Annotated in this window: 42 protein-coding genes and 1 pseudogene (1 of these 43 only partly in view); 10 read left to right on the top strand and 33 right to left on the bottom strand. The window is 45.3% G+C overall.

Annotated features, from left to right (window positions below; genetic code table 11):
• Positions 1-470 precede the first annotated feature (470 nt).
• From tyrS to QOX44_RS07815, 6 genes are all read right to left on the bottom strand, one after another.
• Positions 471-1694: a tyrosine--tRNA ligase gene (gene tyrS, locus QOX44_RS07840; RefSeq protein ID WP_283682482.1), complete on the bottom strand. Its 1224-nt coding sequence runs from the start codon at positions 1692-1694 to the stop codon at positions 471-473.
• An 815-nt stretch (positions 1695-2509) separates the two neighbouring features.
• Positions 2510-3253 carry a LytR/AlgR family response regulator transcription factor gene (locus tag QOX44_RS07835; RefSeq protein ID WP_283682481.1) on the bottom strand — a complete coding sequence of 248 codons (744 nt, stop codon included), beginning with the start codon at positions 3251-3253 and terminating at the stop codon, positions 2510-2512.
• 1 nt (position 3254) lies between these two features.
• A complete protein-coding gene (locus QOX44_RS07830; protein ID WP_283682480.1) occupies positions 3255-3764 on the bottom strand; it encodes a hypothetical protein in 510 nt (169 codons plus the stop codon).
• A gap of 46 nt (positions 3765-3810) precedes the next feature.
• Positions 3811-4785: a flotillin-like protein FloA gene (floA, locus tag QOX44_RS07825; protein ID WP_331488352.1), complete on the bottom strand. Its 975-nt coding sequence runs from the start codon at positions 4783-4785 to the stop codon at positions 3811-3813.
• Positions 4778-5275: an NfeD family protein gene (locus QOX44_RS07820; protein ID WP_283682479.1), complete on the bottom strand. Its 498-nt coding sequence runs from the start codon at positions 5273-5275 to the stop codon at positions 4778-4780. Before QOX44_RS07820 ends, floA begins: the two co-directional genes overlap by 8 nt.
• Before the next feature lie 103 nt (positions 5276-5378).
• Entirely contained in the window at positions 5379-6260 is an 882-nt protein-coding gene (locus QOX44_RS07815; protein ID WP_283682478.1) for a sensor histidine kinase, read from the bottom strand.
• A 204-nt stretch (positions 6261-6464) separates the two neighbouring features.
• Here QOX44_RS07815 and QOX44_RS07810 point away from each other — a divergent pair, with 204 nt between their 5' ends.
• Positions 6465-7847, top strand: coding sequence for an MATE family efflux transporter (locus tag QOX44_RS07810; protein WP_283682477.1), 1383 nt, complete (start codon positions 6465-6467; stop codon positions 7845-7847).
• A 123-nt stretch (positions 7848-7970) separates the two neighbouring features.
• Here QOX44_RS07810 and QOX44_RS07805 read toward each other — a convergent pair whose 3' ends face one another.
• Entirely contained in the window at positions 7971-8147 is a 177-nt protein-coding gene (locus tag QOX44_RS07805) for a DUF4250 domain-containing protein (RefSeq protein WP_283682476.1), read from the bottom strand.
• A gap of 26 nt (positions 8148-8173) precedes the next feature.
• Positions 8174-10765, bottom strand: coding sequence for an ATP-dependent chaperone ClpB (clpB, locus tag QOX44_RS07800; RefSeq protein WP_283682475.1), 2592 nt, complete (start codon positions 10763-10765; stop codon positions 8174-8176).
• A gap of 282 nt (positions 10766-11047) precedes the next feature.
• Between clpB and QOX44_RS07795 the strand changes: the two genes are divergently transcribed.
• Both QOX44_RS07795 and QOX44_RS07790 read left to right on the top strand, forming a co-directional pair.
• Positions 11048-11668, top strand: coding sequence for a TetR/AcrR family transcriptional regulator (locus QOX44_RS07795; RefSeq protein ID WP_283682474.1), 621 nt, complete (start codon positions 11048-11050; stop codon positions 11666-11668).
• On the top strand, positions 11665-12414 hold the full coding sequence (locus QOX44_RS07790) for an EFR1 family ferrodoxin (protein WP_283682473.1): 750 nt from the start codon (positions 11665-11667) through the stop codon (positions 12412-12414). Before QOX44_RS07795 ends, QOX44_RS07790 begins: the two co-directional genes overlap by 4 nt.
• Positions 12415-12475: 61 nt before the next feature.
• On the opposite strand, the gene QOX44_RS07785 is transcribed toward QOX44_RS07790, so the two are convergent.
• Both QOX44_RS07785 and QOX44_RS07780 read right to left on the bottom strand, forming a co-directional pair.
• The gene (locus tag QOX44_RS07785) at positions 12476-14479 is read right to left on the bottom strand and encodes a beta-galactosidase (protein ID WP_283682472.1); all 2004 of its coding nucleotides are present in this window, start codon (positions 14477-14479) and stop codon (positions 12476-12478) included.
• A gap of 60 nt (positions 14480-14539) precedes the next feature.
• Positions 14540-15739 carry a hypothetical protein gene (locus tag QOX44_RS07780; protein WP_283682471.1) on the bottom strand — a complete coding sequence of 400 codons (1200 nt, stop codon included), beginning with the start codon at positions 15737-15739 and terminating at the stop codon, positions 14540-14542.
• Positions 15740-16660: 921 nt separating this feature from the next.
• Between QOX44_RS07780 and QOX44_RS07775 the strand changes: the two genes are divergently transcribed.
• Positions 16661-18061, top strand: coding sequence for a hypothetical protein (locus QOX44_RS07775; protein ID WP_283682470.1), 1401 nt, complete (start codon positions 16661-16663; stop codon positions 18059-18061).
• Positions 18062-18147: 86 nt separating this feature from the next.
• On the opposite strand, the gene QOX44_RS07770 is transcribed toward QOX44_RS07775, so the two are convergent.
• The 17 genes and pseudogenes from QOX44_RS07770 to QOX44_RS07690 form a co-directional block, all read right to left on the bottom strand.
• Positions 18148-18570: an SseB family protein gene (locus tag QOX44_RS07770; RefSeq protein WP_283682469.1), complete on the bottom strand. Its 423-nt coding sequence runs from the start codon at positions 18568-18570 to the stop codon at positions 18148-18150.
• Between the two features lie 179 nt (positions 18571-18749).
• A complete protein-coding gene (locus QOX44_RS07765) occupies positions 18750-19793 on the bottom strand; it encodes a J domain-containing protein (RefSeq protein ID WP_283682467.1) in 1044 nt (347 codons plus the stop codon).
• Positions 19790-19915, bottom strand: a complete 126-nt coding sequence (locus QOX44_RS07760; RefSeq protein ID WP_283682466.1) for a hypothetical protein — start codon at positions 19913-19915, stop codon at positions 19790-19792. The genes QOX44_RS07765 and QOX44_RS07760 overlap by 4 nt, the downstream gene beginning before the upstream one ends.
• A gap of 4 nt (positions 19916-19919) precedes the next feature.
• A complete protein-coding gene (locus QOX44_RS07755; RefSeq protein ID WP_283682465.1) occupies positions 19920-20498 on the bottom strand; it encodes a 50S ribosomal protein L25 in 579 nt (192 codons plus the stop codon).
• Positions 20499-20560: 62 nt separating this feature from the next.
• Positions 20561-21025, bottom strand: coding sequence for an Hsp20/alpha crystallin family protein (locus QOX44_RS07750; protein WP_283682464.1), 465 nt, complete (start codon positions 21023-21025; stop codon positions 20561-20563).
• Between the two features lie 320 nt (positions 21026-21345).
• Complete coding sequence (locus QOX44_RS07745; RefSeq protein ID WP_283682463.1) at positions 21346-21555, bottom strand: hypothetical protein; 210 nt, start codon at positions 21553-21555, stop codon at positions 21346-21348.
• Positions 21556-23673, bottom strand: coding sequence for a protease Lon-related BREX system protein BrxL (gene brxL, locus QOX44_RS07740; RefSeq protein WP_283682461.1), 2118 nt, complete (start codon positions 23671-23673; stop codon positions 21556-21558).
• A 20-nt stretch (positions 23674-23693) separates the two neighbouring features.
• On the bottom strand, positions 23694-26336 hold the full coding sequence (pglZ, locus tag QOX44_RS07735; protein WP_283682460.1) for a BREX-1 system phosphatase PglZ type A: 2643 nt from the start codon (positions 26334-26336) through the stop codon (positions 23694-23696).
• A 9-nt stretch (positions 26337-26345) separates the two neighbouring features.
• Entirely contained in the window at positions 26346-27806 is a 1461-nt protein-coding gene (locus QOX44_RS07730) for an ATP-binding protein (protein WP_283682489.1), read from the bottom strand.
• A gap of 280 nt (positions 27807-28086) precedes the next feature.
• Positions 28087-28689 carry a hypothetical protein gene (locus tag QOX44_RS07725; RefSeq protein ID WP_283682459.1) on the bottom strand — a complete coding sequence of 201 codons (603 nt, stop codon included), beginning with the start codon at positions 28687-28689 and terminating at the stop codon, positions 28087-28089.
• 13 nt (positions 28690-28702) lie between these two features.
• Positions 28703-29407, bottom strand: a complete 705-nt coding sequence (locus QOX44_RS07720) for a DUF3800 domain-containing protein (RefSeq protein ID WP_283682457.1) — start codon at positions 29405-29407, stop codon at positions 28703-28705.
• Between the two features lie 12 nt (positions 29408-29419).
• Positions 29420-32902 carry a BREX-1 system adenine-specific DNA-methyltransferase PglX gene (gene pglX / locus QOX44_RS07715; RefSeq protein ID WP_283682456.1) on the bottom strand — a complete coding sequence of 1161 codons (3483 nt, stop codon included), beginning with the start codon at positions 32900-32902 and terminating at the stop codon, positions 29420-29422.
• Positions 32903-33093: 191 nt separating this feature from the next.
• Positions 33094-36642, bottom strand: coding sequence for a BREX system P-loop protein BrxC (gene brxC / locus QOX44_RS07710; RefSeq protein ID WP_283682455.1), 3549 nt, complete (start codon positions 36640-36642; stop codon positions 33094-33096).
• 13 nt (positions 36643-36655) lie between these two features.
• Positions 36656-37216 (bottom strand): DUF1788 domain-containing protein, encoded by a 561-nt coding sequence (locus QOX44_RS07705; RefSeq protein ID WP_283682454.1) that lies wholly within the window; start codon positions 37214-37216, stop codon positions 36656-36658.
• Between the two features lie 11 nt (positions 37217-37227).
• Positions 37228-37833: a DUF1819 family protein gene (locus QOX44_RS07700; RefSeq protein WP_283682452.1), complete on the bottom strand. Its 606-nt coding sequence runs from the start codon at positions 37831-37833 to the stop codon at positions 37228-37230.
• A gap of 14 nt (positions 37834-37847) precedes the next feature.
• Positions 37848-38066 carry a helix-turn-helix domain-containing protein gene (locus QOX44_RS07695; protein ID WP_002578407.1) on the bottom strand — a complete coding sequence of 73 codons (219 nt, stop codon included), beginning with the start codon at positions 38064-38066 and terminating at the stop codon, positions 37848-37850.
• Positions 38067-38490: 424 nt separating this feature from the next.
• Positions 38491-39171: pseudogene (locus QOX44_RS07690) on the bottom strand (SIR2 family protein); the annotation flags it as partial.
• Between the two features lie 106 nt (positions 39172-39277).
• Between QOX44_RS07690 and QOX44_RS07685 the strand changes: the two are divergent.
• Genes QOX44_RS07685 through QOX44_RS07670 form a run of 4 tightly spaced genes read left to right on the top strand, consistent with a single transcriptional unit; the run spans position 39278 to position 42099 of the window.
• On the top strand, positions 39278-39490 hold the full coding sequence (locus tag QOX44_RS07685) for a 4Fe-4S dicluster-binding protein (RefSeq protein ID WP_283682449.1): 213 nt from the start codon (positions 39278-39280) through the stop codon (positions 39488-39490).
• Positions 39487-40053: a 4Fe-4S binding protein gene (locus QOX44_RS07680; RefSeq protein WP_283682448.1), complete on the top strand. Its 567-nt coding sequence runs from the start codon at positions 39487-39489 to the stop codon at positions 40051-40053. The genes QOX44_RS07685 and QOX44_RS07680 overlap by 4 nt, the downstream gene beginning before the upstream one ends.
• 32 nt (positions 40054-40085) lie before the next feature.
• A complete protein-coding gene (locus QOX44_RS07675; protein ID WP_283682446.1) occupies positions 40086-40406 on the top strand; it encodes a rhodanese-like domain-containing protein in 321 nt (106 codons plus the stop codon).
• Position 40407: 1 nt separating this feature from the next.
• Positions 40408-42099 carry an FAD-dependent oxidoreductase gene (locus tag QOX44_RS07670; RefSeq protein ID WP_283682444.1) on the top strand — a complete coding sequence of 564 codons (1692 nt, stop codon included), beginning with the start codon at positions 40408-40410 and terminating at the stop codon, positions 42097-42099.
• Positions 42100-42207: 108 nt separating this feature from the next.
• Here the strand turns inward: QOX44_RS07670 and QOX44_RS07665 are convergent, their stop codons facing one another.
• The 3 genes from QOX44_RS07665 to QOX44_RS07655 form a co-directional block, all read right to left on the bottom strand.
• The gene (locus QOX44_RS07665; protein ID WP_283682442.1) at positions 42208-42981 is read right to left on the bottom strand and encodes a hypothetical protein; all 774 of its coding nucleotides are present in this window, start codon (positions 42979-42981) and stop codon (positions 42208-42210) included.
• A 387-nt stretch (positions 42982-43368) separates the two neighbouring features.
• The gene (locus QOX44_RS07660) at positions 43369-43590 is read right to left on the bottom strand and encodes a DUF4318 domain-containing protein (RefSeq protein WP_283682441.1); all 222 of its coding nucleotides are present in this window, start codon (positions 43588-43590) and stop codon (positions 43369-43371) included.
• Positions 43591-43621: 31 nt separating this feature from the next.
• On the bottom strand, positions 43622-45169 hold the full coding sequence (locus QOX44_RS07655) for a leucine-rich repeat protein (protein ID WP_283682440.1): 1548 nt from the start codon (positions 45167-45169) through the stop codon (positions 43622-43624).
• 155 nt (positions 45170-45324) lie between these two features.
• Here QOX44_RS07655 and QOX44_RS07650 point away from each other — a divergent pair, with 155 nt between their 5' ends.
• Positions 45325-45963, top strand: coding sequence for a DJ-1/PfpI family protein (locus tag QOX44_RS07650; protein ID WP_283682439.1), 639 nt, complete (start codon positions 45325-45327; stop codon positions 45961-45963).
• A gap of 74 nt (positions 45964-46037) precedes the next feature.
• Here QOX44_RS07650 and QOX44_RS07645 read toward each other — a convergent pair whose 3' ends face one another.
• Together QOX44_RS07645 and QOX44_RS07640 are read right to left on the bottom strand one after the other, a co-directional pair.
• A complete protein-coding gene (locus tag QOX44_RS07645) occupies positions 46038-48515 on the bottom strand; it encodes a hypothetical protein (RefSeq protein WP_283682437.1) in 2478 nt (825 codons plus the stop codon).
• On the bottom strand, positions 48508-50676 hold the full coding sequence (locus QOX44_RS07640; protein ID WP_283682434.1) for an efflux RND transporter permease subunit: 2169 nt from the start codon (positions 50674-50676) through the stop codon (positions 48508-48510). Before QOX44_RS07640 ends, QOX44_RS07645 begins: the two co-directional genes overlap by 8 nt.
• A 242-nt stretch (positions 50677-50918) precedes the next feature.
• On the opposite strand from QOX44_RS07640, the gene QOX44_RS07635 reads away from it, so the two are divergent.
• Positions 50919-51500, top strand: coding sequence for a TetR/AcrR family transcriptional regulator C-terminal domain-containing protein (locus tag QOX44_RS07635; RefSeq protein WP_283682432.1), 582 nt, complete (start codon positions 50919-50921; stop codon positions 51498-51500).
• A 72-nt stretch (positions 51501-51572) separates the two neighbouring features.
• Here QOX44_RS07635 and QOX44_RS07630 read toward each other — a convergent pair whose 3' ends face one another.
• Positions 51573-53509 carry the 3' portion of a hypothetical protein gene (locus QOX44_RS07630; RefSeq protein ID WP_283682429.1) on the bottom strand. Its footprint extends 727 nt past the window's final position, so the window shows 1937 of its 2664 coding nt (coding positions 728-2664); its start codon lies beyond the right edge, outside the window; its stop codon occupies positions 51573-51575.

The following is a 53509-nucleotide window of genomic DNA, read 5'->3' as shown; positions in this document are numbered from 1 at the left end:
AAACTCCCTCGTAAAGTTTTGACCGATTTCACAGATCCATTTAAAAATATTTTTCTCTAACTGCTTGAATGTTACGCCGTTTTCCTTTATCATTGAACTCATCATACAGACTCCTTATGTTTTTTCTGGACAATTAAACAATAAGACAAATCTGTATGATTGGGAAGAGGTTTCGGCCTCTTCCTTTATTTTTTTACTTTTTGCCAATGATAATTATACTCTAAGTCTGCCCGGCAGGCTTGCAGATTTATTCGCAGGACTGTTTATCATACATACAAAAAGGATGCCAAAGCACTGATCCCTTCTTCCGCCCAGATAATTTTCTTTGAACCTCTGCGGTTCTGCGAAAATCACACCGGGTATCCACCGGAATCAAGCCTTTTGGCATCCTCTTTCTTTTAATATCTGCAGCCCGTTACAGATGCTCCTGCCCGGCTGCATCTGCCATAGATACGTCCGCTCCGTCCAGCTTATCCCAGCAGAACCTTGCGGAAATTCTTCTTTCCTCTCTTTAAGACAATTCCATCGCCTTCCAGCTTTTCCTTTGCGATCACAGTCTTAATATCTGTCACCTTCTCGCCGTCGACTGCGACTCCGCCCTGCTCGACCGCACGGCGCCCCTCAGATCGTGTCGGTACCAGACCTGATTTCTGAAGAAGGGAAATAATATCAATCCCGTCGTCCTCCAGATCGTCCTGCGTAAGCTGTGTAGTCGGCATGTTCGCTGCATTTCCGCTGGAAAACAGCGCGCGCGCACCTTCCTGCGCCTTCTTTGCCTCTTCTTCTCCATGCACAAGGCTGGTCAGCTCGTATGCAAGGATCTCTTTTGCCGTATTGAGCTGACTTCCTTCCCATTTATCCATCTCATCGATCTGCTCCAGTGGAAGGAAGGTCAGCATACGCAGACATTTAAGAACATCCGCATCTGCAACATTTCTCCAGTACTGGTAGAAGTCAAACGGTGATGTCTTGTTCGGATCAAGCCATACAGCTCCGCTCTGCGTCTTACCCATCTTCTTGCCCTCAGAATTCAGCAGCAGCGTGATCGTCATCGCATAGGCATCCTTGCCGAGCTTCCTACGGATCAGCTCTGTACCGCCGAGCATATTGCTCCACTGATCATCTCCGCCAAACTGCATGTTGCATCCGTATTTCTGGTACAGTGCATAGAAGTCATAGCTCTGCATGATCATGTAGTTGAACTCAAGGAAGCTCAACCCGCGCTCCATTCTCTGCTTGTAGCACTCAGCCGTCAGCATACGGTTGACAGAAAAGTGCGGACCTACCTCACGCAGAAGTTCAATATAATTCAGATCCATCAGCCACTCTGCATTATTTACCATCAAAGCCTTGCCCTCTGAGAAGTCAATGAAACGGCTCATCTGCTTTTTAAAGCAGTCGCAGTTGTGCTGGATCGTCTCAACGGTCATCATCTGGCGCATATCTGATCTGCCAGACGGATCGCCGATCATTCCAGTACCGCCTCCGATCAGCGCGATCGGCTTATTTCCTGCCATCTGGAGACGCTTCATCAGACACAGCGCCATAAAATGTCCTACATGAAGGCTGTCTGCCGTCGGGTCAAATCCGATATAAAATGTGGCCTGCCCATTGTTCACAAGCTCGCGGATCTCCTTTTCGTCGGTGACCTGCGCGATCAGTCCTCTTGCTACCAGTTCGTCGTAAATCTGCATCTTTCTTTCCTCCTTAAAAATCGCGGAAACTATGCTGCACTGGGCTTCGCCCGCCCCGCACATTCCTCCGCCGTGCTGCGCCCCTCGTAAATCCTTCGGATTTCCTCGGTCGCGGGCTTCGCCCTGTTCTCTCCGCACACTTCTTCGCCGTGCTGCGCCCCTCGCAAATCCTTCGGATTTCCTCGGTCGCGGGCTTCGCCCTGTTCTCCTCGCACACTTCTTCGCCGTGCTGCGCCCCTCGCAAATCCTCCGGATTTCCTCGGTCGCGGGCTTCGCCCTGTTCTCCCTGCACATTTCTTCGCCGTGCTGCGCCCCTCGCAAATCCTTCGGATTTCCTCGGTCGCGGGCTTCGCCCTATAAAAGCAGCCCCTGACAAAAATGCCCGCAAGCGGTCATTTTGTCACTGTCTGCTTTTGCACGGCTCATTGCCTTCGCGCAAAAAAAGCTCCCGCCTTATATGATTGTATAAGGACGAGAGCTGTAATCCCGTGTTACCACCTTATTTCACAAGCAGCTCACACTGCCTGCCTCTGCAAGTACGATATGTACCCTGACTCGATAACGGTCGTCATCCGTCGCAGCCTACTGAAGCTTGGGAAGGACAGAAGCCAGGTTCTGTCTTTGCATACTGCCTGTTCGGTGCGAAGCTCCAGGATGTATTCAGAAACGGATTCCGTGTGCACCTCTCATCTGCCGGTAACTTTCTGTACCTTCCACCGTCGCCTACTTGTTCCCTTCAAAGCTTTTCTCAAGTATAGCCAGTCCCCTGCGTTTTGTCAAGGTGGTTTTCTGTGCTGTTTTCGGCCTTTGCCTCTTTACACAAAGCGTCTCTTAATTTCCTCAAATTTCTCTGCCGTCAGAAGCGCGTCCTCTCTGCGTCCCTGAAAGTGCACGGTATAGGTCCAGCGCCCATACGGTTCGATCCGGCTGATGCACGACAAATTGATGATATAGGACTTGTGGCTGCGCAGAAACTGCTCCGGATCCAGCTTTTTTTCAAGCTCTGACATGCTGGCTGAGGTCACGTAGCTGTCTGTCTTCGTGTAAATGACGGTCGCCTGATTTTCTCTCTGTATCAGCACGATATCCGGGATGGCGATAAAGCTCATGCTTTCTTTTCCCTTCACAAGCAGTCTGTCATGGCGGTACTCTGATTTTACGACTTTTTCTTCCGGTTCAAAGCTTTGATCCGGCTGATGCATCGCGGCGATACGGTCGAGTGTCTTATTCACACGGTCGACGGAAAAGGGCTTGACGAGATAATCAAACGCATACAGCTCAAATGCCTCGGACATATATTCTGCATGTGCCGTCGCAAAGATCAGCTTTACTTTTGGATCAAGCTCTGTGAGGATCTTTGCGCAGTCCAGCCCGTTCTCCCCTTTGATCCCAATATCCAGAAAAACGACCTCCGGCTGATGGCGGCGGAACAGGATCACCGATTCCGCCAGCGCATCGCACTCTGCCACAATCTCAAATTCTTCATGTTTTTCAATGATCTTTCTCAGGAGAAGGCGCATCCCTTCTTCATCCTCAATCAACATCACTTTGATCGTCATTTTATTGATTCATCCTTTTCTTTCGCCTTCTCCTCGACACCGGTTCGCCCAATATCTCACTCCAGATGACAGCCTCCTGCAGCCGTTTTGTGTCGCGGCGGCAATAGCCGGCAACCTGTGCAAAGGCTTCCTGTGATCGCTGGGGCGCTGCCGGTATAGGCGCCTGCTGGCGCAGTCTCCGGCTGTCTATCTGCTCCTGACGCCGTCTGGCTGCCACACGGTCGGGCTCTGCCTGAACGGTGCCGTCCCCGTCCTGTAGATCGGTCTGCACCTGCTCTTTCTCCCTGGCATCACCGATGTCTGAAAAGCCTTCTTTCATTGCCTCTATGGTAGCATTTTCTGCGGCTGCCAGTTTGAATGCCTTCGTCAGGACGCCTGCAACATCTGTGCCTGACTTTTTCCATTTTCTGTTTTTTGCGCGCACCCTCTGATCTGCTTTTACTGCCTGCCAGAACTGACCGGCCATCGTCTCTTCGAACTCTCTTTCAAAATCTCTTTTTGAAAATCCCATAGGAGCTCCTTTCCTGTGATCGCAGTCGTCCCACGCTCAGACAGCCTTACTCGATCACCGTATGCTCCGGTGTCTGACCGCCGATCATTTCACGCATGTCTGTATCTGCTTTGAGATTCTGCAGTTCGTAGTAATCCATCACGCCAAGCTTTCCCTCTCTGAGCGCATACGCCATTGCCTTAGGTACCTCAGCCTCTGCCTCAACTACATAAGCGCGCATTTCCTGTTCCTTCGCCACTGCCATTGCACGGCGCTCCTCGGCCTTTGCCTGCGCGATATTTTTATCTGCCTCTGCCTGAAGGCTCTGAAGCTGTGCGCCTACGTTTCTGCCGACATCAATATCCGCAATATCAATAGAAAGGATCTCAAATGCCGTCCCGGAATCCAGGCCCTTGCTCAGAACACGCTTGGAAATATCGTCTGGATTCTCAAGCACTTCCTTGTGCGATAGGGAGGAACCTACTGTTGTGACGATACCCTCACCGATCCTCGCCAGCACAGTTGCCTCCCCGGCGCCGCCGACAAGACGCTCCAGATTGGCTCTTACTGTGACGCGCGCCTTTACGAGAAGCTCGATACCATCCTTTGCCACCGCTGAAACATTTGCTGTCTCAATGACCTTCGGGTTTACGCTCATTTTTACCGCTTCCAGCACATTACGTCCTGCGAGATCGATCGCTGCTGCTTTTTCAAATTCCAGCTCGATCCCCGCACGCTCAGATGCGATCAGTGCATTTACTACATTGTCTACGTTACCGCCCGCCAGATAATGTGCCTCAAGCTGATTGACGCCAAGATCCAGTCCGGCTTTTCTTGCCTTGATCAGTGGCATAACGATCTTTGCCGGCTTTACGCGTCTAAGACGCATACCGATCATATTGAAGATGCTGATCCTTACATTTGCCGCGAGGGAAGATACCCAAAGCCCTACCGGGACAAATGCAAAAAACAGAACGATCAGCAGACCAATAATACCAAGAATCACAATCCATGTAATACTTCCCATACTCATACTATTCATACTCCTCTCCTCTTCTCTGCTTTACTACAAGCTTGGAACCTTCTACCTTAATGATTTCTATTTCCGTGCCTTTTGAGATATAATTGCCCTCCGACATCACGTCAAAATTCACTCCATCGAATTTCCCTATGCCGGCCGGGCGAAGATCTGTCGCCGCAGTCCCCTGTTTTCCCAACAGGTACTTCAGATCACCCGAGCTGATGTAGCCTTCTGTGCTGCGCTGTTCCTCCTCAAGTACGATCGGAGTCTTCAGCTTTCCACGGGACAGAAGATGCAGTATCACTGCCATCATGATACCGAGTACTGCCAGGATCGCGATCGTGATCACTGCCGCTTCCATTACGGAATCTGCGATGATAAATACGCCTGCCACAAAACAGACGATTCCGCTGATACCTGGTACAGAAAATCCCGGAAGCACCATTTCGATCCCGACCAGAACGAATCCGGCGATCAATAAAATGATGCCAAGTAACTGAACCGCCTCCATATCTCCCCCTCCTTTCTGACTGATTCACCATTCGGTATATCTATATTATATTCCTTCAGACGGATCTGAGAAGATATATCGCGTCATTTATACAGTTTTCCCCTCAACCTGTCATTTTCCGGCCGTGAACTGACATCCGGGACCGCTGCTTTGGGATACCCACTGCAAACGAGGTCTCTTCCTGGCTGCTCTCCAGACGGATGCTGCCGCCTATCTCCTTCAATATAGAAGAAACAATCGCCAGCCCCATCCCGTGCCCCTCCTCCTTTTTCGTTGTATATCCGGTCCGAAAGATCAGTTTTTGCTGTGCTTTTGGTATTTCCGGCCCGTTATTCTTGACAAGAAACAGGTACTCCCCGTGATTTTCGCCGATACAAAGCCGTATCCAGCGCTCCTTTTCCATCTGTCCTGCTGCCGATGGCAGCTGAGAAAGCGCTGTCACTGCATTGTCGATCAGATTGGCGAGGATCTTACACAGCTCCCACGGCTCCACAGAGAGATTTTTCAGCTGCGCCCCTACCTCCAGATAAAAATCAATGCCCTGCCGTTCTGCCTCCTCCATCTTCGCCTGCAGCAGTGCATTCACTGCCGGCTGCGATGTCTTGAGCGCGCGGCTCACCTTCATAATATCCTTAAACACTGGCTGCAGATAATCTCTTGCGCTCTCAAATTCTCCAAGCTCCAGAAGTCCATTGACGATCTGCATCTGGTTCAGATAATCATGGCGCTGTTCACGAAGCTTCAGGTTCAGATTCTCGAGGTTGCTCAGATTTTCCTCGTAATTTTTCTTCTGATACCGCAAAAGGGATACAAGTCCTGCCAGAGACAGCATACTGCAAAGCAGCACGACGAGGATCGACGCATTCTGCATTTCCTCTGAATAGGTGATCAAATCTCCCCACAATTCGATCAGTATCCCCGTACCGAGCACAAGCTGCAGCCCGTTCACCAGAAAAAGCATTCTGGAAAGTTTTCTCACTGACATACACAATTCCTCCTGATATCCTCATTATACTTGAAAAATACAGGAATATCCACCAGGTTTTTCAGACATTTTCTTCTGAATTTTCAGACAATTCTCTTCCACGAAATCATTGACAATATAATTGTTTCCTTATATAATAGTGCCACTGCATATCGGATAATTAGTCATTTAACTAATTAAATTTTCACACAAGGAGGTCTGTTCATGGAAAAAACTGTAACAAATAACAGCGCTGCCCCCACCCAGAACAAGATGGGGACAATGCCAATTCCCAAGCTTTTACTTTCAATGTCTCTGCCCATGGTCATTGCGATGCTGGTGCAGGCCATGTATAACATCGTAGACAGTATTTTCGTTTCTCAGATCAACGAAAATGCTCTGACTGCCGTATCTCTCGCCTTTCCGATCCAGAATCTGATGATCGCAGTTGCCACAGGTATCGGCGTCGGCGTAAATGCTCTTTTATCCCGCAGTCTCGGCGAAAAGAACTATGAGCAGGCAGAAAAAGCTGCCAATGTCAGCGTGCTGCTCTCTGTACTCAGCTATATCGTATTCGCACTGATCGGTCTGTTTGGCTCACGTCTGTTCTTTGCATCCCAGACGCAGGATCCGCAGATACTGGAATACGGCATACAGTATATGTCCATCATCTGTATCTTTTCCTTCGGCATTTTCATCGAGATCAACATGGAACGTCTGCTCCAGTCGACGGGACGTACTTTCTATACTATGATCACGCAGGGCTTTGGAGCGATCATCAATATCATTTTTGACCCGATTCTGATTTTCGGTTACTTCGGTTTTCCGAAAATGGGTGTGGCAGGTGCCGCTGCTGCTACCGTATTCGGGCAGATCATTGCCATGGCACTCGGTATTTTCTTCAATCTGCGCAAAAACAAAGAGCTGAAGCTTTCCTTTAAGAGAATGCGCTTTCATGGACCGACGGTTAAAAATATCTATGCTGTCGGCGTACCGTCCATCCTGATGGCATCGATCGGTTCCGTTATGACATTCGGTATGAATAAGATTCTGCTCCAGTTTTCTTCCACCGCAGCAACTGTGCTCGGCGTATACTTCAAGCTCCAAAGCTTCTTCTTCATGCCTCTGTTCGGCATGAACAACGGTATCGTTCCGATCATTGCTTTCAACTATGGTGCACAGCAGAAGAAGAGGATCACACAGACCATCAAGATTGGAAATATCGTTGCTTTTATCGTCATGGTCCTTGGCATCATCGCTTTCAATCTCTTCCCGGAGATGCTGCTTGGATTCTTCAATCCGTCGGACGATCTGCTTGCGATCGGATGCAAAGCGCTGCGCACGATCAGTATCAGTTTCCTGTTTGCAGGCTTTTGTATCGTTTTCAGCTCCGTATTTCAGGCGCTCGGCAACGGTATGTACAGCCTGTTCGTGTCCGTCTCCCGTCAGCTTCTCGTGCTCCTTCCGTGTGCATACCTGCTGGCTATGGTATCCGGCCTCGATGCTGTATGGTGGTCTTTCCCGATCGCAGAGGTAGTATCCGTGACTGTATCGGTTCTTCTGTACCGGAGGATCTACAAAAAGAAAATTGACGTTATTCCGGAGTAGTGCCGGTCAGAGATTTTCCTGCGACATAAAAGACTGATTTAAAAAACTGCTGCAAATACGTACCCGGGCAGGCATCGCCCCCCCCACGTATTTGCAGCAGTTTTTCTTATATTATTTTATTTTTTACAAAAATCTGTTTTTCTCCTCATCATACTCATATCCCACTGTCCCAAGCTTCTCCTCGATTGCTTTGCGGTCTGCATCCAGACTGGCGCAAAGCTCGTCGAGCGAACAATAATGATCGCGAAGCTGCGTATTGATATAACTCAGAAGCATGATCGGATCCTGTGGCAAGCTCATTGTTTCTCTCCTTTTTATCGCACTTTTTATGACTTCGGTTTCACCTGCGCTGTCAGCTTCCCATCCTCTACCCGGAACAGTATCGTATCATCCATACCGACATTCCCTGAGAGGATCAGACGTGCTGCCAGTGTCTCTACATTTTTCTGCAGGAACCGTTTCAGAGGACGCGCACCGTATACAGGATCGTATCCTCCCTCTATAATATAATCCTTTGCGTCTGCCAGGAGCTCCAGATGGATCTCCTGCGTGGCCAGACGCCGGTTCAGATCGCTGACCATGAGATCAATGATATTGCCGATATTGTCCTTCGTAAGCGGTTTGAACATGATGATCTCATCCAGACGGTTCAAAAACTCCGGCCGGAAGCTTGCGCGCAGCTGTTCCATCACAAGCTCCTGACTCTCCTTGCGTATACTGCCATCCGGCTCAATGCCGTCCAGCAAAAACTGTGAACCGATATTTGAGGTCATGATCAGGATTGTATTCTTGAAATCGACGGTTCTTCCCTGAGAGTCCGTGATGCGTCCGTCATCTAACACCTGTAAAAGCACATTAAATACATCCGGATGCGCCTTCTCGACCTCGTCAAAAAGAACAACGGAATACGGTTTTCTGCGGACTGCCTCAGTAAGCTGACCGCCTTCCTCATAGCCGACATATCCTGGAGGCGCTCCGATCAGACGCGACACAGAATGCTTCTCCATATACTCACTCATGTCGATGCGCACCATATTCTGCTCATCATCAAACAGATTCTCCGCAAGCGCTTTGGCCAGCTCCGTTTTTCCGACACCGGTAGGACCGAGGAACAAAAATGAACCGATCGGCTTGGACGGATCCTTGATCCCTGCCTTAGAGCGCAGGATCGCCTCTGTCACTTTTTCCACCCCGTCATCCTGTCCGATGACTCTCTTGTGAAGCTCTTCGTCAAGCGCGAGGATCTTCGCACGCTCGCCCTGCGTCAGCTTCGCTACCGGGATACCCGTCCAGCGCGAAATAATCTTTGAGATCTCTTCTTCTGTCACGCTTTCATGTACGAGCGTCATTTCGCGGGCATTGACCCTGTCCTCCTCGATCGCAAGCTGCTGCTGGAGCTTTGGCAGCTCGCCGTACTGCAGCTCGGCTGCCTTATTCAGATCATAATTGCGCTTTGCAAGCTCGATCTCTTTGTTCATCGCCTCGATCTGCTCGCGCAGCGTTGACAGATTTTCCACTGCCTTCTTTTCATTATCCCACTGCGCCTTTTGTGCGTTAAAATCATCGCGCAGTTCGGCCAGCTCGCGCTGCAGCGCTTCCAGGCGGTCACGGCTGGGCTTATCTGTCTCTTTTTTCAGCGCAGCCTCCTCGATCTCCATCTGCATGATCCTTCTTTGCAGCTCGTCAAGCTCCGTTGGCAGAGAATCCAGCTCTGTCTTGATCAATGCGCATGCCTCATCGACAAGGTCGATCGCCTTATCCGGCAGAAAACGGTCGGAAATGTAGCGGTGTGAAAGAGTAGCAGCCGCCACGAGCGCACTGTCTGTGATCTTCACACCATGAAATACCTCATACCGCTCCTTCAGACCACGCAAAATCGAGATCGTATCCTCCACGGTCGGCTCATCCACCATAACCGGCTGGAACCTCCGCTCCAGTGCGGGATCCTTTTCAATATATTTGCGGTACTCGTCGAGCGTCGTCGCACCGATACAGTGCAGCTCGCCGCGCGCCAGCATCGGTTTGAGCATATTTCCGGCGTCCATCGCACCGTCCGTCTTTCCTGCTCCGACGATCAGATGCAGCTCGTCAATAAAGAGAATAATCTCTCCCTCGCTCTTTCGGACTTCCTCCAGAACTGCCTTCAAACGCTCCTCAAACTCACCGCGGTATTTTGCGCCTGCGACAAGCGCTCCCATATCAAGGGCAAAAATCTTTTTATTTTTCAGCCCCTCCGGCACATCGCCGCGCACGATCCTCTGCGCCAGTCCCTCGACTGCCGCTGTCTTTCCGACGCCCGGCTCACCGATCAGTACTGGATTGTTTTTCGTCTTTCTGGAAAGAATACGGATCACGTTTCGGATCTCCGCATCGCGTCCGATCACCGGATCCAGCTTCTGGTTTCTCGCACGCTCCACCAGATCCTGACCGTATTTATTTAACGTATCGTACGTCGCCTCCGGATTATCCGACGTCACCCTCTGATTGCCCCGCACAGACGAAAGCGCCTGCAAAAAGCGCTCCTTTGTGATGCCGAATTCTTTCCAGAGCTGCTGCATCGAAGCACTCGGGTGGTTCAGAAGCGACAGGAACAGATGCTCTACCGAAACGTACTCGTCGCCCATCTGCTTTGCCACATCCTCGGCACTGATCAGCGCTTTATTCAGATACTGCCCGACGTACGCATTCCCGCCGGATACCTTCACCCGCGCATCGATCATCTGCTGCACACGGTTCTCAAAATACGTAAGCTGGATCTCCATTTTCTCGATCAGCTTTGCGATCAGGCTGTCCTCCTGATGCAAAAGCGCATACAGTAAATGCTCCTGCTCAATCTCCTGATTTCCTGCGTCAAGCGCTATTTTCTCGAGGTCATTGATCGCCTGTATGGATTTCTGTGTAAATTTACTGATATTCATAAGCTAACCTCCTCATACTCTGTTTTTCACCAGAAGCACAGTCATTGGATGTCTCAAAATCCAACCTCAGCTCCTGTTATATCCGAACTATAACATAAGTTGTTAGCACTGTCAAGAGGTGAGTGCTAATTTATTTTTTATTTTGCCGAAGTTTATCAGTAAATCTTTCAAAAAGTTTTTCTTATCTCTTACTGCGGGAAAGTTTCTAAAGTCCCTCTCAAACTTGACACTGTAAAGTTTAAACCTTATAATATAGACAGTGTAAAGATTGGAGGAATTAGTATGACACAGCAACGACAGACCTATCATCACAAAGACTTGCGAAACGCTTTGATTGAAGCAGGTATTCAGATTGTAAGTACAGAGGGAGTAAATGCTTTTTCTTTGAGAAAGGCAGCTGCGGCGTGTGGTGTCAGCCATGCTGCTCCTTATAGCCATTTTCAAAATAAAGAAGAGCTGCTTGAAGCAATGCAATTATTTATTACAGATAAATTTTCTGAACAGTTAGAAAGTACCGTTCAAAAGAATAATAATGTTGCAGAAATACTGAAAGATATGGGGATAGCCTATGTATCTTTCTTTATAGACAACCCTGCTTATTTTCAATTTTTATATTCTCAATCCAATATAAAAATCGACTTATCGTTCTCAATACCAGACGCCCAAAACTATAAACCTTATATCATCTATAAAAATATTGTAAGCAAATTATTAGAGCAGACGCACTATTCGGAAGAAAAACAAAATGATATCATCATAACTATCTGGGCTTTTATACATGGGATTACTTCACTAGCCACCATGAATAATGTGAATTACGATAAGGACTGGAAAAATAAAGTCATTGATTTTATGGACATTTTTCAGCTTTCCTTTTTAGATAATGCAGGAGAAAAAATATGATTGGGATTTATTTTAGCGGAACAGGAAATACAAAATATTGTTTAGAAAAGTTTATTGCTCTATATGATAAGAGCATTGAAATAGCTGCTTTAGAAGATAAAGATACAATAGAAAAAGTTGCATACCATAAAGACATCATTTTTGCCTATCCAATTTATTACAGCAACCTGCCTAAAATTGTACGGGATTTTATCTGCGAAAATTCTGATATATGGAAAGGAAAACGCATTTTTGTTATTGCAACAATGGGACTGTTCAGCGGCGATGGTGCGGGGGTATCTGCAAGATTGTTCAAGCGATACGGCGCACAGATATGGGGTGGACTCCATTTGAAAATGCCGGATTGTATTTGTGATGTAAAAGCCTTAAAGCGTACTCCGGCTCAAAATAAACAAATCGTCATAGAAGCAGAAAACTGTATAAAATCAGCGGTATACAATCTGAAAAATGGCACTCCAACTAAAAATGGTTTGGGATTGTGGTGTCATATTGCAGGTCTTTTAGGACAGCGGCTTTGGTTTTACCGTAAAACACAAGCGTATTCAGACAAAATACAGATAAATGCCGACACCTGTATAAGGTGCGGCAAATGCGCATTGGTATGCCCTATGAATAACTTGTCCTTATCAGAAGGTAAGATGACAGCAAACGGGCGGTGTACCTTATGCTATCGGTGCGTAAACCAATGCAGCAAGAAAGCAATTACCATTTTGGGGAAACAAGTGATTTTCCAACACTCTGTTTAGCGTCAGTGAACAGGGGACAAAATTTTCTGCCCCCTGTTCCTCTGCTTTCAAACATACCTTATCATATCTGAAAAATGCAAACCTGATATTTTTCAAGTTTCCAGTCACTTGTAGCATATGTGTCTCTCAAAAGTTCGTGGCAGCCATAAAATGTTTCTGGAAGTTTCTTCTCTTCATCTTGAAAATTCATTACGAAATACAGCTTTTTATCACCCTGCCTGCGGCAGACAATTTCCAATCCATCACTATTTTTAACCAATGGTTCTACACTGCCTGATTTGCAGACCATATCCAGAATTTCGTTTTTTCCATTCTTTGAAAGCTGTGTTCCGATGTAATACACACGGCCATTTCCAAAATAGTTTAATGTAATTGCCGGCTCGCCCGCATAGAAATCTTCCGTATATTCGCCCAGGCTCTGAGCACTTTCCAGATGGATTCTCTCACATACCAAATTACAGGAGAAAACCTTTCCGCCTTCTGTTTTTACTCCATTTTTTTGTTCCGGAGCAAGCGCATCAATTTCTTCTACCCAAATTCCCGCAAGGTTTCTAAGCGTACCTGGATATCCTCCAAGGTAAACATTATCAGACTGATCTACAATTCCACTCATATATGTAGTAACCAGAATACCTCCGTTTTTTACAAATTCTTCCAGGGCTTCTTTCACTCCTGCTTTGACCATGTACAGCACCGGTGCAACAATAATTTTATACTGATTAAAATTTGCATTTGTTGGCACCATATTAATCGGAATATTTCTCTCATAAAAATATTCATAGTAAGAATGTATCTGTTCCACATATTTTAAATCCACAGATGGTCCGCTGGTATATTCAAGCCCCCAGTAATTATCCCAGTCAAATACAATTCCAACCTGCGCCTCATTTCTGCTCCCCAGAATTGTATCACTGAGCATTTCCAGTTCTTTTCCCAACTCCTGAGTCTCGCGGAACACTCTTGTATTTTTCGTCCCTGCATGGCTGATCACAGCGCCATGGAATTTTTCACATGCGCCAATGCTTCGCCGAAGCTGGAAAAACTGGATTGTGTCAGCACCATGTGCGATCGTCTGGTAACTTTGCGCCCTCATCTGTCCTGGACGCTTCAGCGAATTATACGGCTGCCAGTTCTGCTGGCTTGGTGTTTGTTCCATCAGCATAAATGGTTTATCCTTTAATCCACGCATAAGGTCGTGGCACATTGCAGTCAGACTCCAGGGTGTATCATAAGCCGGATAGTTATCCCAGGATACTACGTCCATCTCTTTTGCCCATTTAAAATAATCCAGCTCCTTATAGGTCCCCATAAGATTAGTGGTAATCACAGTTTCTTTATCAAATTCCCGGATAGCATCCCGCTCATCAATATAATTCTGAAGCATGCTGTCCGAGTTAAAACGCCTATAATCAATGGAGATTCCGGCAAATGCACTACGACCATCCCATAACCCTTCACTTAATGCATTCGGCACCACAATTTCTTCCCAGTCATACAAAGTATGTCCCCAGAACTCTGTGTTCCATGCTTTATTCAATGCTTCCAACGTTTTATATTTTTTTCGTAGCCATACCCGAAACGCCTTTTCACAGTTTTCGCAGTAGCAGGCTCCTCCATATTCATTACTGATATGCCAGCATTTCACATGCGGATTTTTTCCATATCGCTCTGCCAGCTTTCCTGCCAACGCAGCTGCAAACTGACGAAATCTCGGGGAGTTTGGGCACGCATTATGACGCTGTCCATATTTATGTAATCGGCCTTCATAATCCGTTCTCTCTACTTCAGGATATTTTTTCGCCATCCATGCCGGAAGTGCTGCTGTAGATGTGCCAAGGACAATATCATAGTTTTCCTTACTCAACATCTCAATAATTTCATCCAGCTCAGAAAAATCATATACTTCCTCAGATGGTTGAATTTTCGCCCAGGAAAAAACATTTACAGTTGCACTGTTAATATGTGCATCGCGAAAAATTCTCATATCTTCTTTCCAGATTTCTTTTGGCCACTGATTCGGGTTATAATCTCCACCATATAAAATACGTTTTATTTCTTTACTCATTCTTTTTTCTCCTTCTATTATTCTTCAACAAATGTAGATATGACAATACTGAACAGTTACTTACTGTTGATGTCCGACTTGTAACAAATTGTAATAAAGCCCCCAGTCCTGATCATTGGCATATGGATCTGCAAAATCAGCCTTTTGATCATTTACAAACATTGGATATACATATGCACAGGAAGCCCTTCCATTTTTAAAGAACAGGGGAAGTACACCTCTGATCGAAGCCTCGCCTCGCTCTATCCATCTGCTGTCTTTCAAAATTTTACCATACATTTTAAAGACCATGCCACTCGTTGCACTCCAGTAATGAGGAAAGGTATCGCCAAAAAATCTTCTTTTTCCAAACCAGTAGCCATCCCAATGCCGAATCGCAACTTCATTCATACGATAATCCGGCTGTATCCCATTAAACAATTCCAGAATTTTGATCTGCCTGGATCCTTCTTCCAGGTATTTTTTGTTCCCTGTCAGAATATACACAGACAGCAATATATCTACAGCGGGGGCTACGATCGACTGTTCGTAGTTGACCTCTGAGCCGGGATAGTTTTCTCCATATTCACATAGACGTTCTGCATGTTTTTTAAACATTTCCAGTAGAATATCATATTCCTTCCCGAACATTTTCTTTTCAGACTGTTTCTTTTTCAATTCTTCCATCAGTAGCAAAACTGGCAACTGGATCGGATAAAAATCTGTTCCTCCATCCATATAAAAATACTGGACAATCCGACAGGCAATCATCAGATCCTCTTCTTTTTTCCAAAGGCGATAAACTTCAAGAAAAAGAGTTGCCGCCCAGGGGAGATTGTAAAGTCTGTGATAACTGTCATCCATTCCTGCATCATTGTAAACCTTTCCAGTTCTGGTATCCACTAACTCCCTCTTTACATATTCCATATATTGTTTCAGGCTGTTTTCCAGTTTCGGAAATTTTCCTGCGCCTTCTTCCTGTAGAAAACGAGCTATAAGTCCCCCCATCCCCATACGTTCACGTCCGCCATTAAAGTCGTTTTCCGGTGTATAGATCAACCGCTCCTCATCATTGTCGTAAATCAAATATGCACCTTTAAGGAGGCCCTCCTTCTGGTATTGCTGATGTTCTGCTATAAATTCGCATCTCTTTCTGGTCAGCGTTCGCACATCCTCCTGCACAAAAATCCGGCAAAAGGTTTTTATGTCATCTACGCAGATTTCTATTATCTGTTCCCCTGTCTGCTTCGCCGTAAATATATATACATAATATATATACATAAGAATTTGTCCGACTACTACATTTCCGGATGAGTACATGTCCATCTACAGTTACCTGTTCAGCCTGGAAAACCGGTTGAATACAGATTTTACAGGTTTCTCCCGGATATAAAACATATCTGTCTGCCTGTACATGCACAAATTTTTTATAATACTTACCTGCCTTTTCCAGGAAATCTTCTTTCCCGTTATGTGGAAAAATCACCCAACAGATTTTCTTTGTCTCACCCGGCATAAATTCCATTCCTTCTGTATGAAGATAAAAGCATCCTCTGTCATTGCTCTGTCTGAATAAATTGCGCTGCACACTATATCCAGCCAGACTTCCACTGGTTACAACCATTCCCAGATGCGGAGCCTTTCCTCCCATTCGCACTGCGCACAGCCAGCTTATATTTTTTCCGCAGAATATATGCGCATGACAACGCTTAACAAGACTTGTCTGGCTGTCTTCATACTGATCTGGTACTGGAAAAGAGATCCGTATGTCCTGATTATTAGTAAAGTAGGGCTTATTTTGCTGGTTTTTTATGCTAATCTCAGTTCTGACCACATCCCCTTCCCGTATCGTAGCCGTCTCATAAGATGATGAACTTTTACATACCAGCTGTAAAGAACGATTTGCGAATACAAACGGATTTCCCAACAGATCAGAACATGCATCCATAACATGTTGCAGCCCTTTCCCACCTATTATCATTTCGAATAGTTGTGCTTTATAGTCTGTACTTTTCACGTATCAGATTTCCCCCTTTACCAATCAGATTATATTACATACCACTGTTTTTTCAATGTCGGATAAGCTTATGTCTTTCCTGCCATCGCCTGTATCCCAAAATCCTGTCTGCGCCTATTGACCTGCAAATAAACCGCGCCTATAATAAAAACAAAGTATCTTTCAGGAAGGAGAATAACCGCACTATGAAAAAAGACCATATCATAAAATGGAAAGCAGGCAAAGCATTCCTGGCATCTGGAATTATCAGTCTGTGCCTTTTTTTGCTGCCCTCTGCCGCACGCGCCGCAGATCCGCATCCAGAGCTGGCAGCTTATGAAAAATTTCTGACACAGCGTCAGAGCATCTCCTGTAAGGGGATCCCGACCTCCTTTGATATTGAAGCATTTCTTACAACAGATGTAAATGGCGACAATGTATATGAACTGATCGTTTCGGATAAGGATCTCTGCGATAATCTATCCGCAGGCGATCATACTCATGTAACGCTCTATAAGTATCAGGTAGGATGTGTAGATGTCGTAAATGGGATCTTTACGAAAAAGGGCGGCGAAAATACCGTTTATATTTCGAAAACATACGCCCGCGTCATGGCTCAGACCATCTCCGGGGAATGGCTTGCGCTTGACCAGTATGGCTATCCTTATACTTATACCCGGAGACCATCTGCGGATTACAAAAAATACACGCTGCACAAAAATACTGCCGGAAACAGAAAGAAATACCTGGGGAAAGACCAGACACATTCTGAGATTTCCGATAAATACGAAAAAAAGCTGACTGCTATTACTAAGAAACAGAAAAAGCTTGAAAATACCATGAACAAGAATGGAAAAAAGGTAGTGAAACAAGTTTCCTCTTCCTACGATGCACTCAAGAAAAAACCGCTGGATCAGCTCTCCAGGCATATCAGGACAGTGCTTGCATCCAATCTGCCTGCCAGCGCTGAACGTGCCTTTGTCAAGGTGTTTACTGATACAATTCAGGATAAGCTGATCGTCAAGCCATCTTCCTATAAGAGCTGTAAAACAGCGGCACAGCTCGTAAATAAAGTAGCATCTCAGATTTTAAATGAGGAGGGGACTTTTACTTTCCGGAGCAAGGGTGTTACCTATACAGCCACGTTTCACTCCATCGGGACCGCAGGAGCTTCTTATATCAGCGGCTCTGTCAGAGGCAGCAACGGTCGTACCTATCCCTTTGGCGGGACGATCACCAGCAAACAGAACATAAAAGAAGAACTGAACCAACTGAAAAAATTCAGTGATCAAAAGGTAGAAGAGGCAAAAAAAGAGGTGCTGTCTGTCTCGGGTGATCTTCTTGCTCCCAAAGCGCTTCGAAAGTATTTAAAGACCGCTTCAAAAAGTCATTTATACAAAACTGTAAGTAAAAAATCTCCGGCTGCGGCAAAGCTGATAAAAAAAGGAATCGACACGGCAGATAAATTTTCCGCCCTCGAAAAAGCCTACAAAGGGCTGCTTTCACTTGACCTTCAAAATACGCCGGAGGATAAGATCATAAAACAGATCGCTCAGTACAACAAAAAAGTGGCTGCTTTTGAAAAAGCAGTAGATGCACTCTTTTAAAAGATCCTCTCTCATAAAGCGGAGAGCTGCTGCAGCATACATCCCGCGCTGCGCTTTCGGTGCTTTTTCTCCGAATGCCACCGGGATCATTCGTTTGCAGCAGTCTCTCCCAAAATAATCCGTATAAGCTGCCTGTTCAGCATGAGCGTACAATGATACGGATTGAGGATAAGACCTTCTATCCCGTCTGCGTCCAGCGTAATCCGAAAAATCTTTCCAAGCTCTGCTGTAAATGCAGACATGACCCCATTTTTATCCTTTGACTGTTCTTCAAAGCTTGTATATGCTGTAAACCATCTTTTCCCGTCATCGGTGCAAAGCACCCGCATCTGAAGGGAATCCTGCCCTGCAAGCGGATCCAGTGAAACGATCACATGCCCGTTTTCTTTTGCCCGTTTGCGTATTACAGTTAATGTATGCGCCAGCATTTCATCTGTCATCTCTTTTTGCAGCGCATGGATCGCTGTTTCTATTTTCTCATTTCCTGCCAGTTTTCTATCCTGTTCCATCTTTTTTCTCCTGTATACGACTCTTTGTCTTTTTTGTCCCTTTATTTTATCGCATTTCAGGGAAAAAAGCAAAGAGCTGTCAAAAGTCAAAAGAAACATAAAAACGGAGCTGCTGCTCCATAGATGATTATTCATCTACTTTGCAACAGCTCCCAGCAGATTCTTCTTTTCTTCTTTCTTTATGCTGCGCTTCCGTTCGGTCTGTTCCCCCGTCTGGCGCAGCTTTGTTCAAATTCCTTTAGCCTGCGCTTTGCTTCCATCGTCAGATCCCGCGGCACCTGGATCTCTACTGTCACATACTGATCTCCGCGCACAGACGGCTGGCTCATGGACACGATTCCCTTGCCCCGCAGCCGGATCTTTGTCCCGCACTGCGTACCGGGCTTTAAGCTGCACAGGACGGTGCCGTCGATCGTCTGTACTGGCACCTCTCCGCCGAAGACTGCCGTCGTAAACGGCACCTGCACCGTTGTATAGATGTCCTGCCCTTTTCGCGTAAATCCCGGCTTTTCCATCACTGTGATCTGCAGCAGCAGATCGCCCGCCGGTCCGCCTCCCATACCCGGAGCGCCTTTCCCCTGCAGGCGGATCGTTTTTCCGTCTGCGATCCCTGCCGGAATATTGACCTCGTATGACTGCACGCTGCCGTCATCCCGTCTCAGCCGCACAAGCTTTTTCCCGCCAAAGGCGGCTTCCTCAAAGGTAAGCGTAAGCTGTGCACTCACATCCTGCCCTCTGCCAGCATACGAAGAGCCTGCTCTGCCATACGGACCGCCGCTGTGCCGCGTCCCGGATCCGTGACCGCCTGCACCTCCATAGCCGGAAAATCCGCCGAATGCAGAGTCTCCAAAGGAGGAGCCAAAAAATTCCTTCAGGATATCATCCATACCCCCCGCATTTCCTTCAAAATGATATTCATGGAATCCATCTCCAGACCGGAAGCTGCCATAGCCTCCCGGATCACCGCCATACGTCCCTGCACCGGAAAATCCTTCTTCGAATGCCGCATGGCCAAACTGGTCATACAGTTTTCGCTTTTCTTTGTCGCTCAGAACATTATATGCCTCTGTGATCTCTTTAAACCTTTCCTCTGCCTGCGCGTTGCCGCTGTTCGTATCGGGATGGTACTTTTTTGCCAGTCTTCGGTACGCCTTTTTCACAGAAGCCTCATCTGCATTTTTGTTAATGCCCAGGACCTCATAATAATCTCTTTTTGTCCTCAAATCCTCTCACCTCCCTGATATGTCTGCACAAAATCCCTGTACAAAATCTCTTCTGTGTCCGGCTTGCCACAATGCAGGAAGAGGACAAGCTCCCTGCCGGATACCTGCCCTCTGTCTGCCATCTTATTATTCTTCTGCTTCCGTTTCTTCTTCCGCAGCCTTATTATTGACCATAGCCACCGTTACGACTGCCTCCTGAGGATCGGTCAGCAGCTCAATCTTTTCATTCGCTGCGATCGCAAGATCCCTGACACGGATCGTATCTCCTGCTCTCATATCTCCTACGTCTACGAGCACCTGATCCACCAGGTCCTCCGGGAGCGCTTTATAGGAAATCTCTTTTAACAGCTCTTCCAGTACGCCGGTGCTTACCTTCTCGTGGTTCTGCAGCACGATCTCCGCAACAGAATGTACCTTCTGTCCGCTGACAAGCGCCTGAAAATCTATCTCTTCTACACAGTGCTTCATGGAATTATATTCTACATCCTTGATCAGTACATGGTAGGTTTTATTATCAACATTCAGAAGGATCTGACTGCCTTTATGGCACGTTTTCAGCAGTCCCTCCACCTCTCTGGCTGTCATCTGCAGCGGTATGGATGCTTCAATCTCTCTTCCGAATAAATTACCTGTCACAAAGCCTTCTCTTCTCAATTTCTTTGCCCGGACATCCATGCTTCTTTTTTCAGCTTTTAAAGTATTCATTTATCTTTTCCTCCAAGCTTCGATTTCTTCTCAAATGATCAGGGCAGCCGTTGCTGCCTTTATCAGCCCTCGATCGTAATGTATTTGCTCTGCTCTACCGCCGGCTTTGCTTCTTTCTTCGGTACGAACAGTGTCAAAATGCCATGCTTAAATTCGCCTTTGACATCTTCCTGCTCCACTCCGTCTCCTACATAGAAGCTCCTGCTGCAGGAACCTGCATACCGCTCTCTGCGGATATAGCGGCCTGTCTCCTTCTCCTGCTCATCCTTATCAAGTCCCTTTGCTGCCTCGATCGTCAGATAACCATTCTCCAGAGAAACTCTGACCTGATCCTTCTTAAAGCCCGGAAGATCGACCTCGAGCTGATATCCATTCTCCAGCTCCTTAATATCTGTCTTCATCAGGTTCGCTGCCCGTCCGCCGTACAGCTTTTTCTCCGTCTTTCTCATATCTCTGTCATCATAAAACGGGAAGTCATTAAAAAACTCATCAAACAAATTCTCTCCAAAAATACTCGGCATCAACATAAATCATCTCTCCTTTTCTATTCTATGCTCATTGACCTTGTTTCTTTGGAACTGGGATGTTAGAAATAGAAGCGGATCTTCTCGATCCTTTTTATTCCCTTCCTTTGTTCTACATGTAATATAGCACTCATTATTAGCACTGTCAATAGGTGAGTGCTAATTTTTTGTGAAGAATTTGTGAAGCCTTGATTTTACAGGCTTCACAGGGATTTTTCACTTGCTTTCGCACTCGATTTTCTTGATTTGACCACATTTTACGACAACGACTTCTGGTTTATACCACAGCAGGTACAGTTTCTGGCAGGTTCATTTTAGACATCTCATTCTCTACATGAGACTTCCCATACAAAAGTGTCATGAGTTCGATCATAAATTCCCTGTAATTCCAATTTTATTTCTTGAAGCCAATTTTGAAATTCACGCACATCACTGATCCGTTCAAATGATGTTCCCCTGCCGCCATCAAACGGATGAAACATCTTTTCTATTTCTTTTCGTGAATCTATAAGTTCAATTAAGTCTTTCTTCAATCATTCTCCCCCCAATGACTTAAACACCGCATCTTCCGCACTCTGATACGGAATCAGCTGAAATGCACTCATCAGATCAGCCGGAACACTTGCGAAATCAACAAATGATATACTCGGAATCAGCACCTTCTTTGCGCCGCTATCCAAGCACACTTGAAGTGTATTGGCAAGTTCATCCGCCTTTATCATTGTGCCACTAATTGTTATATCTCCCAACACTGCCAAGTTGCTGACAACAGGCTTTCCCAGGGCAATCGAACAAAGTGCAATCAATGTTGGAAGTGCCAATTTGTCTGTCATACCAATTCCCTGTAAATCCTGATAGTTGATGATATAGTCTTTGGTTGAAGTGCTGATAGCGCCACTGATCCGATTGCCGTTGGCTTTCAGATAATTAAATGCCGTGTTCACCGCTTCCTTACATTTAGAATCACTGCCTAATCCGCTCCGTTCAATTTTGCCATTGCCCGGAAGCATCTGGCTTTCCAAACGGAATACACCAATCATGCCGCTTTTTCCTCTGGATACGGTATAAATCTGTCCCGGATTACACATTCCATCCGGTATCAGCTTACCGCCACCCTGTTCTGGTACGGAAACATAATGTTCTGACATATCTTCTAAATCTATATAAGAGAAGTTCACATCATAAAATTCCATACCGCCCAGTTTCTTCAATTGCTCCTTGACACGGCGACGCATTTCCAATGCAATTTTAATAATTTCTTCCAGTTCTTCTTTGGTAAACTCACCATTTGGGTACATCAACTTCAGATAACCGTCTATCATACGACGAACTGCAATTGTATCACGCTGATTCAGATTTCTCCCCAGACGGAAGTAGTGATCAAGTGCATCTCCATACTGCTCCTTGCGAAGTTCTCGGATGAACTCTGCCAAATAGTCACTAATAAAACCATAATCATTAGTAAAATGCTCCGGCCTGAACTTCGGTATCTCCCATCCTGGAAGATAACAGTGCATACGATCAAGAAATGCTGTATCTGTTCCCATTTCCTGTGGGAAAGGTGCAAACAAACTGGAGGTTTTCAACAGAACATCCACACTCTGATTGATGTTTCCAACAAAAACCATCGACGCAGTAGCAGCCTTTTCTTCTTTGCCACGGGCAAAAGAGCCGGATGCCATGTAATCCTTCATAATCTGAATGCCATCTTTATCTTTAAACTTGATACCTGCCACTTCATCAAAGGCTACACAGTCCCATAAGCCGACCAGTCCGACCGTTTTGCGTCCCATATTGTAAAATAAGTTTGCAACCGTTGTCTGTCCACCGGAAATCAAAATACTGTTGGGTGAAATTTCTTTGTAAAGGTGAGATTTACCGGTACTTCTCGGTCCAAGCTCACAAAGATTAAAGTTATTCTCAACTAACGGAATCATACGGGTCAGGAGCAGCCATTTCTCCCGGTATGTAAATTCATCTGGCTCCATGCCGATAGAACGAAGAAGAATATCCAGCCATTCATCTTTCGTAAAAGCTTTTCGTCCCTGCTTCAGTTCATCAATATCAATGTGCGGCATCTGGATTGGTGTCAGCTTACGAATACTGATTGGTGAAATATCTTTCTGCTTTTTCTGTTTGGAACGAAGTGGATTTCCATCAATGTCCTCAATACCAAAGTTATTATCGCCTTCAACCTCATAATCCAGCTGAACAATGCACCAGATACCGCCGCAGAGCAGGCGATCAAATTTTTCCGGATATTCATCGGCAATCGGTACATTACCAACACCCAAATTAGAAAACTCTGCAAAAAAGCAATCCTTTTTCATATCCAGTCGAACAGTCACCATATCAATGATCGTGTGACTACCTTTTTTACGCAACTGAGACAGAATCTTCTGTGATTCATCCGGGCGTACAAAGTTGTCAGCAAGAATACGCTTCACATTCTGTACGCCTTTCTCTATAACATTCTCATCATCTGAACTGCAATACTGTCCCAACAAAAACTCAAGAACATACACTGGGACATTCGCCCCTTCTTTAATTTTCTTTGTCAGATCTTTACGAACAATCTTACCGTCAAAGTTCTGACGGAGCTTGTTCTTTATTTCTTCACGGGTGCCTTTACCCTCTGTAAATTGCTCCATCTTTCTCTCCTTCTGCGGCATTAACTAAAAAAATCAAACTCGTCCACCGCAAAGGCGATGTCAATCTGGAATGGCTCCCGCTGTGGCATCTGTAATCCCTGTTCATCTGCAATTACCAGATAATAAGTAGCAGTATTGCTATATTTCAGAGATTTCAGATTAAACTGACAGCGGAAAGTTCTTTCTGCACCGTTATCACTGGTCTTATCTGCAATAATCTTCTGAATATCACTAATCTGCTTGCCATCCTCATCTGTAAAGTAAACCTGATAGGTTGCTGCTTCACGGTTTGTACTGACCGCATCTTTTTGATAGAAGTTCAATGAAAAAATCATATTGCTGATTTTACGGTTTGCGGACAGTAAATTGACCGTAACCGGCTTGGTATCATATTTCTGCTTATTCCGCTTATATTCCATAGAATCATTACGGAGATAATGGTACTCAATCACTGGAACAACCATTTCTTGCAAACTGATACCACCATGCACAAAATTCATACCGCCGCCATTCATTTTGATACGAATACTTTCTCTCGGTGCAAATCCATCGAATTCCGTATTTCCGCCCAAGAATTTTACAGGCATCAAGTAATCTGGTTGCACCCCCTTCTGCATAATTGCATATCTTCTGCCATATTCCACACATCGCTTGATACTTTCTTTTTTTGTAATGTCAGAGTTTGTTACATCCACATCAAAAAAGCCTCTTTTATCCACTTTATCCTCTTCCTTCAAAGGACTGTATGTATAAAGAAATCCGTGATCTGCCGTAATTAAGATGTTCGTTCCGCCAAATTCATTTACAATGATACGCACAAGGTTCTTCAATTCTGAAATTGCCTTGTCACACGCAGCAAAAACAGCAGTATCCGAAGTGTGGCTGGCTTCATCAATGGTATCGTGGTAAATATAGACCACATCCATCCCTTTCACCAAAGCACTTCTTTCCGCTCGCTTCATAGCAATAATGTCATTGTACTTTAAGGCCACACTTGCCGAATCTTCTGTTTTCAGAACCTTATCTCTATACGTACTTGCCGTAGACTGTCCGTCCGCCAGAACTGTCAAAATATCATTTCGAACCTCTACCGTCAATTCTTTATGCGGCAACAATGCTGCCATACCAAACTTTGTAATAGAAGGAAAGATACTCTGCATACTGCTGATAGAAACCTTGCTTTGTGTTTCTCTCTGAAGCTGATCTGCCATCATAGCCGCCACTTCATAACGCATGGCATCTGAGATAATTACAAATACTTTCGTATCCGAAGTCTGAATGCGGGAACGGTAAAAATCTTCCTGCTGCGGTACTTCCAGAACTTTACCGTAAGTTTCCAGTTCATCCGCACACACATCAGACCAGTTATTCCCTAATTCCCCTAAAAACCAATGAGTATAGAGTCCTTCCACTTTATCGACAACGTGCTTGAACAGATCATCCAGCAGAATATTGGAAGTCTCCAAACTCTTTTGAAAACTAAGATGAAACAAACGGTAATAAGTGTCCATCTGATAGTAACTTTCTGTATATTCTTTCCAGATACTTTTCGCTTCTGCGGTATGGAATCCGGCAGAATGTTCCTTAAAGAAGCTTTGCATATTCGCCACTTGTAAGATACCGTCATAAAAAAACTCAAATGGCTCATACCATACACAAGTTCTCCTTTTTTCAACGGTATTCGTAATGGTATCCACATCAATGATATGGTCACTGATCTCTGTCATTAGCTTTGTCAGAATCACTTCATTAATACACGGGAAGCATTCTGTTCCTACCAAATCCTCTACTGCCAGCTTTTCAAAGCGCTGATGCAGACGAGCTTCATCCTCAACATAACGTGCCACATCATATAATTGCTGAATGTTGTCACTATGAAGCCATTCAGAAATAAAATCATAGCAATATGCCTGATGTGGCATGGAAATAAAACCGTCCAGTCCGGCAAGATATTCCTGCCGCATGGTACGGGTCGCTGCAGTTAAAAGCAGATGAATTGCTAACCGCCCAAGGTCTGGTTCTTCCTCCACAAATCCGCATCCCTGACGAACCATCGCCCAAAATGCTGCGTCTGCATGATATTTTACAAAATCCTGATAAACCGTGTTATTATTCAAATCAAGTCCCGCCTGGAACACACTACGGAGAATCATATTAGGCTGTGCATCTTTCAATCCACAGATTGCCGCCATGACAGCCATGTGTAACTGGGCCGGTGTTTCCGGAACTTTATTCTGTGTACTAACTTTCAAACGACGGTCTTTCGCATTGAAGTAAGCACGATAATTTTTAACCTGTTTCCTCATTGCCGGATTTGATATAAGTCCCATCTCATCCATCCAGATAGAAATCAGATCTGCCCGAAACTCTTCGCTGTAAAGCTCCACATCCAGAAGCCAGTTATCATCAGGGCGATTATAGACACACGGACTGTAAACCAGATAATTTGTAGTCAAATCATCTACTGAAAGCAGTTTTTTTACAGAAAACGCATTATTTCCAGTCAGTGCAATCACCTTTGCATTTTCCAAAACCACTTCATCCAGTTTATCCTCAAATTCCTTATCTTCATCGTACCAGAAAATGATACGACGCTGATAAAACTCAGACAGAGGTTCAGCAAACCTGCGATTTAAATCTTGTATTATTTTGTCTGTATCCATGCTGTCCTCCTACCTTATAATTTCCCAATTTGATTTTCGCTTTGTTCCGTTCTGCACCAATCTACCTTTTTCCTGTAAAGAAGCAAACATTCGAGAAACCGTTCTTTTCGATATACCCATTTCTTCCGCATAATATGCCTGTGTTGCAGACGGATTTTTCTCTATAATCTGCAACAATTTTTCTATCCGCGTCTGTTCCTTATTAAGCGGCACTTCAGCGCCATTAATGCCATCATTGCCGCCACAATCAACGCCATTAGTGCCATTTTCAACGCCATTGGCGTTATTTGTATCAATCTGACCTCGATAAATATTGATACGCAAATCAACTTCGCCACCAATAAACTCTGGCTCCCGCAGTCCGGAAGCTTTTACTTTATCAATAATTCTCGGAATACCGCTTCCCCAATGCTCAATCAGGTTCATGTAAGCAAACGCATGCGCAAGAGCTTCATTTCTGATTTTAGAATAGCCTTCTTTCATACGCTCCATCGTTTGTCCCATTGGCAGCTTTCCTGGGGAAGTAATTTCTAATCGGTTATCATATACCGCCACCTGTATCGTACCATGATCCAGATAACTACGATGTACCATAGCATTAATAATCAACTCACGAATGGCATCCGGTGGAATCTCATAAACGTCCTGGCGATAAATTCCCACAATAGTAGCACCCAAATGAATATTTCTCAAAACAAACTGAAATGCTTCGTCTATCTGCTCCCAAAGCGGACCGGTATATTCTCTACGGTCAACAAATACTGCTTTCGTTGTACCTTTGAACACACCACATTGCGTTGCAACATGAAGTCCTCCGTTGCCAGTCAAAATAGCAAAAGCATTAGACGGATAATCTTTTCCATCACGCTCAAGCAAAATGCCCCAGGAGCGCAACTGCTGTCTGCCTACATCTTTAATCGATGCTTTCTGTTCCTCTGTACAAGCATTTCTGACAGCCTGCTCTTTCATAGCTTTGCAAAGGGCATCAATATCTTCATCTGTAACATTTAATCCAGTACATAAAGCTTGATCGTAGTAACGATTGCTTCCCTCAAACAATAATTCTTTTATCATATACTCATCAGCAAGGCGGGTAGTTCCGGCAACACGGACATATACACCGCCATCTCTGCCAAGAGCCTTGATATAATATGGGCGCTGTCTGCCCTCTGAAACCTCTACCACAATAACAGTCTTGCCATCAACCGTTTGTAAAGTAATATCCGGGATGATTGCCGGTTCACAGCTGTCTGATACGGCATTGGCAATGGCATCCATTTTCCTGAACACATCTTCTTTGTCAAAACCAACAGCTTCTCTGGTTTTATCGGCAATTCCAAAAATAATTTTTCCTCCGGTTCCATTTGCAAAGGCAACCACAGACTTCATATATTTGATACTTTTCTCCGGCAGATTCTCTTTGAACTCCACATTCTTCGATTCTCCTGCAAGAATTTCTTCTATGGTCATCATAACACCTCGCTCTCAATTCGCTACGCAGTGCATAGCCTTTTTATTATTTCTTCTGATATTCCAGTCTTAATTCTTCTGCCAAGTACAGATCGGGTTTGCCGTCATAATCGGATTTTTAATTTTTTCGTCTATCATCATGTATAATCCTTTTCTTCATTTTACCAGAACTATTTTCCCTTTTCACATTGACTTTTTTCTCTTCAACACATATAATAATGATAACTCATCTAACACGTTTAGAAGGAGAATCCGGTTTTCGCATTGCGATTACCGGTTTTTATTTTGTTTCTTTTTCTATCTCTTTTATGTAATTCTGATAATCTTTTTCATAATCTTTCTTGGCACTTACAAAAAATACTGGATAAGCTGTTATCAACTGCACTCTCTTTTCACTTTTCTTCTCAAACACAATCAGATAATCTAATTCTTCTTCCTGATAACGTAAATACAAACGCCTTCTCTTCTTCGAATTTACTTTTTCCCAATATTTTACCCGCACATCATTTTCATTATACAATTCAATAATTTCTCTGATCCAACCTACCCGTAATGCACGATAAAGACATTTTGTGCGAACATCTCCATTATTCATTGTAATTAGATCTGTTCCTAAAATACAATTTTCCGGACAAAATGCAGACGAGAGGTCATTTATACAAGGTTTTATATCAAGTTTTGCTTTCTGCTCTATGCTTGCAGAATGCCAAAATATTTCTGCCTTACTTTCTATCCATTTTAAAGGCACATATATTTCCATCCCCTGAAATAGTGGTCTATCTTTCGTCGCAATAGTCTCTTTAAATCTGTTATGACAAATATCGAAAATTGCAGACAGTTTCATTGTTTTATCAAAAGCAATAGGAGTCAATTTCTGTTTCATTTGTATTTTCCTCCTATTTTCTTGGTTCCCAAACAAATAAATTAAATTTTGATTCATAACGAGCTGTTGATTTATCAATATTCTTTTTTTTCTGTAATGCGTTTACAAACTCAATTTTCCCTTTGTTCGCCATACTTTCAATTTCCAGATTTCTATAATGATACGCCAACGCTCCATTCAACAAATCTGCTAATTGCAAAATCTCCGATTCAGCAGAGTTAATCTGTCCAATATGTGTAATTACTTCTCCATTAAAATCATAAATATTATTACACATAACTTCCTTTAATTTCTGGATACGCTTACCACCCTTTGTATCTTTTATATCCACCAAAATGTGATACTCATTTTCTTGTCGAATAATCGGATCAAGCGTTCTAAAGTACATTTTATAATACCACAGATCATAATCATCGTTATTATATTTTGCATGATTCAATTTATCTTTTCCTGTTGCTACTAATCCACGATAATGTAAATCACTATTTTTCCAGAAATAATCAAGCAATTCCAGATAAAACTCAATCTTTGATTCCGAAATTTTTGTCCATTTAATTTCAAAGTGACTATTCAGACCATGCTTTTCTTTAATTGCACGAATATCCGAATAAATTTGTTTCCTTTTTTCACTTAAACAATACATTGCCCCAAGAACCATAACTGAAGAATTATCCTTTTGTAAATGGCAACTCTCATCACAAAATACAGTATATAACATTGTCCACCCTCCTTACTTTATTTTAGCCAAAACATCCTGGAAAATTGCATAATTCTTCTTCACGCCATCGTCCAGATCAATGGAAATCATCTGGTCGGCAAGGTGATGAATCTTTTCTTCGTAGGTTCTGATTTCCATATCCTGCGCCTGCAAGGTGGTTAGCTTTTTGTTCAACTTCACACGCTCACTGGTGGAAGCATTGGCAATACGCTGTTCCAAATCGGCAATAGCAGTGCGATAACGAGCCTGTTGTTCATGCACATAATCGGTACGGATACGGGCAATGGTGTCAGGTTGATAGCGGTGCATATAAATCAATGCCTTGAAACCGTTCTTCTTGCCACTGTCGAAAAGCCAATAAATCGGGCGTTTCTGATACATCTTGCAATGGTCAGAATAGAAATCACTCAGGAAATAATTCCGAATCACATCCTTCGGCTGACCCTTGCCGCCGAGAGCATCCGCAATGAATTTCAGGTTTTCGTCCAGCGTATCTGCACCGTAAACCGTTTTCACAAACTTAACGAATAGACCGACAATATCATCCTCAAAATATTCATCGTCGCAAATTGGGATAATGTTATCCTTATCCGCAGCAAAAGAAGCATACTTGCTGTTGTCCCATTCGCCGCCTGCATAGGCAAGTCCATCTACATCCAGGGAGTAGCGACCGAACATACAGCCAACCGCATAGGAAATGAAAGAGCGAATATCTCTGCCAAGATCAGCCTTGCGAACCGTCACGTCTTTATCCTCAACTTCCGGTGTCAGCTCATCCTGTAAACCGTAAATGTCAATGAAAATACGGTTCAGTTCTTCCTCATTGGTTTTTAACTGATTAAACCGGTTATCGCATTCAGCCTGCCACTGATCAAATGCTTCGGCAATGATGGAAACTTTGCGAAGCAGTGGGTGGTACTGAAAATCCCACGAAGTTTCAAAGGAATCCCAATCTTTTTTTGAAAAATCAACATTTTCTCCTGCCAAAGCAGAAACTTTGCTTTTCTGGTCTCCAATATCTGGTACAATAATTTTCCCAACGTCTCCAACTTGACAATGAATTGTAGAATTAAATACTTTAAGCAATTCTGCAAATATTGATGTATTGGCATACCCCAAAAGCCATAATTGATCTTCTTCTTTTGGAAAGAAACAATGCCCCGAAATATCATAAAATGTATCATCTGGCGCTATACGGAAACTATTTTTACTAATAGTTAAATCTGTCCATGTGCATTTTTTCTTTTTCAGGAAATCCAAATCCAACACTCTGGCATTTTTTTGCTGCAATATAAAATCCGGTGTTTTATTATAAAACAAAAGATATTCTAAATTACCGTACCACTTTCTGTAAGCTCCTCCCTTCAAATATTTAATCCACTTTAGTCCATAACTGGAGCCATTAAATTCAGAAAAATCTACTTCATGCCATAATCTTAAATATCTATCATTATTCGATGTCTGCATACCAACTTTAGGAGCAGCTATTTCTGTCATGGTTTTGTAATTTCCATACATCTCATATATTTGACGATGTAGCCAATAGGCTATTGGCATTCCAGGAATCTTCATAAAATTTTCTTGTTGAATAGTATGTAATCCTTTTCTATGCAAAAAAGCATTCCTACGTTCCTCTACACTATGAACCTCGCCTTGGCTATCAAATAATCTATGATATCGCCCCACATAGTTCTTAATATATGTTTTAGATATAACAAATGTTGTTGTGCCAAAATCCGATCCGAAAATTCCTCGTCCTGGGTGAACCATATTAACAATCATATTGTTACGAAGCATTGTATTTCGCATTTTTTCATAACTAGACAAGAACATCCATACTGGAATGTTTATCATGGAAACATAACCGTGGTTCGTATTCATTTCTAATGTTCGTTCCATCATGATTGTACTCATATCCGATTTCGTATCTGGATATTTTTTCTTTACAAAAAAAGATAATTTTCCTGACATTCCAGACGCACCCATATACGGCGGATTCGTCACAACCACATCATATTTCTGTGCCAGAGCTTCTGCCACCTGTACCAACGGCAATAATTCTCTCAGTGCCGTTTCACGGGACATATTTATATCTTCCGTAATCTCAGCAAAACGGTCATACAGCACAGACCAATCCTGCGGTGTTACTGTCAAAATCGAACCATATTCCTTTGCATCATACAGTTCTTTGATGATAGTGTCCATAGCTGCTGTGAGCTTCGTATCGCCATTACAGAAATAATCCACAGCAAATTTATCTATATGATTACTCTCCACAATAGCATATACATGGGGCTGAATGCCACGGCTGAAGAAGCGGCGATCATACTGACGGGCTTTCATCATTACCGCAAAGTAAGCCAGCTGTGCCGCACGGTCATCAATATCCAGTCCGTAAAGATTATTCTCCACAATGCTTGCCACCGCTTCACGGCTGGTATAGCCATAGGATTCATAAATCTTCATCAGTACATCAAACATATACGCAAGAATATGACCTGAACCGGAGCATGGGTCAATGACTTTCAGCTGATTTGGTGTCATTGCGGCGTATTCCTTACGGATTTCAGCCAGCTGTGCCTGCACTTCCGGCTCCTGCTCAGCTTCTTTCAGATAGTAGTGCCATTTGGTATCTTCCGGATCACGGTTTCCGGCAGCATAAGCAGACTGTTCTTCCTCGGTAGGAAGAAGCTGACTCTTAACATCTGGGTGTCCTTCCAGCCATAAACGCCCAAGGCTGTTCTCTACCATATAGCGAACAATCCAGTCCGGCGTGAAAAGCTGGGTTGCTGCAGGGATATTTTCTTTTGTGATTTTTACGTTCTTTTTCAGTGCTGCGAAAACATCGTCTTTTTTCTCGCTGTTATAATACTGATACAACCAGCCGATAATCTGAACCGCATCCTTCCAGTCATCCTCCGGTATCAGCTCGATCATCTGCTGAATAACACTGCCTTCACGGAGTAGATTATCCGGCAGAAGAAGCTCAGTGTAATCTGCTATCTTCTGGAACATTCCAGGCAGAATCTTATTCAGGGCGTTACACTGCACGATCAGCAGATATTTATACAGTTCTTCGGTTTTTTCGGCATCTTTCAGCTCATAGACCTTTTCCATATCCAATCCATCCAAATCCAGATGAATAGCTTCGGTTATAATCTGCGGCTTAAAGTTGTTTTCCTCGTCCGTGAATACACGCACATGAGAAGGAAGATAGCCGTTGACTTCCATAAATCGCAAAGCAGAAAATCGGTTAAACCAAGTGTAGGCAACCTCCTCCATGACCTGCTTATATCCTTTATCGTTAATCTCGGCAATCAGAGCCTGACGCTGTTTCTTTTCATCGGCAGTGAGGACTTTGCCGCCAATGCTGTCCGCATTGGCATCCTCAATATTGTCCTCTGTGATACCGTATTCCACACCTTTTAGTGAAACACGGGCGATCAGCTCTGTTCTTGCCCAGACAGCAAATTTTTTAATCGCATTCTTATCCATACTCGTCTCCTTAATTTACGATGAAAGTGTTGTCAAGCGGCTATACAGACTGCGTGCTTGCACGCAAGGATGTATAGACATTTGACAACCAAGCCGCTATGAGTAAGTAGGGCAATAGCCCGGATTACGAATAGCGGCTGCAGTTGTGGAAGTGCCAAAGGCACGGAACAACTGACTTTCGTAAAATAATATCAATTTAATTTGATCTCGTCGCAATTTTTCAGCAACTGTTTCAGCTGAGAACGAATTTTCTCTACATAATCATCAATATCTGCTTCAGTCTGTAAGGTCTTTGCCTGGAATACAACCTGACGGTTATAAGCACGAACCACTTTCTTCTTTACAGGAGCTGCTTCTTTTCCCGGCTGTGTCGGCTGTACTGGCGGCTTCGGTGCAGGCGGAGCCAGAACTGACTCAATATTGCTGACTGTATCATCCTTGTACTGACACATCGGTAGGAACATAGCATCCAAAAGGGCAAGGCTCTTTAATTCTGCGATTTTCTCCTTGCACTGACTGAAATACCGATCTGATTTCTCAATCAGATGGGATGCCTTGGAATCGCCGTTTGCGGCAGTGTGGGTAGCTTCCATACACTGACGAACCGTTTCCAAAACCTCGGCGCGTTTTTCTTCCAGCATCTTATCATGGGCGATACGAACCGTATCCATCAACGGATTCAGTTCACGAATCCGGTTATAGTTGAACTTGCTTCCGGTCTGAACCATCGTAATCAGACGAATGGTATTCAGTGCCTTATGCGCTTCCTCATTTTCCGCAATACGGTCAAGGTCATCATACAGAGATTTCTCAAACTGCACTGCTTGGTCGAATACTGTTACCTGAGTCTTAAAAAAGTTTTCGATACCGTTGCTCATGGCTTCTTTGTTATCAAAGAGAGCATCCTCTTTTTTCAGGATACGCTCAATCAGGGCAATATTGTCTTTCTTTTGAGAAAGTACATCATCCATCAGATGAATGGCTTCCTGCACTAATGCACGATCCGGGTATTTATGTCCATCATAACGGGCATCCAGAGAAGTATAGTAATCACGCTGTTCACCGAATTTCTCGGTCACAAAGCGAATCAGGCCATCTTCATCGTCCGGTACATCCATGATGTCGAAATACTCTCGGAGCATCGCTTTTGCATCACGCATCATCGTAGCAGAAATGGTTTTTCGCTTGCTGATAGAAGTCTTACCGATCTCGCTCTTTTTGCGGAGCATATCCGGCAGTTTCGGGTCATCCGGCTGAATGGTATTGCCTGCATACTTGATAGTCACTTTCTGAGAATAAATCAACTGTGCCGCAACCGCAGCAATGTCGATTTCTTTCCATCCATACGGAATTGCACTATATTTGCTTTGCACATCTGCCATCGAGGTCGGAAGTTTTTTCGCATCCTGCATTTCCAGATATTCTTCCATAGCAGAAGCAGCATCACGGTTCGGTTCCATACCCGGGAGTGCTGTTACTGCACCTGTCAAAATCGCAATAATATCTGCATCACTGCCTGCATTATCTGTAATCAGGTCGAGCTTGCTATATACATGAGCAACCAGATATTCAAGTGACTGGTCAATCTTGCTCTTGGCATTTCCGGCTTTGATTTCCAAATGCTCACCGTCTACATAGAACTGCGCCCCTTCAATAGCATTTTGCAATTCGCTCACGGCACTCAGCTCATATTTTCCGGCTTCGTCCTGCTGGTCACTGATGATTTTCTGCACAGTTTTTGGAAGCTGGCTTACATTTCTCTGCTTTACATACTTACGAATTTTCATGGCAGATTCCAGAGATTCATAGTAAGGAGTATCTTCCAGAACAACGATTGCTTCATTGCCTTTGGATTCTGCCATCAAACGATAATCTGTTTTTTCAATAGCATCCGTAGCCACAGTCAGGAAGCGCAGACGCATACCTCCTGTTGCTACACCAACGGTAATGCCATCCACCATCTGGTCGAAAGCAAAGTCATATTTTCCATAACGGAACTTCTTGGTCGTGAAAATATCGCCGTAAATCATTTGGGCGATACGCTCCACGATAGAAGCGGTATCTACATTAGTATCTCGGATTTCACGCTGAATGTCCTGTTCTTCATCCGTCAGGAAGTTATAAGTGTCTCCAGTTCTGCCAATATAGTTCTGGCTCATCAGACGATCCAGACATCCACGGACAGCTTCACGCATGATAATCTTATCCACACGAATATCGTCTGCCATGAGGATAACGATATTGTCCAAATTAGAAGGAATATCATCAATATATCGAATCAAGTACAGAAGTTTTAGTACATCCACATCCTGCTGTTCGATGCCATCGCCGTTATCGGCAGCTTTCTGGCAACGCTCAATTACACGGCGAATCGAACCATCCAGGAAAGTATGTACGGTATCATAAAAGCGGAAGAACGGCACAAGTGCATACTCGTCCTTCTCCTGAATTTTCTGTGCAGCTTCCTGGAAGCCGGACAACATGGAACGCTCTCCACCGGACAGGTGCTTGCCGGAATTTCCGTGCTTACGGATTTCAGCAAATACTTTCTGCATGATGATGAACTGATACGGCACGAATGGGAAGTTTTCTGTAAATTCCCTCGAACCGGAGTAGCCTTTAATGTCCAGAATAGAACCGCTGAAGCTGAACAGGTTACGCAAAACAGAATCATTCTGCTCATAAACCCTTTCCAGGTCTTTGGCTGCTTCCGGCTTCTTTTTCAAAATACGTTTCTGGATGACTTCATCCACGGAGGAAGAAGATAAGCTCAGTCTTGTTTTGAAACGAGCCTGAATACGGGAGAACTCATCGGCACGAACTTTGATGATTTCATCAATCGCTTCCTGTCCGGTGCAGATTACCCAAATCTTGCCTTCGCATTCACTTCCGATTTTCTCAGTCAGAGACTGGAGATTCAAAAGCATATCTGTATCTGTTCCCACATACTGACCAACCTCGTCAATCATAAACAACAGACGGAAGTTGGCAGGCTTTGTATCTACATAAGCTTTCATATCTTCCACAAGCTGTGCAATAGAAATTTCTGTTGCTGTTTTATCGTTGAACCAGACTCGCGCATCGTCCTCACTCATATCCAGAACTTCCATCAATGTCGGGATGATGAACTTTCCATTGAAAGCAAAGGCACGGCGCATTTCCAGCCAGGACTTACCTTTTTTTTCTTCAAAAACTCTACGGAATTCCTCAGTCTTGCCCTGCTGATCAATATAACGCTCCATCATGGCAACTTTCAGATTTTCTCCGTAAAATCCCAGATGATTGTAGAACATCTTTGCAAAAACACGAAGTACAGCGGTCTTGTCTTTATTGCTGAATCCCTCAATATCAATATTGAACAGAATTGTCTCCGTCGGTCCCTTTGTAGCACGGTCAATCAGCATAAAAGTTGCCGGATCGTCCTCAAACTTTTTACGGAAACGCTCTACACTGCGGATACCTTTTACCTCTTTATTTTCCAGAAGGTAGGAAAGCATTTTCAGGAAGTGAGATTTACCACTTCCAAAAAAACCAGAAATCCAAACGCCCATATCGGCGGTCGGCTGGTCAAAGGCATCTCCATAATAGTTGAAGAAAGTAATGAAGTGTTTCTTCAATTCTCTGGTGATGACATATTCATTTAATTCCTGCTCTATCACATCGTCAGCAGCCTGATCTACTTTAATTACACCATTGATTTTGCGGTTGATGTCGTCCGCAAACATATCTCGAATCATCATGGCTTTATCCCCCTTAATCTATGACATTGAATGCCCGGTAATAATCATTTGGTATCAGACGATTGAACAGTTTTACATGACGACCATCAAACTCACCCGGATACATAACCAAAATCGGAACATCCGAAAAATGCGGTTGCAAGGCTTCCAGTAACGTATGGATTCTCATAAACGGGAATACCTCGCCTACACCTGTCAGCATCAGTACATCACCCGGTTCATGCGGCTCATACTGAATTTTATCAATAAATTCTCCATTGCCGATTGCGGAATTGAGCTGTTCCAGAAGATAAGCACTTCCATCAGCTTCTTCCATATCAGGAATCGCATCTGTGATGTCCATATCATCGCAAATGGAGAGAAATGTTTCATATAAATTACAAACGATCAAATGGCAATCTAAGGACTGATCTGTTTCCAACTGATTTACAAAATGGCGAACAACCATTTCATTTTCAGGTTCATAACAAAAGATTCTGATATTCACTTCATTGCTCAGTCCCTTGCCTTCCAGAAACTCTGATTCCTGAATCAATGCCCGAACTTTGTCCAGGCGCTCTTTTATTTCACTCATCTGGTTACCTCCTACACAAAGCAATTAAACGCCGGCAGTATCGCCGTATCGCCATTGCTTCTGATAGCATTCTCCAAAACAGGATGCAGCCATATTGGATTCAAATGATCTGCCTCTCGGTTGTCGAGATATTCTGTTTCGACAAGCACTCTGGCAATAATCTGTTTTAACTTTGTTATCGTACTATCGCTCCAGGAAGCTACGGTATCATTTTGTTCCTGTAAACGCATAAAAAATGTATTCAAATCTATCTTACCAAAAGACGTGTCCCTTAATCTGTACTTCTCACCAATGACTGTCAGCATAAATTCCCAAACTAGTCGGCTCTGCTTCATCAATGCATACAGACAAATCTGTTTTGCTACATCCGTTGGCTGTGACGCAATCGCAAAAACCAGGGAATCATCTTCCAGTGCATGAAGCCGTTTTATACAGGCTTTTGCCATGCGTGTAATGGATTTTTCCGTTGGGTACTGGAAGAGATTCTGCGCTACAATTTCTTTTACAATCGTATCATCAGAAATTCCTTCTGACATAAGCCTTGCAGTGGAACGCATTTCATAAAAAAGGAATGGCTCTCTGGTCAAAGACGCAATATAAGGATAAGAATGATCCATGTTCCCGTACCTCCTTACTGCTCCTCTTTTTTATCAGGAACAAATTCCATGATATCTCCCACATCACAATTTAAAGCAGAGCATATCTTTGACAGAATCTCTGTACTTACATTTTCATCTTTTGATAATCGAGACATCGTTGTTGTACTAACTCCTGTCATTGCACGCAAATCTTTCTTCATCATTTCTTTATCAATTAACAATTTCCACAATTTCTTGTAACTAACTGCCATTTTTTCACCTCAATCTTATTTGCTTGAAACATCTGTTCACATGGTATTTATCATCATATCACAAAAATGCGTTTCAAACAATCTAATCTATTAAAAATAGTAATTTAATTCCGAAATATCGCATTTAAAATCACAAAAAGCACATCTTAATGGTAAATAGTAAACCGAGAAGTACATCTTAATAAGACAAGCTGAAAGTACAAGTGCCACTATATATCCGATTCCACAGAAAAATTTTATCTCTTTTATCTTCTCTGATTGCAATTTTATTCTTTTTTTCAGTTTTCGCACTTCCGTCTCAGCTATCTTTCTATTCTGTTCCGCATGATACTTTAATGACTGCAATTGTTTCTCTGCTTCTTTTTGTTTTTTATATGCCTCGTCCACAGCTTGCACAGATGATTTATTTACCTGTAACCACAGTTTAGAGTTCTGGTCCCGAGCGTTTCTTATTTCTTCTTCGAGCTGCTCTTGCCAAACCATATACGCCAGTCGTTGCTAAACCAATCGAAAGTGCAAGCATATTTTCATCAATACGACCATCTTCCAACGAAGCAACCTGCATCGTTGGTCCCGGTTGTTGAGTCAATGCAAAGGTATAAACCTCATCCTTAAATCTACGCAATAATTTAACTAGTAAAGCCGCTTTTTTCACAGACAGGGCATCATATAACAGACTAAAATCTAAAAGTGTTATTTTAGTCATTTCCAACAATTTACTGCGTATAATCATTGAATGAGAAGTTATCTCACTTCCAATGAAATCCGGTTTATATTCAACAAAAACAAAGCGTTTTTGTAAAGTTTCTATTTTATCCAATGGTAAGCATTCTACAACATCGCTAAGAATCGCCTGAATATCTGAATCTGAAATAGAGTAACCTATGAAAATAATCGGATATTCTATAAAAATCGTCATCAATTTTGCAGCAAGGTATTTTCCTTTGTCATGAAATCTCTGATAATCCGCTTTGTTAAGGACAATGGATTCTGGATTTTGTACAGAATCATGAATTTTATAGATTTCCGCAATTCCTTGCAACTGTGAAAATACCAGTTCATCCTGTCCTACAAAAGTTTTATAACCTTCAAAAATATTCTCGAAAAAGCAATCATACTGCTACCTTGTCCAGCCTTCTTTTCTGTGATAATATCACCGACTCCTTCCTTTTTCTATGTTATCGTAGTCTCATCAATCACAGGAGGGTGCTATGGAAACGAAGATCAGGAAAAAGAGAAAAGCCTTTGTCGAGACAGACGACTGCGTTGCCTGCGGCTGCTGCGTAAAGGTCTGTCCCAGGGACGCTATTGAAATATGGAAGGGGATCACGGCAAAGATCCGGCTGGAAGCATGCGTTGGCTGCGGCAAATGCGCCAGAGAATGCCCGGCTTCCGTCATTACGCTAAGAGAGGTGCCGCAATGAAAAAGAAATGGTATGATTATCTCTGGATCGCATCTCTTGCGTATCTGCTGCTTGGATTTTTTAATATCCTTTTTGCCTGGCTTGGTCTGCTGTGCTTCTTTATCCCACTGATCATCTCTGTGGCAACAGGTACAAAGGGCTACTGTAACCGCTACTGCGGCAGGGGACAGCTTTTTGGATTGCTCGGAGGACGCTTCGGTCTCTCTCGCAAAAAGGACATTCCGCACTGGATGAAAAGCAAATGGTTCCGCTATGGATTTTTGATTTTCTTCTTTGTCATGTTCTTCCAGATGCTCTGGAATACCTGTCTTGTTTTTTCCGGTGCACAGGATCTGCGGCAGGCAGTCACGCTACTGTGGACCTTTAAGCTCCCGTGGCACTGGGCGTATCACGGAACAGTCTTCCATGAGGGTGTCGCTGCATTCGCCTTTGGATTTTACAGCGTGATGCTGACGTCCACCATACTTGGACTTTTGACTATGGTGCTTTATAAGCCGCGCAGCTGGTGCGTATACTGTCCGATGGGGACGATGACACAGCTGATCTGCAAGGTGAAAAAATAAATATAAATTATTAAAAATACGGAGGGAAAGACATGAATTTTTTTAATTTTTTCAGAGGCCCGGATATCAACCAGGGTATTACAGAATATAAAGATACTGCCGGAGCCATCCTGCTCGATGTCCGCACGCCGCAGGAGTACGCACAGGGACATATTCCAAACAGCAAAAATGTCCCCCTGCAGTCCATTGAGCGGATCCAGAATATCGTCACGGGAAAAGAAACGCCTGTCTTTGTGCACTGCCAGTCGGGCGCCAGGAGCCGTCAGGCTGCGGGACTGTTGACACAGATGGGATATACAAACGTAAAAAATATAGGTGGCATTGCCTCCTACACAGGAAAGGTGGAAAGATAATATGAAGGTTGTCATTGTTGGAGGTGTGGCAGGCGGCGCAACGGCGGCTGCCAGAATACGAAGATTAGATGAGCACGCAGAAATCGTTGTTTTTGAACGTTCCGGTTATATTTCCTACGCGAACTGCGGACTTCCCTACCATATCGGAGATGTGATCACCGATCCGGAGGAGCTGACACTCCAGACGCCGGAGAGCTTTTATGCGCGCTTTCACATCGCCATGAAGGTACGCCACGAGGTCACGGCGATCCATCCAGAAAAGCACACCGTTTCCGTGAAAAATTTAGAGACCGGAGAAGTGTTCGAGGAAAGCTATGACAAGCTGCTGCTCTCTCCCGGAGCCAGACCGACACTGCCGCCTCTTTCCGGCATGGAAAGCGACAGGCTTTTCACACTGCGCACGGTAGAGGATACCTTCCGCATCAAAACGTTCACTCAGGAGCATCAGCCAAAATCAGCTATACTGGCAGGCGGAGGCTTTATCGGGCTGGAGCTTGCAGAAAATCTGCGCGAGCTGGGCATGGAGGTTACGATCGTCCAGCGCCCGAAACAGCTGATGAACCCGTTTGACGAGGATATGGCATCCTTTATCCACAGCGAAATGCGCAGACACGGCGTCCGCCTCGCGCTCGGCCACACGGTAGAGGGCTTTGAAGAAAAGGACGGCGGTATGGATGTCCTGCTAAAGGATGAGTCTCCACTGCATGCCGATATGGTCATACTCGCGATCGGCGTTACCCCGGATACGCAGCTTGCGCAGCAGGCAGGTCTTGCACTTGGATTAAAGGGCAGTATCATCGTAAACGACCGCATGGAAACCTCTGCTCCCGACGTCTACGCAGTGGGCGACGCCGTGCAGATAAAGCATGCTGTGACAAAAGAGAATGCGCTGATCTCTCTCGCCGGTCCTGCGAACAGGCAGGGACGCATCGCGGCAGACAATATCTGCGGCAAGGACAGCCACTATCCAGGTTCTATAGGAAGCTCCGTCATCAAGGTATTTAACATGACCGCCGCTGTCACCGGCATCAATGAGCGGACAGCAAAAAGGGCGGGGATTGACGCTGACAAGGTGATCCTCTCTCCGATGAGCCACGCCGGTTACTATCCGGGCGGAAAGCTTATGACAATGAAGGTGCTCTTTGAAAAAGAAACCTTCCGCCTGCTCGGCGCTCAGATCGTCGGATATGAGGGAGTCGACAAACGGATCGATGTTCTTGCGACAGCTATTTACGCAGGGCTGAAGGCGACGGACCTAAAGGAGCTTGACCTTGCCTATGCGCCGCCGTATTCCTCCGCAAAGGATCCGGTCAATATGGCCGGATTTATGATAGAAAATATTGCGCTGGGACATCTGAAACAGTTTCATGCAGAGGATGTGGAGACCCTTGCGCGCGATGGAAGCGTCATCCTTCTCGATGTGAGGACTCCCGGCGAGTATGCCCGGGGCCACGCAGACGGCTTTATCAATATCCCCGTCGACGACCTGCGCGAACATATCGACGAGCTCGACAAAAACAAAACAGTTTATGTCATGTGCCAGAGCGGACTGCGCAGCTATATCGCAGTCAGGATCCTCTGCGGATACGGCTTTGACGCCCGCAACTTCTCCGGCGGCTACCGCTTCTACGACACAGTCATCAATGACCGCTGCCTGATCGAGACAGCGACTGCCTGCGGGATGGACAAATAACACAGCTCTCACTTGAGCTGTTGGCATCACAGACAAATCAACAATTGCTTTTTTAATATTTTTGTTTTATAAAACAACCTTCTGTGTTCTATTTCAGAAGGTTGTTTGTCAAAACGAAAGAGTTTCTTCAACACATTCGATTTGATTGGCTTTATTTCTTTTGTATCTCCAGATAGTATAGTTTTGCACAAATAAATGGCAATACCATTTTCCCTGTGGGAGAGCTGCTTTATTAGATAAGGCTGTAATAATTAATTCGAATGTTTCTTTGTAGCGCTCCGCAAATCTATTTTCTAAAACCAATTCTACGACGGTTGTATTATGTATCTGGTTCATCATAAACTCGGATGAAGCGTAAAATACAAATCGGTCTTTTTCGCCCGGGGATAGAATCATTTTGAGATTTTCCTGATTTGCCGCAGCTTTTCCCCAAGCATTTAAACCATTCTGTGATTTACCACAGGAGTAACTTACACCAATGCATGATTGTGTTGTGTTGGTTAATTCCAATGCAATTCCCAAAGCCGTTCCTTGTTTATATTCACCAATCTGAATATACTTCTCTGTCGGATTATCAGCCAACTCTTTATAAGTGATGTTAAAAGCCTCCCACTTACTTATAAATGCAAAAGGACGCATTTCTAACTTGTAGTGATCTACTTCTAGTTCCATTAATTTTTCTGATAATTGATTTGCTTTTGTTGAGGACTTGAGTGTAAAATACAGCGCCAACATGGTAATTACTCCACTCATTCCAGCTCCTGCAAACCCTATCCATGCATCAGCAGATCCAACTTGTTCGATATTATCTGCATTCTTAAAAGCCAATGCAATGATATATGTTCCCCCTGCAGAGAATAAAATTACCGTTATAGTAACCATCGCAAGCCTCTCGGCTTTTAGATCTAATTGAAACTGTTTTATTATCAACGCAATAAATCATTACGACAACAGCTATAGCATATATCAAAATAACCAGATATGATGATTTCATGGTTCATCCTCCGCATTAAACTTAAAAATAGTCATTAGTTTGCTATTGTTCAACAGATTTATGTGTTATACCCTACAACGTTGCTTGATATACCTCAAATTGTTAAAAATCTCGTTGCAGCACCTCAGCATTCAAGTCACACTGCTTTTTTTACTATGTAAACTTCGTTTGATTCACCTTCAATCCTCATTCACACTTTCCTGATTTATAATCTCCATTTGCTGAACTTTTGCGTCGTTGTCCTATACATTTTCTTTGTTTTTCTAAATCAGAAATTATTTTTCTTTACATTTTATACCGTAATTTCCTCTGCTACCATTTTCATACCCCCGATATATTTCATATCTTTTTCCGTTTATCTCTACTTCGTCATCGGTAATAAAAGTATACGACTCCCCACTTCCTTCACAATATTTTGAAATTGCTTCCATAGTTTTTGTAACCGTTGGATAATGGGTGCTATCCTCGTAAGGAACCCAAAACGCTTTTTTTAACATCTAAATACCTCCGTCTCATTTAACTCACTACTTACCTGATCTTCATTCTCTTCTGATATCCTGTACCGCTGTGAAACAGCTTTTTGTACGCCTTGCGTTTACTTGACGGCACACGGATCACCGCCTTCTTTTCGATACTTTTAATCGCATTTTTCCCGACCTTCGTCAGGGATTTACTCTTGATCGTCATTTTCTTCAGACTTTTACATTTACAAAATGCTTCTGTACCGATCGTTTTGACATTCTTTCCTATGGTGACGGCTTTCAGCCTGCCATAGCCTTTAAACGCCTTATTCTCTATTGCCGTCACCTGGAACTTTACTCCGCCGATCTTCACTGTCCCGGGAATATTCACAGCTGTGAGCGCAAATTTTTTCTGTGTCGTTCCTGCAAGTGCCACTGTTCCTCTGCCATTTTTGCTGGCATTTGTCAACTTATACCGATACCTTCCAATCGTATATACTTTTCCCTTACGCAGCTTAACGATGGGCAGCTTTTCTGTTCTTGTCGCACCACAGCCCGTACAGGTAAAGGTTTTTACTCCCTTTTTGGAAATGGTCGGTTCCTTTGTCACTCTCCCACCATCCCAGTTATGATCGATCGACAGGCGGATACTTGCAGAGGTTCCGTTTGCCGCTGTGCCTGTAAGCACCGTTGTACCACATCTCTTCGCCATCACTGTGCCATCTGCTAAGACAGATACTGCGGATGGATCGGATGAAGTCCAGCGCACTGCTCCGAGTACGCGAAGATTGTGCGTCTGATACAGAGTCGGATCACTCCCGGCTCTGACAGCCATACTCAGATACACAGAACCACTCTGCCCCGCTTTTTCAGGTACGTTCCCACTCACTTTACAGCTGTTTGCCATAAGATACTGCGACGCTGTTTCAACTGTCTGTATACAGTTTTTTACTGCACTGCCCCGCGCTTCGTTCATGCCCTGTGCAGTCGAATACTCTCCAACTGTCGTGTTCTGGAACCACGGCAGATCTGAACGATAAAAGGAGGCCAGTCCTACATACTGATGTGCCGGATCAATCATCGAAGAATAATGGCCGGTGACTGCATACGGATTTCCGCTTACCCAGTCTGCTTTCTCCTCATACCACTGATTGATTCCGCAGACCATCGTCCTGCTGCTGTTCCATGCGATCACCTCTGCGCTGCTGCTTCCGCCGTTTGGCCCGGTCATATCATACCAGGGCTTTTCATTCAAACGAATGTGGTTCATCGTAATGCTCGACTCTGCCGCACGGATTCTGGCAATGTATTCAAGATCCGCTGACCACCTGACCGGCACGTAATCTGCCTTCGTCAGCGGTTTTCCATTATTGGGATTCGGCACCCCCTCCCTGCAGGCTTCCAGACGGATCTCATTGATCCGATTGACTGCCGCCTGTATTTCTGTGATATATTCACCTTCGATACCGAGAAATACGCAGCCCGGAGACGGAGCAGAAACATCTGTCGGCAATACGGCCAGAGCAGCCCTTTCCCTCTCTAATCCATATCTTCTTTTCAGGCACCCTGTAGCCGGCTTCACTGTCATCCGAAGCAGCACTGAAATCAACTTCATTATATTCTGAATTGATCAGAGCGTCAATGTTTTCACAAATTATGCTCTGTATTTTTAAATTATCGTATGACGAATACTCTGTTGCAATTTTATCAGGCAAACTATATAATTATATTATTAATTCAGATTATTTTATTTTTAAGGAGGAAGTGCCCATGAAAAAATTTGCTGTCTTATTATATCCAGATTTTTCTTTGCAGGAAATAACCTGCCTTACCTCTGCACTGACTGTCTGGTTTGGTGAAAAAATTGATTTTATCGCGACAGAGCCTAAAGAATACATGAGCGAAGAAGGGGTGCGGGTCCTCCCTACTAAAGTAACGGAAGAAGTCAAAATAACAGATTATGATTGTGTGATCCTGCCTGGGACAATCAATCCTCTTCCGGCATTGTTTGATGATAAACTGATCGGCTTCCTGAGATCCGGAAGGGACTCAGACGTCGTTTTTGCAGCCATTTCCTCATCTCCCCTGCTGCTGTCCAAATCCGGGATCTTATGCGGCAGGAAGTTTACAGCAGGCTATTTTATGCAAATGACAGACACATTTGATTTTATTGAAAAAGAACATTTTATACATAAGGGAATCGTAGAAGATGGAAATGTCATAACCGGGATCGGGATGTTTTTCAGAGAATTTGCCCAGACCGTGCTGAAGCGGTTCGGTTATGATGTCGGTAATAATTTCATGCAGGACAGACCAGAAGACTATTCTGAGGAACAACTGACGTTTTACTGGTCGGATGACGACTATAAAGAATTTCTGGAGGAATTAAAAGAATACTCTTTACAATAATAATTGCCCATAATTATAAGGTGCTGTAGCACGTGGACCTTTTGGAAGTCCCCGTGCCACAGCACCCCTCTTTTTTAAAACAGGTCTTTTAGTTTTTCTACTACTGTCTCTGTCTCGCTTTCTGTCTCCGGCTCTTCGACCTCTTCGATCTTGACCGGATCTGTCTTCATGACAAACTGTACGAGATCAACGTTCGTGTTCTTATCTGATACAAAGGATACCGGCTGATAGTCGCCGCCTGCGATCTCATCTACCGCCTTGTCGATCTCATCCTCGACCTGCGTATCAATATCAGACGTCTTATCTGCAAATTCCCCTGTACCATCCTTCAGCTCTGTGGTGCCGTCCTTTAACTCGGCCGCGCCGTCATAAAGCTGTGCGGTACCACTGTGAAGCTCAGTTGCTCCGTCATAAAGCTCCTGGGTGCCGTCATAGAGCTGGCTGCTTCCGCCCTTTAGCTCCTTCGCACCGTCTAAGAGTGTTTTCACACCGTCCGCCAGTTCCTTAGAGCCGCTCTTTGCACTCTTTGCGCCTCCTGCAAGCTCTTTACCGCCTGCTGCGAGCTGCTGTGCGCCTTCCTGAAGCGTCTTAGTCCCGTCATAGAGCTCGCTGCTTCCTGCGGCAAGACTGCTGTTCCCTGCGGCAAGCTCTCCTGCACCCTCTGCAAGCGTCCTGACGCCTGTCTGTACCTGCTCCAGCGCTCCATACAGCGTATCGTACCCTTCTTTGACGGTCTGCACGCCCTGCGTGTACGTCCCGATACCGGCATCCAGCTTCTCATATTCCTCTGTCATCAGATCGATCGCAGCCTTCAGCTCCTGCGTCTGCTGTGTGATCATCGCCTCCAGGATGACCGGAAGCTTCTGTATCTCATCATTGAACTTTGTATAATTTTCTTTCAGCTGCGTCAGTCCGCTGCCAAGTGCAGATGCGCCGCCTGCGACTGCGTCGATGCCTGATGTCAGTGTGCCAAATGCCGCCGTGTTCTGGTCGAGCAGCCCTGCAATATTCTGCGCATTTCCGATCGCACCGTTTACGTCAATGCCTCCTGCATATTTTGCCACGAGATCAGACGGCAGTGCCGCATACAATGCGGAGGCTGTAGAAGCAAGCCCGCGCAGATACTCTGCTGCGCTCTGATTCTGTGCTTTGAGAGAATCGATCATTGCATAGTTTCCCTGGATGTTTCCAAGCCCGCCTGTCACACTCTGCGCTCCGCTCTCGGCTCTTTCGATCGCCGCAAGGATCTCCCCGGAGCTCTCAAGCAGCGTCTGCATCTGCTCCCCGCCGACTGTGATGCTCGCAAGGCTGTCCTGGATCTGCTTTAATGCCGTAAGCATCGTCTGCGACCCCTGCACAAGCTCAGGCGAGCTCTCTGTCAGCTCCAATAGTCCGCTTTGCAGCTTTTTCGCACTTTGCAGCATCAGGTCCAGATTGGAGGACAGGGAGGCTGTGCCGCTTTGCAGCTCCCTGCTTCCTTTTTCTGCCTGCTTTGCCCCGTCCTTTAAATCCTCTGCTCCATCTTTCAGATCAGTTGCTCCTGTATCAAGACCAGAGAGTCCGTTATTTAAGTCTGCCGTACCGCTTTTGAGAGTTTTCAGACCGCTGTTTAATGATTTTGCCCCTGTATAAAGCGTATCTGCTCCGTCTGCAAGCTGGGTAGAGCCATTCTTCAGCTCTCCTGCCCCGCTCTTTAATTCTGATGCTCCCTCTGCCAGCTCTCCTGCTCCGTCATGGAGGGCTCCCGCTCCATCGAGAAGCTCCTGCGCGCCGTCATCCAGCTGTGCCGCGCCGTCATCAAACTCTCCTGCGGCATCTTTGATCTCGTCTGTCTTATCGGTCAGTGCATCCGTGTCCAGAGAATCGCTGTCGATATCAAAGGACATCGGTACCGCCTGAAAAGAAATGCTGTCCATCTCAAAATCTGTCACATCTGCCGAGATAGTAAATTCTTTTTCCTGCCCTGCCATGATATTGTAGAGCAGCTGGCGGTTTTTTCCGACATTCGCCTGTGTTGCGCCGTCCGCTTTGATATTCGTGCACTGGTCGGTATTCAGAGTGATCGTTCCCTGTACGAGATAATTGTCAAAGAACTCATCGTTTCCCTGCGGATTTTCTTTAATGCTCACATGGATCTCGAGCTTGCCGCTCTTGCCTGCCAGCTCCTGTGCCGTCATTTCCTTTCCGTCAAGCGTATACGACAGACCGATCGTCCACGGAAGCTTTGGGTCCTCTATATCGCCCTGATAAAAAAACTTTCCCTTTTCTGCCTGTGCGAAAACCTGGTCCCCGTCCACAGACAGCTCCTCATCAGAGGTCAGATTTTTTACGGAAGAATAATTCCCGTAATCCACGATCTGTGTGTCCTCATCCAGCATATATTCATTGACGACATAGACACCTGAGACGCTTCCATCCTGGTTCAGATTGACATATACGTTCTCATCCTTCTGGGGAAGCTCCTGTGCACAGGCAGGAAGCGCCATCCCTGCTGTCAGTGTAATGCTTAAAACTGCTGCCATAGTCTTTGCGTATGTCCTGTTCTTATTCATTACATAATTCCTCCTTCACTGCTTTTGCGTCTGATGCTGATCTTTCATGGTGCTTCCGGGATATAAACAGCCCGTCAAACAGGTATAACAGCCCCGGAAGGACGAAGAGTACGATGACCAGAGAACTGATCGCCCCGACGCCGAGGAAAATACCGATCTGAGCAAGCAGCTCATTCGACGACATATATCCGAGCAGAAATCCTACCACTGTCAGTACGCTTCCTGAGACAAGTACGGAAACTGTGACTGCGGAAACGGTCTGCGCTGCCGCGCGCTTTTTAAGCTCCCTGCGCGCTGCGCGTTTCTGGGCGGCAGTCCGGTTATCCGGCGCTTCCAGAAGCCTTTGGCTTTCCTCCTGCTCCAGACTCTGCCTGATCTCGCGGTAGCGGTCGGAAAACAGGATCGCATAGTCGACTGTCGCTCCAAGCTGGATCGAATCAATGATCAGATACGCGATATAAAATACGGTTGAACCGGTAAAGTACGGGATCGCCAGATTGATCCAGATCGCCGTCTCGATACTGAGCACCAGGATCACCGGAAGGGTGAGCGAATGGAGCAGCGCCAGAAGCACGACCAGTACTGCGATGATCGCCAGTGCGTTGACCTTTACCATATCGTCTGTGACAGTATGCATCAGATCATACGTGCTGACTCCCTCGCCTGCCAGATAATAGGTGCCCGGATAATACTCATTTGCGAGCGACCGGATGTTCTCTACGAGCTGAAAGGTTTCCTCTCCCTCGTAGTCTGTATCCAGCGCGAGCACCATACGGCTGTAATGCTCCGATTCCAGAAGCTTCAGTGTATCTGCATCCAGAAAATCTCTCGGGATCTCCGCACCTGCCATATCGACATAGGAAACCACGCTTGTCACCTGCGGCAGCTTATGCAGCTCATCAGAAAGCGCTTTTTCCTTCGATGTATCTCCCTTCGGGACCAGCAGCACATAATTGTCACTCTGTCCAAAGATCTCTTCTACCTGTTTGATATCCTGTCCGGTCTGTGTCCCCTCCCCGAACATATGGCTTGCTCCATAATAATATTTGTTGGAATTCGACGCCAGATACGCCGGAACGATCACAGCCGCGAATACGCACACCAGCGGAAGCATCACCTTTGTCACGCCTTTTCCGAAACGGGCAAAGGAGGGCATCAGGCTCTTATGTCTCGTTTTCTCCAGAAGCCGGTAAGAAGCAAGGATGACTGCCGGCATAAAAATAAACACCGTGATCAGACTCAGCGCTACGCCCTTTGCCAGAGCAAGGCCAAGGTCAGGACCGATCTGGAACTGCATCAGGCAAAGCGCTACAAAACCGATCACCGTTGTCAGCCCGCTGGAAAGGATCGATCCGGTCGATTTGCACAGCGCGTCGACCATGGCCTCCCCGGCATTGCTGTTTTCTTTTTTGCATTCCTCAAAGCGGTGGATCAGAAATACAGAGTAGTCCAGCGATACGGCAAGCTGGAGGATATTTCCTGCGGCATTTGTCACAAAGGAAATCTCTCCGAAGATCAGGTTCGTCCCCGCGTTGATCGCGATCGCCACGCCAAGCCCCAGCAGGACAATGACCGGCTCCAGCCATGACTGTGTCGTAAGCAGCAGTACGAAAAAGACGAACAGTACTGCAAATGCAGCGATCCGCTGCACCTCGATCACCGTATTTTCTGTCGCTGCCGCAGTGGCGACGGCGCTTCCTGTCATCGCATTGTCCTCTCCGATCAGCTCCCGGATCGCATCTACTGCCTGCACTCTCTTATGCTCATCTATCGTCACCGTAAACAGCGCTGTCTGATCCTTGTAATACGATTCGAGCGTATCCTGGTCCATCATCTCTGTCGGCATCGTGATATCCAGCGTATCATCCAGCCAGGTGACCTCCTGCACTCCGTCGATCTGCTTTAGCTCTTCCTTGTATGCAAGAGCCTCCGGTATACTTACGTCGCGGATCATGATCCTCGCATTCGGAATACCTCCATCAAATTCCTCCTCCATCACATCCAGCGCTGCCGTTGAGGCAGACTGCGGAGGGAGATACTCATTGATGTCATAATTTACGGCAACAAGGCTCTGCAAGAACAGACAGGCCACCGTTGCCGCTGCAAAAAACATCATGATCCATTTGCGGTGCCGCACAACACCCGAATAAAATTTTTTCATGACAAGCTCCCCTTTCTGTCATCTGCGTGCTCTAAACTTATCTCTTTTTGAATGCTATGTATTGTAATAGAAAACGCATATAAAGATTATGGGCAAATGGAGCCTGTTTGTATAATAACCGGACAAATGGAAAAAATTGACGGATGAATTATTTAAAAAAAATAAAGTTTATAAAAATCTAATTTCTGTATTCAGGGAAAGAATGATATAATAGGAACAATCTTAAACCGGAGGTGGCGTCCATGAAAAATGAAGAGATTTCTCTCTATACTAAAAAAACCTTTTCAGAATCTCTCAAAAAAGCCATGAAAAAGAAACCGTTCCAGAAGATCACAGTCAGCGATCTGGTCCGTGACTGCAATGTAAACCGCAAGACCTTTTATTATCATTTTGAAGATATCTACGCACTGCTCAAGTGGACGTTTGAGCAGGAGGCGATCGAAGTAGTGAAGCATTTTGATCTGGTGGAGGATTACGAAGAAGCGATCAACTTTGTTATGGATTACGTGGAGGAAAACGATTATATCCTCAACTGTGCCTGCGACTCGATCGGACGCGACGAGCTCAAGCGCTTTTTCTATGCAGATTTTCTTGACATTATCGTCTCCTTCATCGACGGTACGGAGCAGGCGACAGGCAAGACGCTGGACCCGGGCTATAAGGACTTTCTCAGCTACTTCTATATGGAATCGCTTGCCGAGATGCTGCTCGACTGGATCAGAGAAAAGGACAAAAGAGCACGCCATACCGTTGTGCGCTATATCTGCAGTACCATGCAGGATTCCCTCATGGGTATCCTGGACCGCCAGACATACGCCTCCTGAATGACGTGCTCTGTGCTGTCATATTCTCCCCCCTGTCAAAGACCGGGGGCCGTTCGTGCCGCTTTTTATGCTCTATTCCAGTGTTCCTGTCTCAATGATAAATTTCACCTCATCGTCTTTTCCTGCCTGTCCGCTGCTGAACAATCCATACTGATCTCCGGCATCCTTTACTTCTGTCAGGCGGTCGATCACCTCCTGCACATCCTCATCAAGGAAATCTGTGATCTTGTCAACGCCCTCTTCTTTAAATTCTGCCATTCCATCTCTGAGATCGTCTGCACCTTCCTTTAGTTCATCTACGCCAGAGTCAAGCTGCGAGCCGCCGTCCGCCAGAAGCGCCGTGCCTTCTTTTAGCTGGGCGCTGCCACTTGCCAGCTGCCCGATGCCAGAGGAGAGCGCTCCTACGCCGCTTTGCAGCGCTTCTCCGCCATTTGCCAGCTGTCCGATCCCAAGAGAGAGCTCTCCTGCTCCTCCCTTTAGCTGCTTCAGACCCTTTTTCAGCTCGGAAGCGCCATCCTCCAGATCAGAAGTGCCTCCGGCAAGCTCCTTTGCTCCCGCTGCCAGAAGCGCCGTATTTTTACTCAATTCCGAAGCACCGCTCATTGCCTGCGAAACGCCTCCCTGCAGCGTCTTTGCGCCTTTATCCAAAGCGGCTGCATTCGTTTTCAGAGACTGTACGCCCTCATTGAGCGTCTTTGCTCCCGCTGCCGCCTGCTGCATGCTGCTGTCTAAGAGCTCCACATTTTGTGATACCTCTTTTACGCCATTGTTCAGCTGCAAAGCTCCAGTCTGCAAAGCGGACGCTCCTTCTTTGAGCGCCGTCCCGGATTCCTGCAGGACCGTAAGCTTCGACGGGTCATCCAGCTGCAGCTTTGCGCCGTTTTCTTTTAATTGTGTTCCCGCCTGCTTCAGGGCTTCCACCTGCTCCTGCGGTACGGATCCCGCACCTGTCCCCTCTGTCGCGTCAGCCGCGCCTGTGCCGATCGTCTGCTCCTGCACGCCGCCGATCGCTGCATTTAGCAGGCTGATGCAATTGTCCAGCTGTGCCACATAGGAATCATAGGACGCATACAGCCTGATCAGGTCTGTCTTAGAGGCGCCCTGTACCGTTGACTGAACGGACTGCAGCTGCGCCAGGACAGACTGCATATCTGCAAGCGCCTGCGCGTCGATCGTTGTCACAGTGACACCGGAGCCGTCCGTCTGTCCATCCGGCGCCTGTGATGCGCCTCCCAGCGTATCGAGCAGCGTATTGACCTGATCTACATAGGAGCCAACGCCCTGCGCATATGTGCCTGCGCCCTGTGCGAGCGGAAGCAGCTGATCCACGCCGTCCACATATGCGGTCACACCGGCAGAAAGATTCTGGCTGCCCGCTTCTAAAGCGGCGCTTCCCTCCTGCAAGCCCCCCTCTTTTGTCAGCCCCTCCTTCAGGGCGCCCGTCCCTGCTGCAAGCGCCGTGCTTCCCTGCTGCAAAGACGCTGTCCCGGCAGCAAGCGTCTCACTGCCCGAAACGAGCGCGGAGGTACCTTCTGTCAGCGCCTTTGCTCCCGCTAAAAGAGCGGCGCTTCCTTCGCTGTTTGCAAGCTGTTTTGCTCCCGCTGCCAGCTTCTGTGTATTTTGAGAAAGACTTTCTGCCCCTGCATTGACTTTCACCGCTCCTGCCGCCAGGTCTTTTCCTCCCTTTGCGAGCGTATTCACACCACTGATCAGCGTACCCTTTTTAGACTCCAGCGTCTGGAGGCCATTTGCCAGCGCATTGACGCCCGAGATCAGCTCTCCCTTCTTTCCGTCTAAGGTGCTGATCCCGTCTGCGAGCGTACCCATGTTCTCATCCACCGTCATCATGCCGTCGATGAGCTCCTGACAGGAATCCTTTAAGGTCTGCACGCCGTCTGCCAGATCTCCGCTCCCGTCTACGAGCTGAGTAGACGCATCCTCCAGCTTTTCCAGAGAATCCTTCAGATCATCCAGATCATCCACATCATCGATCCCAAGCTGAGAAAGAT

It is taken from the genome of Parablautia sp. Marseille-Q6255 (genome assembly GCF_951230155.1).
In the GTDB taxonomy this organism is placed as follows: Bacteria; Bacillota; Clostridia; order Lachnospirales; family Lachnospiraceae; genus Choladousia.
The sequence above is the reverse complement of the archived record's forward strand: the minus strand, read 5'-3'. Positions and strand labels throughout refer to the sequence as shown.

Excerpts from the sequence above, each read along its gene's own strand:
- tyrS (WP_283682482.1), bottom strand. The coding sequence starts at position 1,694 with ATGCAGATTTACGACGAACTGGTAGCAAGAGGACTGATCGCGCAGGTC.
- QOX44_RS07835 (WP_283682481.1), bottom strand. The coding sequence starts at position 3,253 with ATGACGATCAAAGTGATGTTGATTGAGGATGAAGAAGGGATGCGCCTT.
- QOX44_RS07830 (WP_283682480.1), bottom strand. The coding sequence starts at position 3,764 with ATGGGATTTTCAAAAAGAGATTTTGAAAGAGAGTTCGAAGAGACGATG.
- floA (WP_331488352.1), bottom strand. The coding sequence starts at position 4,785 with ATGAATAGTATGAGTATGGGAAGTATTACATGGATTGTGATTCTTGGT.
- QOX44_RS07820 (WP_283682479.1), bottom strand. The coding sequence starts at position 5,275 with ATGGAGGCGGTTCAGTTACTTGGCATCATTTTATTGATCGCCGGATTC.
- QOX44_RS07815 (WP_283682478.1), bottom strand. The coding sequence starts at position 6,260 with ATGTCAGTGAGAAAACTTTCCAGAATGCTTTTTCTGGTGAACGGGCTG.
- QOX44_RS07810 (WP_283682477.1), top strand. The coding sequence starts at position 6,465 with ATGGAAAAAACTGTAACAAATAACAGCGCTGCCCCCACCCAGAACAAG.
- QOX44_RS07805 (WP_283682476.1), bottom strand. The coding sequence starts at position 8,147 with ATGAGCTTGCCACAGGATCCGATCATGCTTCTGAGTTATATCAATACG.
- clpB (WP_283682475.1), bottom strand. The coding sequence starts at position 10,765 with ATGAATATCAGTAAATTTACACAGAAATCCATACAGGCGATCAATGAC.
- QOX44_RS07795 (WP_283682474.1), top strand. The coding sequence starts at position 11,048 with ATGACACAGCAACGACAGACCTATCATCACAAAGACTTGCGAAACGCT.
- QOX44_RS07790 (WP_283682473.1), top strand. The coding sequence starts at position 11,665 with ATGATTGGGATTTATTTTAGCGGAACAGGAAATACAAAATATTGTTTA.
- QOX44_RS07785 (WP_283682472.1), bottom strand. The coding sequence starts at position 14,479 with ATGAGTAAAGAAATAAAACGTATTTTATATGGTGGAGATTATAACCCG.
- QOX44_RS07780 (WP_283682471.1), bottom strand. The coding sequence starts at position 15,739 with ATGTATATATATTATGTATATATATTTACGGCGAAGCAGACAGGGGAA.
- QOX44_RS07775 (WP_283682470.1), top strand. The coding sequence starts at position 16,661 with ATGAAAAAAGACCATATCATAAAATGGAAAGCAGGCAAAGCATTCCTG.
- QOX44_RS07770 (WP_283682469.1), bottom strand. The coding sequence starts at position 18,570 with ATGGAACAGGATAGAAAACTGGCAGGAAATGAGAAAATAGAAACAGCG.
- QOX44_RS07760 (WP_283682466.1), bottom strand. The coding sequence starts at position 19,915 with ATGGCAGACAGAGGGCAGGTATCCGGCAGGGAGCTTGTCCTCTTCCTG.
- QOX44_RS07755 (WP_283682465.1), bottom strand. The coding sequence starts at position 20,498 with ATGAATACTTTAAAAGCTGAAAAAAGAAGCATGGATGTCCGGGCAAAG.
- QOX44_RS07750 (WP_283682464.1), bottom strand. The coding sequence starts at position 21,025 with ATGTTGATGCCGAGTATTTTTGGAGAGAATTTGTTTGATGAGTTTTTT.
- brxL (WP_283682461.1), bottom strand. The coding sequence starts at position 23,673 with ATGGAGCAATTTACAGAGGGTAAAGGCACCCGTGAAGAAATAAAGAAC.
- pglZ (WP_283682460.1), bottom strand. The coding sequence starts at position 26,336 with ATGGATACAGACAAAATAATACAAGATTTAAATCGCAGGTTTGCTGAA.
- QOX44_RS07730 (WP_283682489.1), bottom strand. The coding sequence starts at position 27,806 with ATGACCATAGAAGAAATTCTTGCAGGAGAATCGAAGAATGTGGAGTTC.
- QOX44_RS07725 (WP_283682459.1), bottom strand. The coding sequence starts at position 28,689 with ATGAAACAGAAATTGACTCCTATTGCTTTTGATAAAACAATGAAACTG.
- QOX44_RS07720 (WP_283682457.1), bottom strand. The coding sequence starts at position 29,407 with ATGTTATATACTGTATTTTGTGATGAGAGTTGCCATTTACAAAAGGAT.
- pglX (WP_283682456.1), bottom strand. The coding sequence starts at position 32,902 with ATGGATAAGAATGCGATTAAAAAATTTGCTGTCTGGGCAAGAACAGAG.
- brxC (WP_283682455.1), bottom strand. The coding sequence starts at position 36,642 with ATGATGATTCGAGATATGTTTGCGGACGACATCAACCGCAAAATCAAT.
- QOX44_RS07705 (WP_283682454.1), bottom strand. The coding sequence starts at position 37,216 with ATGAGTGAAATAAAAGAGCGCCTGGACAAAGTTCGGGCATTGATTCAG.
- QOX44_RS07700 (WP_283682452.1), bottom strand. The coding sequence starts at position 37,833 with ATGGATCATTCTTATCCTTATATTGCGTCTTTGACCAGAGAGCCATTC.
- QOX44_RS07695 (WP_002578407.1), bottom strand. The coding sequence starts at position 38,066 with ATGGCAGTTAGTTACAAGAAATTGTGGAAATTGTTAATTGATAAAGAA.
- QOX44_RS07685 (WP_283682449.1), top strand. The coding sequence starts at position 39,278 with ATGGAAACGAAGATCAGGAAAAAGAGAAAAGCCTTTGTCGAGACAGAC.
- QOX44_RS07680 (WP_283682448.1), top strand. The coding sequence starts at position 39,487 with ATGAAAAAGAAATGGTATGATTATCTCTGGATCGCATCTCTTGCGTAT.
- QOX44_RS07675 (WP_283682446.1), top strand. The coding sequence starts at position 40,086 with ATGAATTTTTTTAATTTTTTCAGAGGCCCGGATATCAACCAGGGTATT.
- QOX44_RS07670 (WP_283682444.1), top strand. The coding sequence starts at position 40,408 with ATGAAGGTTGTCATTGTTGGAGGTGTGGCAGGCGGCGCAACGGCGGCT.
- QOX44_RS07665 (WP_283682442.1), bottom strand. The coding sequence starts at position 42,981 with ATGGTTACTATAACGGTAATTTTATTCTCTGCAGGGGGAACATATATC.
- QOX44_RS07660 (WP_283682441.1), bottom strand. The coding sequence starts at position 43,590 with ATGTTAAAAAAAGCGTTTTGGGTTCCTTACGAGGATAGCACCCATTAT.
- QOX44_RS07655 (WP_283682440.1), bottom strand. The coding sequence starts at position 45,169 with ATGAAGTTGATTTCAGTGCTGCTTCGGATGACAGTGAAGCCGGCTACA.
- QOX44_RS07650 (WP_283682439.1), top strand. The coding sequence starts at position 45,325 with ATGAAAAAATTTGCTGTCTTATTATATCCAGATTTTTCTTTGCAGGAA.
- QOX44_RS07645 (WP_283682437.1), bottom strand. The coding sequence starts at position 48,515 with ATGAATAAGAACAGGACATACGCAAAGACTATGGCAGCAGTTTTAAGC.
- QOX44_RS07640 (WP_283682434.1), bottom strand. The coding sequence starts at position 50,676 with ATGAAAAAATTTTATTCGGGTGTTGTGCGGCACCGCAAATGGATCATG.
- QOX44_RS07635 (WP_283682432.1), top strand. The coding sequence starts at position 50,919 with ATGAAAAATGAAGAGATTTCTCTCTATACTAAAAAAACCTTTTCAGAA.